Source organism: Agrobacterium sp. 10MFCol1.1 (assembly GCF_000381165.1).
Classification (GTDB): Bacteria; Pseudomonadota; Alphaproteobacteria; order Rhizobiales; family Rhizobiaceae; genus Agrobacterium; species Agrobacterium tumefaciens.
In genome coordinates, this window is record NZ_KB906072.1 from 832,347 (window position 1) to 889,560 (window position 57,214).

Genomic DNA, 57,214 nt, shown 5'->3' on the forward strand with positions numbered 1-57,214 from the left:
AAACGTGCCGGTCAGTGACGACGGCAATACCGCCCTCCCCGGCCGCGAAAGCCACAACCTCACCGCAGAGGCCATCTATCGCCTGACGCAAGGTCGCTTCGTTGGCACTCGCAGCATCAAAGATCGGCGTATAAAGCATCTCGAAACGACGAACTGGCGTCTCCGACTGCTCGCGAATGCGCAGCATGTCGAGATGGGTCAGGATCGGGGAGTGCACGACAATCTGGCGGGCCGCTTTCGCACCGCTATTCGGCTTTGCGCCGAGCGCCACGCGCAGCGTCATGCCATCGGCCTCACGAATGCTGTCGAGCGGGGGGTTGGTGACCTGCGCAAAGCGTTGCGAGAAATATTTGGCGACCCCGCCTTCCTGATCGGAGAGCGCGTTGATGGCATTGCCATAACCCATGGCCGAGATTTTTTCAGCACCCGACGCCAGCATCGGATCCATCAGGAACTTGAAGCTTTCCTGATTGTGCGAATAGGCGACATAACGCTGATGCCGTTCCAGATCGCCGTTGTATCGAAGCGGCGATCCCTGCTTTTCGGCGGGCACCTCCGGCAAATCCGCAAGCATGACGCGCGCTTCAGACAATAGCGACGGGTAGTCCCTCCGCGCCGCCAGAAGCTCCAACGCCTCGACGGTGGAAAAGGCGCGCCGTTCGGCGTGGTCGTAATAAAGCATGCCGCCGGCCTCGATGCGACCGCGACGAATGACGCTTTCGGCCGGAAAGGCGATCTGCCCCGCCTCCGACATGACGCAGAGATAATCGTCTGTCTCGACGGTCCGCAGCGGGCGCAGGCCGAGGCGATCGAGCCGTGCGCCGATGATGGTACCGTCGCCAAAAATCAGCGCAGCCGGGCCGTCATTCTTCTCCTCGTAGAGCGAGAAATATTCCAGCATCGCCTTGACGCCGGGCGAGAGCGTGTCGTCGTTTTCCCAGGCAGGCGGCATCATCGAAACGACGGCGGTGACGAGGTCGAGACCGTCTTCCATCACCCGCGCCTGCAATGTCTGGTCCAGACGGCAGCTGTCAGACTGGCCCTTCGGCCGGATGATGCTGGCATTTTTCGCCAACGCCACGGCCGCTTCCGATAGCCGGTTCTTCTTGTCAGTGTTGAGTTCGCCATTATGCGCCATCAGCCGAAAGGGCTGCGCCATGGAGGGGTGCGGATCCGTATTTGTGGAAAACCGCGTGTGGAAATACATCGTATGCACTTCATGGCGCGGATCGGTCAGGTCGCAGAAATAGGGCATGACCTCATGCGAGTTCAAACGCCCTTTCAGAACCTGCGTGCGTGCGCTGAGCGACAGCGGATAAAAACCGGCAAGTTCCGGCGCAGTATAGGCAAGCGCCTCGATAGCGAGCAGCGCCTTGTGAATACGCCAGTCGAACTCGGCAAGGGTTGCGCATTCCGCTGGCGCCGAAAAGACCCATTGCCGGATCGGCAATTGATAGGAAATGGCGGCCGCGCGGATGGCCGCGTCATTCACCGGTACATTGCGGACGAGCAGGATCGAGAAGCCCTGTTCCTCCAGAGCACTGCAGATGATGCCGATCGCCTGGTCATGAAAAGCAGGGTTCTGCGGCAGAAAAAAATTGCCGACGCCGAACCGGCCGGCTTGCAAGGAATCGTTGCCCGTCAGCTTCCGGAAAAATGAGAGTGAAAGATCGAGCGACACGCCAGCACCATCACCCACGCCCTCCGCCGACATGCCGCCGCGATGCGGCACGGCACAGAGCGCCTCGTGACCGCGCTTCAGCACATCATGCGTCTGCACGCCGTCCTTGCGGGTGATGAAACCGACGCCACAGCTGCTTTTCTCAAAAGCCGCATCGTAAAGGCCGAATTTTTGCTCCGTCACGCTCAAGGTTCTCTCCTCTCGTTGCGCATTCCGCGCGGCATCGCCCTTTTCCCGAAACCCGGCGCGTCAGCCGGCACTCTGCGGGCGGAGCCGCAGGCGACCTGGCTGCTCCTCTTCTTTTCTGCTTATCGGCGTTTAATGGCGCGAACGGTCGTTTTGCGGCCGCCAAACGGCGTGGCGGCATTGGCCGCTTTCTCGCAAATAATGATCGTCATCGTTCGCATTGCGTTCCCTGATGGCCGGCATTTCCGGCAGTGAGACACATTGAATTACGTCAGTATTGCTTACATAATATTTCATGATGGGCCGAGTCAAGATTAAAATCGGTCCCACGCAATAAAAAAACAAAAACGCCGCGAAATCCGACAGGATTCCGCGGCGCGATGGCTGCAGAGGTGTTTATATTGCCCTGTTCACTCCGAGGGCATGTCCAGTGTTCGGCTGAACCACAGTGCGACCAGTGTACAGACTGCACCCGACATCAGGTAAATGCCGACCGCAAACAGTCCGAATTTGGACGAAAATCCGAGCGCCACGAGCGGTGCAAAACCAGCGCCGATCAGCCAGGAAATATCCGAGGTGAGCGAAGCGCCGGTATAACGGTATTCGCGGCTGAAGCGGGAGGCGAGCGCACCGCCCGCCTGGCCGAAGGACAGGCCAAGCAATGCAAAGCCGACCAAGACGAAAAGATAACGCCCTATATCGCCCGAACTCAGCAGGAGCGGTGCCACGAGGCTAAAAAGACCGATCAGCACTGCGGCAAAAGCCAGCAGCTTCCGCCGGCCGATTTTGTCGGCGAGAATACCAGACACGACGATCATGCCGCCGGCGATGATGGCGCTGACGAATTGCACGAACAGAAAGTCCGAAACCCGCTGGGTGGTATTGAGGGAAACCCAGCTCAGCGGGAAGACCGTGACAAGATGGAAGAGCGCGAAGCTTGCCAGCGGCACGAAAGCGCCCGTCAGCACGACCGGAAACTGCGAGCGCAGCATCTTGAACACGGGGCGCGGCTCCAGCTCATGCTGTGCCAGCATGGACTGGAATTCCGGCGTGACAATCATGCGCAGGCGGGCAAAGAGCGCGAGAACATTGAGCGCCAGTGCAACGAAGAACGGGAAACGCCAGCCCCAGGCCAAGAATTCCGCGCTGGAGAGCTGCGTCACGAACACGATGAAGAATGCGCTGGCAAGACCAAAGCCCATCGCCGCACCAATTTGCGGCATCATGGCGTACCAGCCGCGCTGCTTCGGCGGTGCGTTCATGGCGAGGAGCGAGACAAGACCATCCCAGGCACCGCCGAGACCAAGTCCCTGACCGATACGGAATACCGCCAGAAGACAGGGGGCAAGCATGCCGGCTTCCGCATAGGACGGAAGAAAGCTGATCGCCATCGTGGAACCGCAAAGCGTGAACAGGGCCGCCATCAGCTTGACGGCACGGCCGAACTTTCGGTCGATCTGGAGGAAGATCAATGAACCGATCGGCCTAGCGATGAAGGCCAGCGAGAAGACGGCAAAGGAATAAAGCGTCGCCGTCAGCGGATCGACGAAGGAAAAGAAGACATGCGGAAAAACGAGCGCGGAGGCGATGGCGTAGATGAAAAAGTCGAAAAACTCCGTCATTCTCGCAAGAATGACAGCAATTGTAATGCGATCCGGATCGACCTTGACCGGATCGGTCCCATGTCCCTTCGCTTCCGGCGCCTGCCCAAAAGATGGAGCAGCATCAGTATAACTCATAATATCCCTCCTGCGTCATGGACGAACCATTTCCTGTAACGCGCCGGCTCCTCTTCCTTAGCGTTACGATGCGACGGATTGTCACACGCACCCTACGTAACGTCAATTGAAGTTTGATAAGAAAGGCTTGCCCCGCAAGCTCCCTATGCGATAATGCAGCCGCTCCGCCATCAAACGTGGCTCCGCTAAGCCTATGGTGCATCGCGAAGGTTTCGCTGCACCGCGACAATATACCTCATTTCAAAAATGATGTTCGGCAATTAATCGCGGCATAATCCAAACTGTACGAGTTCAAAGAACGTGCGCATGATCAAGAAAATCACATCTGCCCTTCTGGTAATCCCCGCACTGCTGCTGCTTAGCGGCTGTAACCTCGTGGTGATGAACCCTTCGGGCGACGTCGCCATCCAGCAGCGCGACCTCATCATCACGTCCACGGTTCTGATGCTGCTCATCATCGTCCCGGTTATCGCCCTGACGCTGTTCTTCGCATGGAAGTATCGCGAATCGGCGAAGGCCGAGGATTACGATCCCGAGTGGCATCACTCGACGCGCCTTGAAATGGTGATCTGGTCCGCCCCGGTCGCCATCATCCTGATGCTAGGCACTGTGACCTGGATTTCCACCCACCGTCTCGACCCCTACCGCCCGCTGGAGCGTATCGACGAAAACCGTCAGGTTACCGCCGAAACCAAGCCGCTTACGGTGGAAGTGGTGGCCATGGACTGGAAGTGGCTGTTCTTCTACCCCGAGCTCGGCATTGGCAGCGTCAATGAATTCGCAGCTCCGGTCGATGTTCCGATCAACTTCAAGATCACCGGCACGACCGCGATGAATTCGTTCTTCGTTCCCGCACTCGCCGGCCAGATCTACGCCATGGGTGGCATGCAGACCAAGCTACACGCGGTCATCAACAAGGAAGGCGTTTATGACGGCTTCTCGGCCAACTTCTCCGGCCCCGGCTTCTCGCATATGCGCTTCAAGTTCCATGGTCTCAGCCAGCAGGGCTTCGATCAGTGGGTTGCGAAGATCAAGGATGGCGGCAAAGGCTTCGGTCGCCAGGAATATCTCGACTTTGCCAAGCCTTCGGAACGTGAGCCGGTGCAATATTTCGCCTCCGTCGATCCGCAGCTTTACGATGCCATCCTCAACCGCTGTGTCGAGCCCAACAAGCTCTGCATGCGTGACATGATGCATATCGACGCCAAGGGCGGCGGCGGCAAGGAAGGCATCGATATCGCCAAGGCGCTGAACTCCGTCGTCTGTACACCGCTTTCACCTTACGGTGTCGCCAGCGGACCCCAATCCACTCCGGCTGCGATCGAAGGACAGACTTTCGAACCCGCGGCGCTGCCGGAAACGAAACAAGTCGCTGGCTGACGGATAAGTCCCGGCATTATGCGGCGCGGCCAATGGCTGCGCCGATCTTATGTCTTAGAATCGCAAGAGGCTAAAAATGATCGTCAATTCCGATCAAACGTCATTCCTGTTCGGGAAGCTGACATGGGAGTCCATCCCGCTTCACGAGCCCATTCTCGTCGCGACCTTCGCGGCAGTGGCTCTTGGCGGCATCGCCGTCGTCGGCGCCCTCACCTATTTCCGGCTGTGGGGTTATCTCTGGAATGAATGGTTCACGAGCATCGATCACAAGAAGATCGGTATCATGTACATCATTCTGGCACTCGTCATGCTGCTGCGCGGTTTCGCAGATGCCATCATGATGCGCGTCCAGCAGGCGATCGCCTCCGGCGGATCGGAAGGCTATCTTCCGCCGCACCATTACGACCAGATTTTCACGGCCCATGGCGTCATCATGATCTTCTTCATGGCCATGCCGATGATCACCGGTCTCATGAACTTCGTCGTGCCGCTGCAAATCGGCGCCCGCGACGTTTCGTTCCCCTTCCTCAACAACTTCTCGTTCTGGATGACCACGGCCGGCGCCGTCATCACCATGATCTCGCTATTCATCGGTGAATATGCGCAGACTGGCTGGCTTGCCTATCCGCCGCTTTCCGGCATCGACGGAAGTCCGGGCGTGGGTGTGGATTATTACATCTGGGGTCTGCAGATCGCCGGTGTGGGCACGACGCTCTCTGGTATCAACCTGATCGTCACGATCATCAAGATGCGCGCACCTGGCATGACCATGATGCGCCTGCCGATCTTCGTCTGGACGTCGCTGTGTTCGAACATCCTGATCGTGGCATCCTTCCCGATCCTCACCGGCACGCTCGCCCTTCTGACCCTTGACCGTTACGTTGGCACGAATTTCTTCACCAACGATCTCGGCGGCAACCCGATGATGTATGTCAACCTCATCTGGATCTGGGGCCATCCCGAAGTTTACATCCTGGTGCTGCCGGCCTTCGGCGTCTTCTCGGAAATCGTCTCGACCTTCTCCAACAAGCGTCTTTTCGGTTATGCCTCGATGGTCTATGCGACGGGTGTCATCACCATCCTCGCCTACATCGTTTGGCTGCACCACTTCTTCACCATGGGTTCCGGCGCAAGCGTCAACGCTTTCTTCGGCATCACCACGATGATCATATCGATCCCGACCGGTGCGAAGATCTTCAACTGGCTCTTCACCATGTACAAGGGCCGCATCAAGTTCGACGTTCCGATGCTGTGGACGATCGGTTTCATGATCACCTTCGTCATCGGCGGCATGACCGGCGTTCTTCTCGCTGTTCCGCCGGCGGACTTCGTGCTCCACAACTCGCTGTTCCTCATCGCCCACTTCCACAACACCATCATCGGTGGCGTGGTGTTCGGTGTGCTTGCGGGTATCGTTTACTGGTTCCCGAAGGCCTTCGGCTACCGCCTGGATCCGTTCTGGGGCAAGCTGTCCTTCTGGTTCTGGTTCATCGGCTTCTACTTCGCCTTCATGCCGCTCTACATTCTCGGCCTGATGGGTGTGACCCGCCGTATCAGCCAGTTCGAGGACAATTCGCTCCAGATCTGGTTCCTGATCGCAGCCTTCGGCGCCTTCCTGATCGCGCTTGGCATCGCTTCCTTCGTCATCCAGCTCATCGTCAGCTTCTTGAAGCGCGATCAGCTCCGTGACGTGACCGGCGATCCCTATCATGGGCGTACGCTGGAGTGGTCGACCTCGTCCCCTCCGCCTGCCTACAACTTCGCTTTCACGCCGGTTGTGCATGACGTCGACGCCTGGGCGGATATGAAGAAGCGCGGTTACGACCGTCCCAAGGAAGGCTTCATACCGATCCATATGCCGAAGAACACCGGTGCGGGCGTAATCATCAGTGCCATCAGCGTCGTTCTTGGCTTTGCCTTGGTGTGGCACATCTGGTGGCTGGCGGCTCTGTCCATGCTCGCCATCATCGCGGTCTCGATCGCCCATACCTTCAACTACAACCGCGAATACTACATTCCTGCCTCCGATGTTTCGACAGTCGAGGCGGAACGTACGAAGCTGCTTGCGGAACAGGCGTAACGAATATGGCTCATACACCTGCACAAAGCGCCGCGGGCGCGGAAACACCGGTCTTCTACCTGAAAGAAGACCACCATCCGGAGAACGGCACCTCGCTGGGCTTCTGGCTCTATCTGATGAGCGACTGCCTCATCTTCGCAACGCTGTTTGCCACCTATGCCGTTGTCGGCCGCAACTACGCGGCCGGCCCTTCGGGCGCAGATCTGTTCGATCTGAAGCTTGTGGCGATCAACACCGCTTTCCTGCTTTTCTCTTCCATCACCTATGGCTTCGCCATGCTGGAAATGGAAAAGCAGAAGGTGAAGACGACGCTGATCTGGCTCGGCATCACCGGTCTCTTCGGTCTCGCCTTCCTCGCCGTGGAACTTTACGAGTTCCATCACCTGATCGAAGAAGGTGCAGGTCCACAGCGTTCGGCGTTCCTTTCCGCCTTCTTCGCGCTGGTTGGTACGCACGGTCTGCACGTCACCTTCGGCGTGATCTGGCTCGTCACACTGATGTTCCAAGTCGCAAAACATGGTCTGATCGCCGCAAACAAGCGTCGCCTGATGTGCCTGTCGATGTTCTGGCACTTCCTTGACGTCATCTGGATCGGCGTCTTTTCCTTCGTTTATCTCATGGGAGTTCTTTGATGAGTTCCGAAGCACACGCACACCACGACGCGCATGGCGACGACCATCATCACCATGATGGCGCCAGCCACGGCACGTTCAAAAGCTACATGATCGGCTTCGTCCTGTCGGTCATCCTGACGGCGATCCCGTTCTGGCTGGTCATGGGCGACGTTCTTGAAAACAAGACGCTGCTGGTCATCGCGATCATGGGTCTCGGCGTCATCCAGATCTTCGTGCACATGATCTACTTCCTGCACATGGACACCAAATCCGAAGGCGGCTGGACCTTCATGGCGCTGATCTTCACCGTCGTGGTGCTGCTGATCACGCTCTCCGGCTCACTCTGGGTCATGTACAACATGAACAAGAACATGATGCCGCTGCACATCGAGGATGTGAAAAACCTGCCCTGAGCAACCATAGATCAACGGCCTGCCGGATTTCCGGCAGGCCGCTTTCTGCGCCAGCACACGATCCCGCAGCGCATAACCCCATGAATCGTCGGCGCGATTTATGGGGTTATTTGCTGGAAGACCCGGATGCCGACAGCCGACAGTGTTGCCGTAGCAAACCGCATGGCCTTGCAAGGACTGTGAAACCATGACCGATCCGTCGACAACCGCCCCGCACACGCGACGCGTCCGCCCCGCAGCAATCGTCGTCCTGCTTCTGACTATTGTACTGACAGGCTTCCTGCTGGCGCTTGGAACATGGCAGGTTCAACGCCTCTTCTGGAAGCTCGATCTCATCGAACGCGTCGAAGCTCGCGCCCATGCCGCACCTGTGGATGCACCGGCAGCCCGCGAATGGCCGGCCCTTGCAGACCCCGCGCACTATGAATATCGCCGCGTGAAACTGTCCGGCACCCTCCTCAACGACAAGGAGGTCCAGGTCTATACGGTCAGCGATCTCGGGCCCGGCTACTGGGTGATGACGCCGCTGAGACGCGATGACGGATCGAATATCATCGTCAATCGCGGCTTCGTGCCTTCCGACAAACGCGATCCATCCTCGCGCCGGGAAGGGGAGCCAAGCGGGCAGGTCGAGATCGTCGGGCTGATGCGCGCGTCAGAAACCGGCGGGCTTTTCCTTCGAACCAACGATCCGGCAAATCGGCGCTGGTACTCCCGCAATATCCCGCAGATATCGCAGGCATCCGGCCTTTCCGGCGTGGCGCCCTTTTATGTCGATGCCGATGCGACGCCCAATCCGGGTGGCCTACCGGTCGGTGGCAAGACCATGCTCACCTTCCCCAACAACCACCTGTCCTACGCCATCACATGGTACATTCTGGCGGCCATGGTAATTGCCGCTGGCTGGTACGTGCTGCGCAATCTCAACGCCCCGAAATCGAAACGGGAAGAGGATTGAACAGCCGGTTTTACCGGATGGTTCATAAAATCACTTCCTTCTTCACGTTTTGCTGATCTATAACGACAGTTCGGCCTGACATTGCCCGTCGGCGCATTTTCGTTTCGGTGAGTTATGGCAAGAGCATTTCTTCTCGTTCTGGATTCCTTCGGTGTCGGCGGTGCGCCTGACGCGGAGCATTATGGCGACCTTGGCGCCAATACGCTCGGTCATATCGCCGAATTCTGCGCGGCAGGTGCTGCCGACAGGCCGGGCCTTCGGGCGGGTCCGCTGAAGCTGCCCAACATGTCTTCGCTTGGTCTTCTGGAGATTGCACGACAATCAAGCGGCGACATTCCCGCCGGCATGGAACCGCCAGAGCGTATTTTCGGCCTGCATGGCTCTGCCAGCGAAATATCGAAGGGTAAGGATACGCCCTCAGGGCATTGGGAGATCGCGGGCACGCCCGTCACCTTCGACTGGGGTTACTTCCCGACAGAAGGCGACGCCTTTTCTCCCGAACTGGTGGAAGCCATCTGCACGCAAGCGGATATTCCAGGCATTCTCGGCAATTGCCACGCTTCCGGCACCGAGATCATCGCGAAGTTTGGCGAAGAGCATATCAAGAGCGGCAAGCCGATCTGCTACACCTCATCCGATTCCGTGTTCCAGATCGCCGCGCACGAGACCCATTTCGGATTGCAGCGGCTCGTCACGCTCTGCGAGACGGTGCGCAAGCTGCTCGATCCGCTGAATATCGGCCGTGTCATTGCCCGTCCCTTCATCGGCGAGACGGTCGCAACCTTCGAACGCACCGGCAACCGCCGCGACTTCTCCGTTCCGCCGCCCGAACCGACGTTGCTCGACCGCCTTGTGGAGGCTGGCAGGAAAGTGCACGCGATCGGCAAGATCGGCGATATCTATGCCCACAAGGGTGTCTCGCGCATCATCAAGGCAAATGGCAACAGCGCCCTGATGGATGCAACGCTGCACGCTATTGACGAAGCCGAAAACGGCGATCTTGTCTTCACCAATTTCGTCGATTTCGACATGCTCTACGGCCATCGACGCGATGTTGCCGGTTATGCGGCGGCGCTTGAAGCCTTCGATGCGCGCATTCCGGAAATCCATCGCAAAATGGCGCCGGGCGACATCGCTATTCTTACCGCTGACCATGGTTGCGATCCCACATGGCGGGGCACGGACCATACACGGGAAAGAGTGCCGATCATGGCATTCGGGCCTGGCATCCGCTCACGCGATGTCGGCATTCGTTCAAGCTACGCCGACATCGGCGAAAGCATCGCCCACCATCTAGGTATCGAGGCCGGTTCGCACGGCAGGAGCTTCATTTGACATCGCATTTGCTGAAAGCGGAAATTCACTGCCACCTGGAAGGTGCGGCACCCCCTGCCCTCGTCGCAAAACAGGCCGAGAAATACGGCATAGACACCAGTAGCTTTCTGCGCGACGGCCAGTACGTCTGGTCGGATTTTGCGCAATTCATCCAGTGCTACGATGCAGTGGCGCAGGTGTTCAAGACCGATGAGGACTATGCGGTTCTGACGCAAACCTATCTGACCGAACTTGCCGAGGCCAATACGATCTATAGCGAGCTCATCATCTCGCCCGATCATGGCGACCGCATCGGGCTCGGCGCTGACGCCTATCTCTCCGGTATCGCCGAGGGCATCCGGATCGCGAAAGAAAAGACCGGTATCGAAACCCGCATCATCGTGACCGGCGAGCGGCATTTCGGTCCTGAACGGGTCATCGCGGCGGCTGAATATGCAGCACGGACGAAACACCCGCTGGTGACCGGTTTCAACATGGCGGGCGAGGAGCGCATGGGCCGCGTCGCCGATTACGCACGCGCCTTCGACATTGCCCGCGATGCCGGCCTTGGGCTGACCATCCATGCGGGTGAGGTCTGCGGACCGGAAAGCGTCGTCGATGCGCTCGATCTCGTAAAGCCGTCGCGCATCGGCCATGGCGTGCGCGCCATCGAAGACGCCGCTCTCGTCGATCGGCTGGTTGAGGCGGGAACAGTGCTTGAGGTCTGCCCCGGATCAAATATCGCGCTCAACGTTTATCCCGATTTCGGCAGCCATCCGCTGAGGGCGTTGCGCGATGCCGGGGTGCGCGTCTGCATCAGTTCCGACGATCCGCCATTCTTCTTTACCTCGCTTGCCCGGGAATATGCGCTGGCTGCGGATGCTTTCGGTTTCAGCGATGCCGAGATCAACCGCATGACCCGAACCGCACTGGAAAGCGCCTTTGTGGATGAAGTCACACGCGCCCGGCTGCTTGCGAAACTCGATGGCCACTAGGCATCGGTTGGCGGGGTAAAACCGCGAAGAAGGCTTGCGAAAAGCCTGCTTTCGGTGAATTACAGGGGCACAGGATAAAAAAGGAAGGCCAGTTTCATGGACGGCGTCACAGTCATCGAACATCCGCTGGTGCGGCACAAACTTACCATCATGCGCAAGAAGGAAACCTCGACAGCCGGCTTCCGCCGCCTGCTCAGGGAAATCTCGACGCTGCTCTGCTATGAAGTGACGCGCGACCTTGAAATGACGATGGAAACCATCGATACGCCGCTCGAAACCATCGAGGCTCCGGTGCTGGAGGGCAAGAAGCTGGTTTTCGCCTCCATCCTGCGTGCCGGCAACGGCCTTCTGGAAGGCATGCTCGAGCTCGTGCCTTCGGCGCGTGTTGCGCATATCGGTGTGTATCGCGATCACGATACGCTGGAGGCGGTCGAATATTACTTCAAGGCTCCTGAAAGCCTCGATGCCCGCCTTATCATCGTCGTCGATCCAATGCTGGCGACCGGCAATTCCTCCATCGCTGCGGTTGAAAAGCTGAAAGAGCGGGGCGCGAAGAACATCCGCTTCCTGTGTCTGCTGGCTGCACCCGAAGGCATCAAGAATTTCCGTGAAGCGCATCCCGACGTGCCGATCTATACTGCCGCAATCGACAAGCAGCTGAATGAAAAGGGTTATATCGTTCCCGGCCTCGGCGATGCCGGCGACCGCATGTACGGCACGAAATAACACCGTTCATCATCGCTTAACCGTTTGAGCCATTCGCCGACCAACAAGCGGCGAATGGCTTTTTCTTTTAAGATTTCAGCATGTTTTGCGTCTATTCTGCATAGGGATAACCCTGCTTTCTCAGGAGCGACGACTTGCTGGCGCGTACGATTTTTCTGCTTATCGGTCTTTCGGTCAGCGCCACGCAGATTCCGGCGCTGGTTGAAAAATTTCAGCCGCGCCCGGAAGCCAAGGTGGAAAAAGCCGAAGTCAAATCGGAAGCCGTCAAACCGGAGCCCGTTTCGCTTGGTGGCGTCAATCTGAAAGCGGACGCACGCGGCCACTTCAACGCCGCCTTCCGTATCAACGGCAAATCTTTCGACGGGCTTGTCGATACCGGCGCCTCCATGGTTGCCATCAATGAGACGATCGCCCGGCGGCTCGGTTTCGGCGTCAACAGCCTCGATTTCAAATATCCGATCTCAACCGCCAACGGCCAGACCATGGCGGCCTATCTGAAGCTCGACCGGGTGGAAATCGGCACGATCCGCGTTCAGAATGTCGACGCCATGGTGCTGAAAGATAATGCGTTGAGCAACATGCTTGTTGGCATGAGCTTCCTGAAACAACTATCGTCATTCAAGGTATCGGGTGGCGAAATGAGGCTGGTCAGGTAATTCGCTCGAGGACCACAGTGCTGGTTTCCATCGCAGTGTCAGCAACCCCATAGCAGGCCGTAATCCTTTTGACGGCAAGTTCCGCTTCTTGCTTAGAGGCCGCATGGACGCAGGCGATTGGTTCGCCTTTTTCCACTTTTGTGCCAAGCGGCAGGATATCGGAGATCCCGACCGAGGGGTCGATCTTGTCTGACGGCATTCTTCTGCCGCCGCCAAGCTCGACAACGACCATGCCGAGATCGCGCGTCGCACAGGATGCCAGCCAGCCGCTGCGCTCAGCCGAAACCGGGAGAATAACCGGCGCCGATGGCAGGTAACGCGATGGATGATCGACAAAGTCCGCAGGCCCGCCAAGTGCTGCGACCATTTTCGCAAAGACTTCCATGGCACGCCCGGAGGAAAGGGCGGCCTCAGCCAGCACCTCGCCTTCATCCAGAGTGGCCGCGCTGCCCGCTTGCACCAGCATTTCCGCAGCAAAGGCAAGAACCACCTTTTCGAGACGTGTTCCCGCCTTGCGGCCAGCCAGAAAGTCCAGGCAATTGACGATTTCGACCGCATTGCCTGCGGCATCGCCAAGCGGCTGGTTCATGTCGGTTATAAGAGCCGTCGTCGGCAAGCCTGCGCCATTTGCCACATCGACCAGCGCGACGGCGAGATTACGGGCATCCTCCACACTCTGCATGAAAGCGCCGTTGCCGACCTTCACATCCAGAACCAGCGTCTGAAGTCCGGCCGCAAGCTTCTTAGACAGAATGGAGGCGGTGATCAACGGGATGGAATCCACCGTCGCAGTCACGTCCCTGATAGCATAGAGGCGCTTGTCTGCGGGGGCGAGATCGCCCGTCTGGCCGATGATGGCACAGCCGACCGTCTTGACCGTCCGGCGGAACAGGGCTTCGTCCGGCATCACATCGTAACCGGGGATCGCTTCCAGCTTGTCGAGCGTGCCGCCGGTATGGCCAAGACCCCTGCCGGAAATCATCGGCACCGCAAGACCGCAGGCGGCAACGATCGGGGCAAGCATCAGGGAGACATTGTCGCCGACGCCGCCGGTCGAGTGCTTGTCCGCTACCGGCCTGCCAATATCGTTCCAGGACAGGACATCACCGCTGTCGCGCATGGCGAGTGTCAGCGCCACCATCTCGTCGCGGTTCATACCCCGGAAAAACACCGCCATGGCAAAAGCAGCGGCCTGGCCTTCCGATATGCCGTCCTTGGACAGCGCCTCGATAAAAGCGGCAATCTCCTGCGGCGCAAGAGACAGGCCATCACGTTTGCGGCGGATGATTTCCTGCGGGATCAAGCTCAATACCCGCTGGCGGCCTTGGCCGGTTCGCCACCGGCCAGCACGTTCAGGACATCATCGAGAACGCCGGAAGCGCCGAAGCGGAACGTGGACGGCATGGCCCAGTCGGGCGCCATGATTGTTTCCGCCAGCCGCAGATAAAGCGTGGCGTCTTCCACCGTGCCGACACCGCCGGCAGGCTTGAAGCCCACCTTCTGCCTGCTGTCGCGGATCGCCTGCAACATGATATCGGCGGCTTCCAGCGTGGCGTTGATGGCGACCTTGCCTGTTGAGGTCTTGATGAAATCGGCCCCTTCGGCAATGGCGAGTTCGGAAGCACGACGAATGAGAGCCTTGTCCTTCAGCTCGCCGGTTTCGAGAATGACCTTGAGAAGAACGGGTGCGACGCAGACCTTGCGTACGGCAGCCACCATCTCGGAAACAGCCGTTTCATCGCCTGCTATGAACTTACGATAGGGGATGACCAGATCGATTTCGTCGGCACCGTCGCGGATAGCCGCCTCGGTCTCCGCCACCACGGTCGCAACATCCAGATCGCCCGACGGAAAATTGACGACCGTGGCGATACGGATCGCATGGTCTTTTCCGAAAGCGGCACGCGCCTGGGCGACGAAACGCGGCCAGATGCAGATCGCGGCGGTATTGCCGTATTCGGTATGAGCCCTCTGGCACAAAGCAGCAATCTGCTCGGGCGTGCAGTCTTCCTTGAGGTTGGTCAGGTCCAGCAAGGATAGTGTCAGGGCAGCCGCTTCGCGCGGACGCTGGAGTTCCATGGTCACGCTCCTCCTGCGATCATTTCTTTCAAGATGGCGGCAAGCCTCTTGCCGCCCACCGGGGCCATGTCCTTGGTTTCCTCATGGCTCAGTTCAGCGCCAGTCATGCCGGCACCGTAATTGGTAATAACCGATGCGGCGGCAACGCGCATCCCGAAAAAGCGGGCGAGGATGACTTCCGGCACGGTGGACATGCCGACGGCATCCGCACCCAGCAGCCGCGCCATGCGGATTTCCGCCGGCGTTTCGAAGCTCGGGCCGGAAAACCACATATAGACGCCGCCGAACAAGGGCACCGTCGCGCGGATCGCGGCATTACGCATGGCGAGCATCAGGTCCGGATCATAAGCCGTGGTCATGCCGACGAAGCGGTTGTCGCTCTCTTCGCCAATCAGCGGGTTCATGCCGGAATAATTGATATGATCGGTGATCTGCATGACCGAGCCGGGCGGTATGTCCTGCCTGACCGAGCCTGCAGAATTGGTGAGGATGAGCGACTGCACGCCAAGACCGGCGAGCGCCTCAATGACCGCGCGCATGGCGGCCGGATCGCCTTTTTCGTAATAGTGCACCCGGCCGGACAGCATCATCACCGGCTCGCCACCAAGATATCCGGCCACCAACTCGCCCGCATGGCCGGAAACGCCGCTTGCAGGGAAACCGGGAAGTTCGGCATAGGGCACGCGGATCGCATCGCTGACCTCGTCCACCAGCGACCCCAGGCCTGAGCCCAGCACGATGGCGATGCGCGGCATCAGGCCATTCAGACGCTCCACCAGAATATCGATCAGCGTATCCGGCATCAGGGCAGCTCGGTCTTGAAGCTGAAGGGCAAAAGTTCATCCATGGTCATGACCTTCTGAACACCGGTTTCGTCACAGAGATAGACCTTGGTGTCTGGCGAGGCGAATTCGGCGATCTTCTGCCGGCAGCCGCCGCAGGGCGGGCAAAGAGCAAGCTTTTCCGCGATGACGGCGATCTCGCTTATCTTCTTTGCTCCACCCATGATCATGGCGCTGATGGCCGAAGGCTCGGCGCACCAGCCTTGAGGGAAGGAGAGGTTCTCGATATTGGCGCCCTTGTAGATCTTACCGTCTTCAGCGCGGATTGCCGCACCGACAGGGAATTTCGAATAGGGCGCATGGGCAAAGGCCATGGCCTCCACCGCTGCCTCGAACAACTGATGGGACATTGGTTCACGGGACATGGATTTAACGCTCCTTCGCATAGGCAACGCCACCGGCCTTGGGGGGCTTGGCGACGCCGATGAAACCGGCAAGCAGGATGCAGGTCAGAATATAGGGCATGGCCTGGAAAATCTGCACCGGCACTTCACCGATACCCGGCACGGATTTGCCCTGCATGAAGTTGGCGAAAGCATCCAGGAAACCGAAGAGCAGGCATGCGAACATGACCGGCACCGGCTTCCATTTCGCGAAGATCAGCGCGGCGAGTGCGATATAGCCCTTGCCGGCCGACATGTTGGCGATGAAGGCCGCCGATTGCGCAACGGCGAGATAGGCGCCCGAGAAACCGCAGAGGAAGCCGGCAACGATGACGGCGCGGTAACGCATCCATGTCACCGAAATGCCCGCCGTATCGACCGCGCCCGGATTTTCACCCACCGCGCGCAGGCGAAGGCCGAAACGGGTGCGGTAAAGCACCCACCAGGACAGCGGCACTGCCAGAAAGGCGAGATAGGTCAGGATATTGTTGCCGGAAATGACATTGGCGTAGAGCGGGCCGATGAAAGGCACTTCGCGCATCGCATCCGCACCAGGCAGGATGATCGGTGCGAAACGGCCTTCGCCCGGCAATTGCGGCGTGCGCCCGCCCTGCCCGAACCACGCCTGCCCCAGAACCACCGTCAGACCGGCGGCAATGAAGTTAAGCGCCACGCCCGAAACGATCTGGTTGCCGCGATTTGTGATGACGGCAAAGCCGTGGATCAGCGAAAACAGGATGGAGACGGCGATGCCCGCAAGCAGGCCTGCCCAGGGATTTGCGGTGAGATAGGCGACACAAGCCGAAGCAAAGGCTGCCGCCAGCATCTTGCCTTCAAGGCCGATATCGAACACGCCCGCGCGTTCGGAAAACAGCCCGGCAAGCGCCGTAAACAGAAGCGGGATGGTGAGACGGACGGTCGAGCCGAGAATGCTGACCAGCATATCGAAGAAATCCATATCAGCTCACCCCTTTGCCAAGCGCTGGTAGATGCGGACGATCGCCGGCCGGTACATGTATTCGAGCGCGCCGGCAAACAGGATAACCAGACCCTGGATGACGACGATCATCTCACGGGTAATATTCGGCATCTCGAAAGAGAGGTCTGCACCGCCCTGATAGAGAATGCCGAACAGCAGCGCCGAAAACAGAATGCCGAGCGGGTGGCTTCGCCCCATCAGCGAGACGGCGATGCCGACGAAACCCGCACCGCCGACAAATTCCACCTGCAAGCGGGCGGACGCGCCCATGACCGGGTTCAGCGCCATCATACCTGCCAGACCGCCGGAAATGAGCATGGCGATGATGACGGTGCGCGCATAGGGAATGCCGGCATAGACGGCGGCCGAGGGGCTGACGCCGAGCGTGCGCATCTCATAACCGAGCTTGGTGCGCCAGATCAGCACCCAGACGAGAAAACACATGACCAGTGCGATGATGAAGGAGACGTTGAACGGCGCCGGCCCGAGCTTCAGGCCGAACAGCGCCATCAGCCAGTCGAGCTTCGGCAATTGCCCACCTGGCAGAAAGGTGCGCGTTTCCGGCGCCATCTTGCCCGGCACGATCAGCACGTTCACCAGCAGATAGACCATCAACGCCGCAGCGATGAAGTTGAACATGATGGTGGTTATGACGACGTGGCTACCGCGTTTTGCCTGCAGCCATGCCGGAATAAACGCCCAGGCCGCGCCGAAAACCGCAGCGCCGATGATGGCGAAGGGCATCGTCACATACCAGGGCACATAACGGTCGAGCGCCAGCGCCACCAGCGCCGCGCCCAGTCCGCCAATATAGGCCTGGCCTTCAGAACCGATGTTGAACAGACCGGCATGGAAGGCGACCGCCACAGATAGGCCGGTGAAGATGAAACTCGTCGTATAAAACAGCGTGAAGCCGATGGCATCGCCACGACCTAGCGCACCTTCGATGAGCAGGCGAAGCGCCGCGAGCGGATTTTCACCGATCGACCAGACGACGAGGCCGGAAATCAGAAATGCGGTAACTACATTTAAAAACGGCAGGAGGCCGTAGGTGATCCAGTTTGGCAGGGGTACGGAAGCGGTGCTCATTCATGCCTCATGCGGCGATGCCGGCCATCATCAGGCCCAGCGTCTGTTCTTCGGCTTCCGCCGTTTTTTCTCCAACGACACGCCCGGCGAACATGACCATGATCCGGTCCGAAAGGGAACGGATTTCATCGAGTTCAACCGAAACCAGCAAGATCGCCTTGCCGGCATCGCGCATTTCGATGATGCGGCGATGGATGAATTCGATGGCGCCGATATCCACACCGCGGGTCGGCTGGCCGATGATCAGCATCTTGGGGTCACGCTCGATTTCGCGGGCAACGACGATCTTCTGCTGGTTGCCGCCGGAAAAATTGGCGGTCTTCAGCTGCGGGTTCGGCGGGCGGATATCGTATTTCTCGATCTTTTCGACTGCATCCTTGCGGATGGCCTCGGGGTTGAGGAAAGGGCCTTTGCCGTATCGCTCGTCATGGTGATAGCCGAGTATGGAATTTTCATATTCCTCGAATTTCAGCACCAGCCCCATATGGTGCCGGTCTTCCGGAATATGTGCGAGACCGAGTTCGCGCAGAATGGACGGATCGGGTCGGTCAACCTTCTGCCCGGCCACCCATATCTCTCCCGAGTAAGGCTTGCGGATGCCAGCGATCGCTTCGAGAAGTTCGGACTGGCCATTGCCGGCCACACCGGCGATGCCGACGATTTCACCGGCGCGGACATCCAGCGAGACATCGTCCACCATGGTGACGCCCCGGCTGTCCTTGACGGTCAGATTACGGATGGAAAGGAGAACCTCGCCCGGCGTCGTCTCGCCTTTTTCCACCCGCAGCAGCACGCGACGGCCGACCATCAGTTCGGCCAGTTCCTCAACGCTGGTTTCGGAGGTTTTGCGGGTCGCCACCATTTCGCCGCGGCGCATGACGGAGACGGAATCCGTGATCGCCATGATCTCGCGCAGCTTGTGGGTGATGAGGATGACGGTTTTGCCCTGCTCACGCAGGACACCGAGGATCTTGAAAAGATGATCGGCTTCCGCAGGCGTGAGAACGCCGGTCGGCTCGTCGAGGATCAGGATTTCGGCGCCACGATACATGGCTTTCAGGATTTCGACGCGCTGTTGCAGGCCGACCGGCAGTTCTTCGATCACCGCATCCGGATCGACTTCCAGCCCGTAGTCGTCTTCAAGGCGCTTCAGCTCCTTGCGCGCAGCCGCCCTGCCCTTGGCAAGCGATGCTCCGCCTTCCGCGCCCAGCATGACGTTTTCCAGCACGGTGAAATTTTCCACCAGCATGAAATGCTGATGCACCATGCCGATGCCCGCACTGATCGCAGCCTGGCTGTCGCGGATCGATACCGGCGCGCCGTTTACCCGGATTTCACCGGCATCTGCCTGGTAAAAACCGTAGAGGATCGACATCAGGGTCGATTTTCCGGCACCGTTTTCCCCGATGATGCCGTGGATCGTACCCTTGGCAACGGTCAGGTTGATATTCTTATTAGCGTGAACGGCACCGAATTTTTTATCGATGCCCACGAGTTCGATTGCTGGGTCCATACTCAAACCGAAACCTCTCCGAAGGCTGGATATGAAAAGGGCGCAAGGTGAAAAATCACCATGCGCCCCAGACACATATCATATCATTTCGGGCAGGAATTGTCCGCCATATAGTCATGAACCTTGATGGTGCCGGCAATGATGTCGGCCTTCGCCTTGTCCACGGCGGCGGTCATTTCCGGCGTGATCAGGGCCTTGTTGTTGTCGTCGAGAGCATAGGCAACGCCGTCTTCCTTGACGCCGAGAGCAACGATGCCAGGGGTGAACTTGTCGTCCTTGGCATCCTTGTAGGCGTTGTAGACAGCCAGATCGACGCGCTTGACCATCGAGGTCAGCACCGAGCCGGGGTGCAGGTGGTTCTGGTTGGAATCGACGCCGATCGAGAATTTCTTGTTGTCGGCAGCGGTCTGCAAGACGCCGATACCGGTCGCACCAGCTGCCGCGTAGATCACGTCAGCGCCCTGGTCGATCTGGTTCTTGGTCAGTTCGCCACCGCGCACCGGATCATTCCAAGCCGCACCCGTGGTGCCGGTCATGTTCTGGAAGACTTCGATCTTGTCGTTGGCAGCCTTGGCGCCCTGCGCATAACCACAGGCGAATTTACGGATCAGCGGAATATCCATGCCGCCGATGAAGCCGACCTTACCGGTCTTGGAGGCCATGCCTGCCAGAAGACCGACGAGATAAGAGCCTTCGTGCTCCTTGTAGACGACCGAGCGGACATTCGGCAGCTCGACGACGGAATCGACGATGACGAACTTGGTGTCAGGGAATTCGGCTGCAACCTTTTCCATGGCCGACGTCCAGGCGAAGGACACGGCAACAACCGGGTTAAAGCCCTTGCTGGCGAAGTTGCGGATAGCCTGCTCGCCCTGCGTATCGCTGGTCGGTTCAAAATCGCGGAACTCGATGCCCGTTTCTGCCTTGAACTTCTCAGCGCCAGCCGCGGCGGCTTCGTTGAACGACTTGTCGAACTTGCCGCCCGTACCATAAACCAATGCCGGCTTGATATCGGCAGCAAGCGCGGAAGCCGACATGGCGGCGAGCGCAAAAAGCGTCAGAAGGGATTTTTTCATTGTGCAGCCCTGTTGTTGCAATTGATATTTTAAGGGTCCTCCCGCAAACCCGTTGACCGGGAATGTCTGCGGAACCGCCAGCCGTTATCCCGGCTGTGCTTGGCTCATATCCTTGCATGGCTCAATGAAAAATTCATCCGGTTTTTTTGACCCGGTGGAAAAACTTTATTCTGGCGTTTTTTTGGTCTTTCCACCTGGGCAACGTGCAAAAAATCTAGTCGATATTGCAGCTTACGCCGGTTCCCCTGAGCCCGCAGTAGCCGCCCGGATTCTTGGCAAGATATTGCTGGTGATAGTCTTCCGCGTAATAGAATGTTTCAAGCGGTCCAATTTCGGTGGTGATGGCGCGGCCATGCCCCGCCTCGTCCAAAGCCTGCTGAAAAGCGTCGTGCGCCTTCTGCGCCTGCTGCAACTGGCCTTCGGTATTGGCATAGATGGCGGAACGATATGTCGTGCCGACATCGTTTCCCTGCCGCATCCCTTGAGTCGGATCATGCTCCTCGAAGAATATCTTGAGCAGCCCTGACAGCGAGATGACGGCCGGATCGTAGACGACCTTGACCACTTCGGCGTGGCCCGTCTGGCCCGTCGTCGTCTCCTGATAGGTGGGATTGCGGGTAAAACCGCCGGCGTAACCCACCGCCGTCACCCACACACCCGGCGTCTGCCAGAACAGGCGCTCCGCACCCCAGAAGCAACCCATACCCAGATAGATGATTTCCAAACCATCGGGATAAGGCCCCTTCAAGGGCCGGCCATTGACGAAATGGGTCTCGGGCACGGCAAGCGCCTCTTCACGGCCGGGCAAAGCCGTCTCTTCGGTCGGCATCGTCGTCTTTTTTGAAAGCGTATCGAACAGGAACATTCGGTCCTCCGTGCGGCCGATTATGCCGCTTCTCAGGGTTCACATCTGCGGGGCGCGCGCGCTGTCAGTTGATAAATTCAGACTGACGAACGCCTCATCACTTTGCGCTTCCTGTAACCGGCCATCCAGCAAAGCAGGGATAGCGCGAGGAAAAAAGCAAATGCCGGCAGTCCCGACAGGGCATTTTCAATGAAGCGCCACGCTTCAGGGTGAATATAGTGAGCCAAGGCCGTTTCCACCATGGTGCGCGAGGCAGGAAGAAGATAGTTCCAGACGGACAGGATGCCGGTGATATTGACCGAGGAGGTGGAAACCGAGCGGATCGAATCGAGTACGCCAAGAAAAACAGCTGCAATGAGAAGAAGAAAGCTCAAAAACCGCAAAAAAGCTTTCATCAGGATACCTCGGTTGCGGCCCGTCGTTTCGACAGCCATGTTTTGAAAGATATATTGCATCGATAAAGGCGGGAAAACCGGTTTGCAATCGCATCGGAAGGCAGGAAATTGCCGACAATTCAAAAAACTGTCAGATTCGTGTTGATCCCAGCGAATTCATCGGTATATATCGCGCCGTTCCAGTGATTTGCATTCCTCAAAACATGCAGATTTGAAAAAAGGACAGGTGGCCGAGTGGTTTAAGGCGCACGCCTGGAACGCGTGTGTGCGTGAAAGCGTACCGTGGGTTCGAATCCCACCCTGTCCGCCATTTCACCTCACCTCAATGACTTTATAAACGCGCCTCCGCATCGCCATGACCGTGGCAGTCAAAGTCGCGTTTTTGCCCTTCTGCAAGCCTTGATGGCTATGCTTCTGCACAGACAGGGGTTTCATCCGCTTTTTTGCAGCGCTTCACCCTCTCTTGCGCCTTGCAGCAGGAAAAATCGCTCCTTATATACGCCGCATAACAGCAGCGAATACTGCAAATCCAAGTCAAGGAGTTGTCCATAGAATGCCTCACGGGGTTCCGACAGCTCGCTTCAAGGAGAGAAGAGCATGGCAAAAGTAATCGGTATCGACCTTGGCACAACCAATTCCTGCGTTGCAGTGATGGACGGCAAGGACACGAAAGTTATTGAAAACGCGGAAGGCGCGCGCACTACGCCATCCATGGTGGCATTTTCCGACGATGGCGAACGCCTTGTCGGCCAGCCGGCCAAGCGCCAGGCGGTCACCAACCCGACCAACACCCTGTTTGCGGTCAAGCGCCTCATCGGTCGCCGTTATGAAGACCCGACCGTCGAAAAGGACAAGGCTCTCGTTCCCTTTGAAATCGTCAAGGGCGACAATGGCGACGCATGGGTGAAGGCTCAGGACAAGAACTATTCCCCTTCGCAGATTTCCGCGATGATCCTTCAGAAGATGAAGGAAACGGCTGAATCCTATCTCGGCGAAAAGGTCGAGAAGGCCGTCATCACCGTTCCGGCATACTTCAACGACGCCCAGCGCCAGGCAACCAAGGATGCCGGCCGCATCGCCGGTCTGGACGTGCTGCGCATCATCAACGAGCCGACCGCGGCAGCCCTCGCTTACGGCCTCGACAAGAAGGACGGCAAGACCATCGCCGTTTACGACCTTGGCGGCGGCACCTTCGATATTTCCGTTCTGGAAATCGGCGACGGCGTTTTCGAAGTGAAGTCCACCAACGGCGATACCTTCCTCGGCGGTGAAGACTTCGACATGCGTCTGGTCGAATATCTGGCCGGCGAGTTCAAGAAGGATCAGGGCATCGACCTGAAGAACGACAAGCTTGCTCTGCAGCGCCTCAAGGAAGCTGCCGAAAAGGCCAAGATCGAACTTTCGTCCTCGCAGCAGACCGAAATCAACCTGCCGTTCATCACGGCTGATGCTTCCGGTCCGAAGCACCTGACGCTGAAGCTGACCCGCGCCAAGTTCGAAAGCCTGGTGGACGATCTGGTGCAGCGCACCGTCGCCCCTTGCAAGGCTGCCCTCAAGGATGCCGGCGTTACCGCTGCCGAGATCGATGAAGTCGTTCTCGTTGGTGGCATGAGCCGCATGCCGAAGGTGCAGGAAGTCGTCAAGCAGCTGTTCGGCAAGGAGCCGCACAAGGGCGTGAACCCTGATGAAGTGGTTGCCATGGGCGCCGCCATTCAGGCCGGCGTTCTGCAGGGCGACGTCAAGGACGTTCTGCTTCTCGACGTGACCCCGCTGTCGCTCGGCATCGAAACGCTGGGTGGCGTCTTCACCCGTCTGATCGATCGCAACACGACGATCCCGACGAAGAAGAGCCAGACCTTCTCGACCGCCGAAGACAGCCAGTCGGCCGTGACGATCCGTGTCTCGCAGGGCGAGCGCGAAATGGCACAGGATAACAAGCTGCTCGGCCAGTTCGACCTCGTCGGCCTGCCGCCGGCACCCCGCGGCGTTCCGCAGATCGAAGTGACCTTCGATATCGACGCCAACGGCATCGTGCAGGTTTCGGCGAAAGACAAGGGCACCGGCAAGGAACAGCAGATCCGTATCCAGGCTTCCGGTGGTCTTTCCGACGCCGACATCGAGAAGATGGTCAAGGACGCTGAAGCCAATGCCGAAGCCGACAAGAAGCGTCGTGCGGGTGTCGAAGCCAAGAACCAGGCCGAAAGCCTCGTTCACTCCACCGAGAAATCGGTGAAGGAATATGGCGACAAGGTTTCCGAAACCGACCGCAAGGCTATCGAAGACGCCATTGCCAGCCTGAAGACGGCCGTTGAGGCTTCCGAACCGGATGCCGACGACATTCAGGCAAAGACCCAGACCCTCATGGAAGTTTCCATGAAGCTCGGTCAGGCCATCTACGAAGCGCAGCAGGCTGAAGCCGGCGCTAACGGAGAAGGCGGCAAGGACGACGTCGTCGACGCCGACTATGAGGAAATCAAGGACGACAAGAAGTCCGCATAATCGCGTGACTTCCCGTCTCCTGTCGATACATGCAAGACATCCGGCTGCCGAAGTGCAGCCGGAAATCCATTTGCGAGGCTTGTTATCTTAATGGCGAAAGCAGACTTTTACGAAACACTCGGCGTCAGCAAGACCGCGGACGAAAAAGAGCTGAAAAGCGCCTTCCGCAAACTCGCGATGAAATACCATCCGGACAAGAACCCGGATGATGCTGATTCCGAACGGAAGTTCAAGGAAATCAACGAAGCCTATGAAACGCTGAAGGACCCGCAAAAACGCGCGGCCTATGACCGCTTTGGCCACGCCGCCTTTGAAAATGGCGGCATGGGCGGCGGTGGTATGGGCGGCGGCGGTTTCGCCAATGGCGGCTTCTCGGATATCTTCGAAGACATCTTCGGCGAGATGATGGGCGGCGGACGCGCACGCCGCTCTTCCGGCGGTCGCGAGCGCGGCGCCGACCTTCGCTACAACATGGAAATCACGCTGGAAGAAGCCTTTGCCGGCAAGACGGCGCAGATCAGGGTTCCAACCTCGATAACCTGCGATGTCTGTTCCGGTTCCGGCGCAAAACCCGGCACGCAACCCAAAACCTGCGGCACTTGTCAGGGTTCCGGCCGCGTGCGCGCAGCCCAGGGCTTCTTCTCGGTAGAACGCACCTGCCCCACCTGCCACGGGCGCGGACAGACGATTTCCGATCCGTGCAGCAAGTGCCACGGCCAGGGCCGCGTGACGGAAGAGCGTTCGCTTTCGGTCAACATTCCCTCGGGTATCGAGGATGGCACCCGCATTCGCCTGCAGGGCGAAGGCGAAGCCGGCATGCGTGGCGGCCCGGCGGGCGATCTCTACATCTTCCTGTCCGTGCGTCCGCATGAGTTCTTCCAGCGCGACGGCGCCGATCTCTATTGCACCGTGCCGATCTCCATGACGACGGCCGCTCTTGGCGGCACCTTCGATGTGACGACGCTCGACGGCACGAAGTCTCGCGTCACGGTTCCGGAAGGCACCCAGCCAGGCAAGCAGTTCCGCCTGAAGGGTAAGGGCATGCCGGTGCTGCGTTCGGCGCAGACTGGCGATCTCTACATCCAGATCCAGATCGAGACACCGCAGAAGCTCAGCAAGCGCCAGCGCGAGCTGTTGCAGGAGTTCGAGCAACTCTCGTCCCAGGAGAATAATCCGGAATCGACCGGCTTCTTTGCCCGGATGAAGGAATTCTTCGACGGCTGATCTGCGGCCGTTACCCACCAAAAAAAAGCGCCGCCGTCTTTCGGGACTGGCGGCGTTTTTCGTTCGTATCAGCCAGTAAAACCGCCCGCATCAAGATATTGCCGTTCCTCCGGCGTCGTTTCCCGCAGCAATATGTCGTTGCGATGCGGAAAGCGGCCAAAACGCGCGACGATATCGCGATGCTCTTCGGCATGGTGGAGATAAAGCCCGCCAAGCGGCCGGTTGAGCGTGCAGGCACGCTCCTGATCCTCGATGCTTTCCGAATGGGAAAAGGGCAGATAGAAAAAGACCCGCAAATCCTCGGTCACCGCCTGATCGTGGCCGCGATGGATGGCCTCGCTGGCGAACATGCGTGCCAGCGGATCGGTCGCATACATATGCGCTGTCTCGCGAAAGCAGTTACGCGGGAACTGATCCAGCAGAAGCATCAGCGCGAGGCTGCTTTCCGCACCGTCCAGCCAGCCATCCAATTCGCGCCTTGCAGCGGCAAAATGGGCATCGCGGAAACGGTCATGAAAGTGATCGTCGAAGGCGGCGTCCTTGTCGAACCACTTGTCCGGTCCTGCCTGCTTCCAGAAATCCACAATTTCGGCGGCAAGTGCGGCTGTATCGCTCTTCATGGGGTCTCCCTCATCAATAATGCGGCGGCCGGGTGATTGCGGGTGCGTCCAGCGACTGCTCCTCAAGGCTCAGGAACCTTTCCGTCAACCGGTCGAGCTTGGCGCGGGTCTGTTCCACCACCTTCCACTGTTCCGTCAGCTGGTCGGACAGTTCCTCTATAGTCTTGGCCTGATGCGCGATCGTTTCCTCAAGCGCAATGATCCGTTTTTCGGTTTCCGACGTCATATCGACCTCTCTTTCCCGCCCTTCCTTGGCCCTAAAAAGCTTCAAGTCAACCATATGCCGCTTCGGTGAACCGGATTCCTCACAGCGATCCCATCAACGCAGAAACGCCGGCGACATTTCCATCACCGGCGTTCCGAATATTTCGAGACCTGCTCAATCTTCTTCTACGAAAACCTCTTCGCGCTTTTTCTTCACGCTGGGCAGGAAGACAATGATCAGCACGGCCAGAGCAATAAACAGCAGGGTAGCGCTGATCGGTCGGGTGACGAAGGTCGTCGGATCGCCACGTGACAGGATCATGGCGCGTCGCAGGTTTTCCTCCAGCAGCGGCCCAAGCACGAAGCCCAGCAGCAGCGGCGCCGGCTCGCAGCGCAGCTTCACGAGCACATAACCAATGAAGCCGAAGAAGGCGACGGCGTAGAGATCGAAGACGTTGGAATTAACGCTGTAAACTCCGATGGCGCAGAAGGCCATGATGATGGGGAAAAGCACGTAATAAGGCACCGTCAGCAGCTTCACCCAAAGCCCGATCAGGGGCAGGTTGAGGATGACGAGCATCAGATTGCCAATCCACATCGAGGCGATGATGCCCCAGAACAGCGCCGGCTGCTCGGTCGCAACGTTCGGGCCGGGCACGATGCCCTGAATGATCATCGCACCGATCATCAGCGCCATCACCGGGTTTGCGGGAATACCGAGCGTCAGAAGCGGGATGAACGATGTCTGGGCACCGGCATTATTGGCGGATTCCGGACCGGCAACACCGGCGACCGCACCGTGTCCAAACTCCTCAGGATGCTTGGAGACGCGTTTCTCGACGGTGTAGGATGCGAAGGCAGCGAGAATTGCACCGCCGCCGGGCAGGATGCCCAGTGCCGAACCGATGACCGTACCGCGCAGCACCGGGCCAACCATGGCCTTGAAGTCTTCCTTCGACGGCATCAGGCTGCTGACCTTGGCGATCAGCACCGAGCGCGTGCGCTCGTTTTCGAGATTGCGCAGGATTTCGGCGATACCGAATACACCCACCGCCACCGCAACGAAATTCAGCCCATCGGCATATTCACGGATGCCGAGAGTGAAGCGTGGCGCTCCGCTGTAGATATCCGTGCCGACCAGACCGAGCAGCAGGCCAAGCACGACCATGGCCAGCGCCTTGACGATGGAACCATGGGCAAGCGCGATGGATGAGACGAGGCCGACGACCATCAGCGAGAAATATTCCGCCGCGCCGAATTCCAGCGCAATCGCCGTCAAAGGTGGTGCAAAGACTGCCACGAGAAAGGTGGAAACCGTGCCGGCGAAAAACGAGCCGATGGCGGCAATCGCAAGTGCGGCACCCGCCTTGCCCTTGCGCGCCATCTGGTAGCCGTCAATGGCGGTAACGGCGGATGAGGATTCCCCCGGCATGTTGATGAGGATCGCCGTGGTGGAGCCGCCATATTGCGCGCCGTAATAGATGCCTGCGAGCATGATGAGCGATGAGACGGGCTCAAGCTGAAAGGTGATCGGCAACAGCATGGCGATGGTTGCGGTTGCGCCGATGCCCGGCAGCACGCCAATCAGCGTGCCGAGCAGCACGCCAATCAGGCAGAAAAACAGGTTTGCCAGCGACGTGGCCGTGACGAAACCGAGAGCAAGATTATCAAGCAATTCCATTACGGCACCTCAAAATTTAAGCCAGGGGCCGAAGCGCTGGAATGGCAGGCCGAGACCATAATTGAACACAGCAACGGAAAAGACCGTGATGGCGGCGGAAATAATGACGGCCATGAGCGGGCTCATCTTGTGCGAGGCGAAGGCTGCGATAAGGGCGCTGAAAAAAAGCGCCGGTACGAAACCAAGCCCCCGGACCGTGAAACCGAAAAAGATCGGCGCGGGCAGGATGAAAAAAATCCCCCGCCAGGCGATTGCACCGAGGGCATCGCCCTGCACACGGGTGGCGCGAATGAATATTACCCCGCCAAGCAGGATCAGCACGATTGCCAGAACAAGCGGAAAATAACCCGGCCCCATGCGGAAGGCGGTTCCGATATCCAGCCCGAAAGACTGCAACGCGAAAAAAGCGCCAAAACCGATGAAAATTGCCCCACAGGCTGCCTCGGCAGGGTCAATGAAAAACGACTTCATGAAAGATGCCCCTCCACTGCGGCCGGCCCCACACCGTTCCGCGCGTTAAATTGACGGCAAGAAGCCGGCGGCAGGGTGCCGCCGGCAATTGCTTCAACCATCAGTCGGCATATTGGCCGGCGCCCTCGATCACAGGCTTCCAGCGGGCGATTTCGCTTTCAAGCTTGGTCTTGAGCGCTGCGGGCGTCGCATCGGCTTCTGGGGAAGGTGTGGTGCCAAGTTCGGCAAAACGGGCCGCCACGTTCTTGTCCTTCAGCGCGACTTGCAGCGACTTGGAGAGCTTTTCGTTGATCTCAGCCGGTGTACCCTTCGGCGTGTAGATACCGTGCCAGATACCCACCTCAAGCTTCGGCAGGCCCGATTCGGCAACTGTCGGTACGTCCGGCAGCACGTCGAGCCGTTTGGCCGAGGTTACGGCATAGGCTTTAACGGTCCCGCCCTGGATTTGCTTGGTGGTGTTGGTGGTCTGGTCGCACATGATATCGACCTGTCCGCCGAGCAGGTCGGTCATGGCCGGGCCTGTGCCCTTGTAGGGAACAGTGACCAACGGTGTCTCGATCGCGCTCATGAACAACATGCCGCACAGATGCGAAGCAGCACCGATGCCGGCATTGGCAACGGTGACCTTGTCCTTGTTAGCCTTGGCGTAGTCGATCAGACCCTTGAGATCCTTGGTTTCGAGCGTCTTGCGCGACAGAATGGTCATCGGCACTTCCGTGACCAGTCCGACATATTCGAAAGCGTTCAGGGTATCATAGGCGAGCTTGCGATAAAGCGTGGCGCTCGTCGCCATGCCGATGTGATGTAGCAGAACGGTGTAACCGTCCGGATCCGACGCCGCCACGCGGCCAGCGCCCAGCGTGCCACCAGCGCCGCCGACATTTTCGACAATGATCTGCTGGCCGAGATCCTTCGACATGGATTCAGCGACAAGACGCGCGACCGTATCTGTCGGGCCGCCGGCGGCAAAGGGCACGACCATGGTGATGTTGCGCTCGGGGTAGTTCTGAGCGGATGCAGAAAGCGCAAAAAGGGAAACGGCAGCGGCGGCAGCGAGGCCGGTAACTGTCTTCAGTATTTTCATCGATTCCTCCCGGATGAAAATGTTCGCCACTTCAGCCGCGCATGCTCCTCCATGGCGACCGGGGTGAGCCATTTGCGATCCGGGATTGCCGTTCAGCAACGGCGGTCTTGCGGCAAGGCGCGCTTTTATCGCCATCATGGGCAGCAATGGGTGGATTTCTACCCATACGGGCTCATCCATGGGTGGAAATCCACCCATCACACCTCTGTCATGTGCCGGTGGAGCTCGTATTTCTGCATTTTTTCGTAAAGCGTTTTGCGTGAAATGCCGAGGCTCTCATAGACGGATTTCAGATTTCCGCCGTGGGCGGCGATCGCGCGCGCAATAAGGCTTTTTTCATAAGCGGCGACCCTTGCGGCAAGCGCCGCCTTGCCATCGCCCTCAAATGGCAGCGAGGTTTCGGAGACATCGCTTTCCAGACCGAGAACGAAACGGTCCGCCGCATTGCGCAATTCCCGGACATTGCCCGGCCACTCACGCAGGGAAATGACTGAGAGTAGATGCTGCGGAACGTCCGTATCTTCCCGACCGTAACGGGCAGCAGCCTCCCGCACCAGATGCAGGAAAAGCAGCGGTATGTCGGCACTGCGCTGCGAGAGGGACGGCACGAGAATCGTCGCCACGTTCAGGCGGTAAAGAAGATCGGCACGGAACCGCCCTGCCGCGACTTCCTGCTCCAGATCGACCTTGCTGGTGGCGATGAAGCGGACGTCGAGCTCGACTGTTTCATTGGAGCCAAGACGGGTGATCACCCGTTCCTGCAACACGCGCAGGAACCGGCCCTGCAATTCAAAGGGCATGGAGCCGATCTCGTCCAGCAATATGGTGCCGCCGCGGGCATGCTCGAACTTGCCGTAGCGCGGGCGCAGCGCGCCGGGAAAAGCGCCAGCCTCGTGGCCGAACAGCTCGCTTTCGATCAGCGTTTGCGGAAGGGCGGCACAATTGATGGCGACAAAGGGCCGGTTGGCTCTGGCGCTGATATCGTGAAGTGCGCGCGCCACCACTTCCTTGCCCGCACCGGTATCGCCGACAATGAGCGTATCGGCATCCGTCGCACCGATGGCGCGAATGCGGTAACGCAGATCGACCATGACCTGGGTTCTGCCGGGCAGACGCGTTTCGAGATCGTCATGCTTGCCCGCCACCGCCTTCAGGCGGCGGTTTTCCAGCACCAGTGCCCGCCGGTCGTTGGCTCTTTTTATGATGCCGGCGAGATATTGCGGGGTGAAGGGCTTTTCGATGAAGTCATAAGCACCGTTGCGCATGGCATTGACGGCAAGCTGGACATCGCCATGGCCCGTCATCAGGATGACAGGTATTTCCGGGTCAAGTTCCCGCACCTTCTGCAGCAGCGTCATGCCATCCATGCCGGGCATCCTGATATCGCTGACCACGACGCCATCGAAGCTGTAGCCGATGAGTTCGAGCGCATGTTCGGCGCTTGCCAGCATGGTGACCGCAAAACCGGAAAGTTCCAGCGCCTGCGCGGTGGAAAAGCGCAGTTCCTCCTCGTCATCAATCAACAGAACCCGCGACATTGTCATTCCGCCGCCACCTCCACACGATAGGCTGCTGCCGGTAATTCGATCTCGAATTCCGCGCCGCCGTCTTCATGGTTTCTGACACGCAGTTGGCCGCCAAAATCCTTGATGATGTTGTAGGTGATTGAAAGGCCGAGACCGAGGCCACGCCCCACGCCCTTGGTGGTGAAGAAGGGATCGAAGATGCGCTCCGAAATCGCCGGAGGAACGCCCGGACCTCGGTCACGAATGAAAATCGACACCGTCTGACCGTGCAGCACGGCTTTCAAAGCGATGCGACGATCCTCGCGCCCTTCCACCGCATCGGCGGCATTGGAGATGATGTTGACCAGCACCTGCTGCAGCCGCACCGGCCCGGCCTTCACCGCAAGCGGCACCGGACCAAGATCAACATCCAGCACCGCATCGGCGGCCTTCAGCCGTGCTCCAACAATTTCCAGCGTATCGCGAAGGACAGCATCGAGCGCGACCGCAGCCATTTTCTCATTGGGTTTGCGGGCAAAATTTCTCAGATGCCTGCTGATAGAAGCCATGCGATCGATAAGGCCCGAAATACGCCTGAGGTTTTCCGTCACCTCTTCCAGACGTCCACGTTCCACGAGAAGAGAGGCGTTTTCCGCATAATTCTTGGCGGCTGCGAGCGGCTGGTTGAACTCGTGCGAAAGTGCTGCCGACATTTGCCCGAGCGCTGCAAGCTTGCCCGCCTGAACCAGGTCATTCTGCATCTTGCGCAATTGTTTCTCCGTCTGGCGGCGCTCGGCGATTTCGTGTTCGATCTCACGGTTCACCCGCGCCAGATCGGCTGTGCGCTCCTCCACACGCCGCTCCAGCTCCGCCTGAGCTTCGGCCTGGTGGGTTAGGCGTTCACGCACGCGCCGCCGTCTTTGCAGCATGGCGGCGACCACGGCAGCGGCAAGACACAGGCAGAGGATGATCGCGATCATCGCCGTCTTGACCTGCGTCCTGAGTGAGCCGGTATCCATCAGCACGCTGACCGTCCAGCCCGCGTCGGGCATCGGCTGCGACAGGACGAGGTATTCCCGGTCACCGTCGTTCTGGCTGATCGTCATCAACTGATGAGAGCCGAAATTGCCGTTTTTCAGCGGCAGTTCCTTCAGGTCGGCATTAGCGTAACGGCGGGATGCCGCCGTGCGCGCAAGCCTTTCCGGTGTCAGCGGCATCAGGCCGGAATAAAGCCACTGCGGCGTTCCGGTCATGAAGATGATGCCTTCCGGGTCCGATACGAGAATGCGGTTTTCACCGTCGCCGAACGACGCCTCTATGCCTTCAATATCGACCTTGAAGACGATGACGCCCTTGATCTCCTCGTTGAAGAGAATAGGCGCGGAAAAATAATAACCGCGCTTGTGGGAGGTGGTGCCTAGCGCAAAGAAACGCGACGGGAAGCCCTTGGCGGCATCCTGAAAATAGGGACGGTAGCTGAAATTCTCACCGACGAAGCTTGTGGGTCCATCATAGTTACTGGCGGCGATGGTCACTCCGTCCAGCGTGATGATGTAGATGTCGGAGGATTCCAGCAATGTATTGATGGATTTGAGATAGATATTGGCGCGCTGGCGCATCGCCTCATCCTGCGGATGCGCGACAAGCTCCTCAATGTCGTCGTGATCGGCGATCAGGGCGGGCAGCGGCTCGAAACGGCTCAAAAGCCCGCCAAGAGCCGAGACGGCCAGCCTGAGGGTGGTGCGGCCCTGATCGGAGACTTCGCCGAAATAGCTTTCCGCAATGATGCCGCTGCCCTTGGTCACGGCGCCGTAACCGAGGCCGAGGCTGAGCAGCGTCAATAAAATCCAGCGATATTTCACCGAAGCGCCTCTCCCCGTTGCAGGCACCAGACCTGCTCTCCCGAACAGAGTGTAGGAGGAGTGATCGGATTTTCCAAGTAACCGAAAAAAGCAGCTAAACGGCCCAAAAACAAAAAACCGGCCACGAGGGCCGGTTTTCCGTAAAGATTATTTCAGAAAGCTTATGCGCTTTCCTTCGGCGTCAGAACCTGACGACCGCGATACATACCGGTCTTCAGATCGATATGGTGCGGACGGCGCAGTTCGCCGGAGTTCTTGTCTTCAACGTAGGTCGAAGCCTTGAGACCGTCAGCCGAGCGGCGCATGCCGCGCTTGGACGGGCTTGTTTTTCTTTTTGGTACAGCCATTTTTGTTACTCCACTTTAGCGGCGAAACAACGTAACCGGCCATAACCAAAGGCCGAATGTCGGGTGTCTCGATATCGGAAATTTGGCGCGCTTATACATGCCCAAACGGGCTTTGACCAGCCCTGACGCGCATTTTTTCCGATTAAGCCGGTTTGCTGCGACGGGCGGGCGGCAGGCCTTTGCAAATCATGCTTCACTTCCTATCAAAAACCATAAGTTCCCTAAAGTGGTTCATGTCCCTGAATTCACAGAAAGCTGGAGCGCGTATCTCGATTATCGGCGCTGCCGCACGCAGTTTTTCCAGCTCTTCATCCAGCATCGCCTGCCATCGCGGCAGGCACTCCGGATCGAACCAGCGCGTGACATAAGCCAGCGTAATATGGAATTGATAGGTGTCGTGATCGGGATGCCGATAACCGAAAGCTCCGGCAAATGTATCCCGCCACAGCGCAATGATCCGGTCGTCTTCGGCGGTGGCCCCCTTCAGCACCAGCCCCGTCGGCTTGAGACCAGTCACCTGCATATTGAAACCAGGCAGGCCCGGAAAATCCGCCAGACGATCGCAATAATACTCCGTCATCGTGTCGATCGGAGTATCGAGTCGCATGTCTTCCGGCCAGTAGGGAAATGCACGGCGATATTCGATAATGCCCTGAAATACCGTCATATGCAGGCTGGAAACCGGTGTGAAGGCCAGCTGCGATGCCTCGGGCATATCCAGAAGACGCTGGCGTGTCCCGATGATCGCGCTTTCGGTTTTCGACCCTTCAACGAGATGGCAGACCACGGTATTGCCCGGCTCGAGCAGGAATTCACCATCCGTATTATAGCGGCGACCCAGATGGCGCGGCGGCTGATCGTGGCTGGCAGCGGAAAAAGATTCCAGATCTTTTGAAACGAGCGGGGCGTGCATGGGGAACTCCTTTTGAGACGTTTCCCCTAATCTGCGCACGCAACAAACCAATGACACCAATCGGTCAATGGCCGGTCAATTCCCGTCAATGCGCCTCGTCCCAGTTGTCGGCCGCGCGGGCATCCACCTTGAGCGGAACCCTCATGGAAATAGCCGGCATGGCTGCATTTTCCATCACCGAGACGACGATGGGCAGTGTCTTTTCGATTTCCCCTTCCTCGACTTCGAAGATGAGTTCGTCATGTACCTGCAGCAGCATGCGGGCGGAAAGCTTTTCCGCCTCCAGCACCGGCTCGATACGGACCATCGCACGACGAATGATATCGGCTGCAGACCCCTGGATTGGTGCGTTGATGGCCGCACGCTCGTTGAAGGCCTTCATGGAAGGGTTGGACGAGCGGATTTCCGGATAATGCGCGCGGCGGCCGAAAATCGTCTCGACATAGCCGTTCTCGCGGGCGAAAGCCTTGGTCGCTTCCATGTAATCGCGAATGCCAGGAAAACGCTCGAAATATTTCTTGATATATTCGCCCGCTTCGGAGCGCGCGATGCTGAGCTGGTTGGCGAGGCCGAAAGCGGAAATACCGTAGATGATGCCGAAGTTGATGGCCTTGGCACGTCGGCGCACTTCAGACGGCATGCCTTCCACCGGCACCCCGAACATTTCCGATGCGGTCATCGCATGAATGTCGATGCCGTTTTCGAATGCGCTGCGAAGCTGCGGAATGTCGGCGACATGGGCAAGCACACGTAGCTCGATCTGGCTGTAATCGGCGGAAAGAAGCTTGTGTCCGGGTGTGGAGATGAAGGCCGTGCGGATCTTGCGACCTTCCGCCGTGCGCACCGGAATGTTCTGAAGGTTCGGCTCCGAGGACGACAGGCGCCCCGTGGTGGTGGAGGCCAGCGCGTAGGACGTGTGCACCCGTTTCGTCTGCGGATGGACATATCCGGGAAGCGCATCCGTATAGGTCGATTTCAGCTTGGTCAGCTGCCGCCAGTCGACGATCTTTCGCGGTAATTCGGCACCTTCCGCCGCCAGATCTTCGAGAACCTGCGCCGATGTGGACCATTGGCCCGTCTTGGTCTTGGAGCCGCCAGGCAGGCCCATCCTGCCGAACAGGATATCGCCGAGCTGCTTTGGCGATCCGATGTTGAAACGCTCGCCTGCCAGTTGGTAGACTTCCTCTTCGAAAGCAGCCGCCTTCTGGGCGAGTTCACCGGAGAGACGCGACAGGATCTGTCGGTCCACGGTGATGCCACGCTCCTCCATATGCGCCAGTACAGGCACCAGAGGGCGCTCCAGCCGCTCATACACACTGGTCAGCCGCTCTGCGGCAAGCCGGGGCTTCAGCACCATCCACAGCCGCAGGGTGACATCCGCGTCTTCGGCGGCGTAAGCGGTCGCCTTGTCAATATCGACGAAATCGAAGGTGATGCTCGACTTGCCCGATCCCGCCACGTCCTTGTAGGCGATCGGCGTGTGGCCGAGCCAGCGTTCGGAAAGCGTATCCATGCCATGCGTGGTTTTTCCCGCCTCAAGAACGTAGGAAATCAGCATGGTATCGTCGAAACTCTGCATGACGACGCCGTGGCGCTTCATCAGCAGGTAGTCATATTTGAGGTTCTGCGCGATTTTCAGAACGGCTTCATCCTCAAGAAGATCCTTCAAACGTGCCAGCGCCTCGGCAAACGGCACCTGTCCTTCAGCAAGCCTGATGCCATCGCTGAAAAGATCGCCACCGGAGCCGGTCTTGTGCGTCAATGGCACATAGGCAGCGCGGATATCGGTGCCTGAGGCATCCTTGCCGTTATCGGCAATCGCCAGCGAAAAACCGACGAGTTCCGCTTGCATGGGGTCGAGCGAGGTCGTTTCCGTGTCGAAGGCGACGACACCTGTTTCGCGGGCAGCGGCAACCCAAAGATCCAGCTCCGCCAGATCCCTGATCGTCGTATAGGCGGTCGTGTCGATCTTGGCGGCGGAGAAAACCGTCTGCCGTGCCGTGGCGAGATCGGTGGGCGCACTGCCCTCCCCTGTCACCTTCCGTGCCGGAGCGGTGGTTGACGCTGGCACAGCGGTCTTGTCATCAGCTGCGGCAACTGCAGGCGCGGCGTCGAGGTCTGGTCCATGGGCATCAGCGCCCCATTGCACCGGCACATTGGCGGCTTCTATGGCAGAGGCGTCGCTATCGGTGGCTTCAGCTACCCGGCGCGTCAGCGTCGTGAACTCCATCGCCTTGAGGAAAGCGATGAGTTTCGGGCCGTTCTGCGGTTCGAGCACCAGTTCTTCCAGAGACTGCTCCAGCGGCACATCGGTTCTGAGCGCCACGAGCTGTCTGGAAAGGCGGGCAAGCTCCGCGTTGGCGATGATGTTTTCGCGGCGTTTCTGCTGCTTGATTTCTCCTGCCCGCGCCAGCAGCGTGTCGAGATCGCCGTATTCTTCCAGCAATTGCGCGGCCGTCTTCGGCCCGATACCAGGAATACCCGGAACATTATCGGTGGAATCGCCGGTCATCGCCTGGAGGTCGATCATCTTTTCCGGGGCTACACCCCATTTTTCGACGACATCGGGAACGCCTATCTGCTTGTCCTTCATGGCGTCGTACATGTGCACATTGGCCGTGACGAGCTGCATCAGATCCTTGTCGGAAGAAATGATGGTGACATCGGCGCCAATCGCCTCCGCCTGACGGGCGTAAGTGGCGATGATGTCATCCGCCTCGAAGCCTTCCGTCTCGATGCAGGGAAGGTTGAAGGCCCGTGTCGCCTCGCGGATCAGGCCAAACTGCGGCACCAGATCTTCCGGCGGTGCGGTGCGGTTGGCCTTGTATAGATCGTACAGCTCGTTGCGGAAGGTTTTCGACGAATAGTCGAAAATCACGGCAAAATGCGTGGGCGTGACGCCGACATCAGTATTGCGCGCATCCTTCAGGAGCTTCCACAACATGTTGCAGAAGCCGGAAACGGCGTTGACCGGCAGCCCATCCGACTTGCGGTTCAGCGGGGGAATGGCATGGAACGCCCGGAAAATGAAACCGGAGCCGTCAACGAGGAAGAGATGATCGCCTTTTTTCATGGCGATATGGATAGCGCGGGGCCGTTTTGACGTCCACAGAAAGTTCAAACAACGCACCGCAAAGCGCATGGGGCTAAGCCGCTGGAGGCACCGGCAAAATTCGCGTGAACCTTACGAATTTGTAATAGATTTTCCCTTGAAAAGCCGCATTTGCACACACATTTCTTAGGGGACGGCGCCTGATCACGCCGTAGTCTGATTGTAGGCTCGTCCCCCGCCGCATCAGACCGGACAAAGGCCTTTCCCCCCTCTCCGGGCCTTTGTCCTCTTATATGACCGCCATGGCCGTCCCCTCCCGGCCATGGCGGTTTTTATTTGTGCCGGATTTCTGACTGGCATAAACATATCATGCGATATATATCCCACTATCGAAATCGCGCGATTGCGCCGACCAGATGCCAGACGGATTGATGAATGGGTTTTTCCCGGGACGAATCGGCGATCTATCTCGCCGCAAAAATGGCGAGGGAATTCACCATGGCGCTCCAGAAGAGAGCTGCCGCGCTGGGGTTTTCTCCTGGACAATTCCCCATCCTCATCGAACTGTGGCATGAGGAGGGACTGACGCAACGGCAATTGCTGGATAGAATCGACGTGGAGCAGGCGACGCTTGCCAATACGCTGTCCCGCATGGAGCGCGACGGGCTGATCGTGCGCAAATCCCACCCAAGCGACCGCCGCGCGCAGATCATCGAACTGACCCAGCGCGGCAGGGATCTCGAGGCGAACGCCATTGCCGCTTCCGAAGCCACGGAAGAAACGCTGCTGGCGGATTTCCGCCGTTTCGAAAAGCAGCTTCTGCTGGAATATATGCGCCGGGCGATCGACCGCGCCAAAAAAGCGAAATAGCATTTACAACTCGAAACGCTTTCTTTGCTCCTGGCCTTCTATCGCCTGCAGCTTCCAAGGTTTTGTTTCCGCGCAGTTTAGGCGGAAAACCACTTCGCACTTTTCCTGAACTGCTCTATCGTTCCGGCGGCTGCGCGCTTGCCGATTCAACGACACGTCAGCCCCTTGTTCCCACGCGATGCGCGATACCAGGATGTTTCGTCCATCGCCAGGTTACGACAGACATGACAGGATCAGCGATGACAGACGTTTCCACCATTCTTTCCACGGCCGACGATAACCTCACCTCCAGCCTCGAGCGATTGTTCGAACTGGTGCGCATCCCGTCCATTTCCACGGACCCCGCCTACAAGGCGGAGTGCCGCAAGGCGGCGGAATGGCTGGTCAGAACGCTTGAATCACTGGGCTTTGCGGCTTCCGTTCGCGATACGGCCGGTCATCCAATGGTGGTGGCGCATCACGACGCCGCGACAAAAGATGCGCCGCATGTGCTTTTCTACGGCCATTACGACGTGCAGCCGGTCGATCCGCTCAATCTTTGGGAAAACGATCCGTTCGAACCGGCCGTGAAAGATATCGGCGGCGGTCGGCAGGTGATCACCGGGCGTGGAACGGCTGATGACAAGGGTCAGCTGATGACCTTCGTGGAAGCCTGCCGGGCCTACAAGGCGGTCAATGGCAGTCTGCCCGTGCGCGTCACCATTCTTTTCGAGGGCGAGGAAGAATCCGGTTCGCCCTCGCTGAAGCCGTTCCTCGACGCCAATGCCGATGAGCTGAAAGCCGATTATGCACTGGTATGCGATACCAGCATGTGGGACCGCGATACGCCCGCCATCGCCGCCGCCCTTCGCGGCCTGGTCGGCGAGGAAATCACAATCACGGCGGCCGACCGCGACCTGCATTCGGGCCTTTTCGGTGGTGCGGCCGCAAATCCCATTCACATCCTGACCGATATTCTCGCCGGCCTGCATGACGAGACCGGCCGCGTGACACTTGCCGGCTTCTATGACGGCGTGGAAGAAACCCCCGCCAACATCAAGGCTTCCTGGGAAACGTTGGGCCGCACCGCCGAAGCCTTCCTCGGCGAAGTCGGCCTCTCGATTCCATCGGGCGAAAAGGGCCGCTCCGTGCTGGAGCAGACCTGGGCGCGGCCAACGGCGGAAGTCAACGGCATCATCGGCGGCTATACCGGCGACGGCTTCAAGACGGTTATCGCCGCAAAAGCCTCTGCTAAAGTGTCCTTCCGTCTCGTCGGAGAGCAAGACCCGAAAGCGGTCCGCGAGAGCTTCCGGAACTATGTCCGCTCCAAAATTCCAGCCGATTGCTCGGTGGAATTTCACGAGCATGGTGCATCGCCGGCTATCCAGCTTTCCTATGATTCGCCAGTGCTGACGAAGGCGAAAAACGCGCTTTCGGAAGAGTGGCCCAAACCTGCCGTCGTGATCGGCATGGGGGGCTCGATCCCCATCGTCGGCGATTTCCAGAAGATGCTGGGCATGGATTCGCTGCTCGTCGGTTTCGGCCTTACCGATGACCGCATTCATTCGCCGAACGAAAAATATGACCTGCAGTCGTTCCACAAGGGCATCCGCTCCTGGATCCGCATTCTCGACGCCCTTTCCGCGAAGTAGTCAAAAAGAAAGGAGGCGCCGGTTACCCGATGCCTCCCCGTTCTCTTATATTTTGGTGGTTCAAAACAAAAAGGCCGGGCAAGCCCGACCTTTCCATCCGTTTTTCGTCAGTGCCAGTACATCCGTGGTCAAAGCGTTCAAACGGTCCGATGCTCCAGAGCGCGCCAACAAAGTCGACGCTGCTTTTCACGATCAGGATCGGCTGCTTTGGTTAATCTTTGGTTAACGCAACAACAGCGGCACTTTAAAAGCACCAGCCTGACAATTCCGTGCGGAGCACTGTTGAACCCTATATTGGTATGCACTCCAGCTTTTTCAAGAGCGGCCGGACCCGGTACACCTTCCAAAAGAAAAAGGCCGGAAAAATCCGGCCTTTCATATTCATGCGAATGACCCGTTCAGGCCAAGCCGCTTATCAGGAAGCGACGAGCTCGCCTGCAGACATCTTGCCCGAGCGACGGTCCTGCGTCAGCTCGTAGGAGAGCTTCTGACCGTCGTTGAGGGAGGTCATACCAGCGCGCTCAACGGCGGAGATGTGAACGAATACGTCCTGCGAACCGTCGTCAGGCTGAATGAAGCCGTAGCCCTTGGTTGCGTTGAACCACTTTACTGTACCAGTCGCCATAACGATTTCCTTCCGTTGGCAAATTGTATTTGCACTGCGCGCAGTGCGGTCTTGGGTCGAATTTGAAGGAAAGATCGTCGTGTGCACCTAAAAAAGGCGCCGAAGCTCTGGTCGTCAAACAAATATCGATGCGCGAACACCTAGGTTGGAAGGGCCTGAAAGTCAAGTTTCTTTGAAAAAGCCCGGCGATTTTTGTGAAGCGTCGGCAAATGAAAGTCGCGGGAAACAAGGCCTTAAACAGCAAAAACCCGGCGCGGGAGGAGGTGCGCCGGGTTCTTGAAACTGACTGACAATTGGGAGGAGGAGTATTGTCAGTCCAATCGGGCGACGCTGGGAGGAGGAGTGCGTCGCTTCGATGATTTGAAGATACAGGATCTCCGCTCAAAAAACAGACGTTTCATCGCAGCGCAGCATTGCATAAAACGCATAGCTATTTCGCGACACCTTGAAGCCTCTTGGCATACCGCCTAATAAATACGCATGACCATCGAATCCGTCAGAGCGTTTTTCACCGAGAATTCCCCCGAAGTGACCGTTATCGAAACGGAAACGAGTTCGGCGACAGTCGCTTTGGCTGCCGAAGCGCACGGCGTCGATCCCGACCAGATCGCCAAAACGATCTGCCTGAAGGCGGGCGACACAATTCTTCTCGTCGTTGCCGCCGGCACGAAGCGGCTCGACAATCGTAAATTCCGCGATCATTTCGGCGCCAAGCCGCGCATGCTGGGGGCGGAAGAAGTCGTTGCGGTTACCAGCCATCCCGTCGGCGGCGTGTGTCCTTTCGGATTGCCTTCGCCCCTTCCGGTGTTTTGCGACATATCCCTGAAAAACTATCCCGAGGTGGTTCCGGCAGCGGGTGCCACCAATGCGGCGGTGAGGATTTCGCCTGACATGATGGCGCGACTGACGGGAGCGGAATGGGTCGACGTCTGCCAATGACGCCGATTTGATCCGGCGAGGACTTAACCCCGCCTTAAATTGCCGCATTTAAACTCTTCATCCTGGATTAAGGATCGCGCAGGCATAGAAGCCTGAAGTGCGAATGGTTTCGCGAATATAAGGAGCGACTTCGGCTGGATGGCAGGCAAGGGTAAATCACGCGATCGGGTAGAGCCTTCCTTCGGGGATTTCCACGAATCCGGTGACGATCTGCGTCTTGATGCCAGCGAGCGCATTGGCGGAACCGCAAAGCAGCCCGCCAGAAAACCGAAGTCCACATCCGGCCGCGCCAAACCGCAAAAAAAGGAAAAGCGCACACGCAGTTCCGGCGGTGGCGCAACAGGCTTTATCCGGTCCCTCGTTTACTGGTGCATCGTGCTCGGCATCTGGGGCGGTATCGGCGTTGCCGGTCTTGTCCTTTATTACGGCGCGCGCATGCCGAGTGCCAGCAGCTGGACCATTCCCGAACGCCCTCCGAATGTGAAGATCGTTTCGGTGAACGGCGGCGTGCTTGCCAATCGCGGCACCACGGGTGGCGAGGCTCTCGCGCTTGAAGACATGTCGCCCTACCTTCCACAAGCGGTCATGGCGATCGAAGACCGGCGGTTCTATTCCCATTTCGGTGTGGATCCGCTCGGCCTGGCCCGCGCCATCGTGACCAATGTGATGACGGGACGAACAGTGCAGGGCGGCTCGACGCTGACGCAGCAGCTGGCAAAAAACCTGTTCCTCTCACAGGACCGGACGCTGGAGCGCAAGGTACAGGAAGTGCTGCTGGCCTTCTGGCTGGAGCATAAATACACCAAGGACCAGATCCTCGCGATGTATCTCAACCGCGTTTATTTCGGTTCCAACGCCTTTGGCGTCGAAGCCGCTTCCAGACGCTACTTCAACAAATCCGCGCGCGACGTCAATCTTGGCGAGGCGGCAACGCTTGCCGGACTTCTCAAGGCCCCCTCGCGCCTTTCACCGGCGCGCGACCCGCAGGCAGCGGAGGAGCGGGCGCAGGTCGTTCTGAGATCCATGCGCGATGTCGGGTTCATCACCGATGACGAGATCAAGACCGCGATGTCGCAGCCGCCGACCAAGGCCAAACGTTTCTGGTCCGGTGCCGAACATTACGCTGCCGATATGGTGATGGAGGAAGTTCGTGGCCTGATTGGCGACTTCAAGCAGGACATCGTCGTCGATACGACCATCGACCCCAATCTTGAACGCGACGCCGAAAAAGCACTGACCCATGTTCTGCAGGGTGATGGTAAAAAGCAGGGCGCTTCGCAAGCGGCTCTCGTTTCCATCGATGGCACAGGCGCAATCCGGGCCGTGGTCGGCGGGGCGGATTATGCCGAAAGCCAGTTCAACCGGGCCGCCAAGGCGAAACGGCAACCCGGATCGGCGTTCAAACCCTTCGTATACGTCGCCGCGCTCGAATCGGGTCTGACCCCCAGTACCATTCGCAATGACGGGCCGGTCCGCATCGGAAACTGGACACCGGAAAATTACGAGAAGAAATATCGTGGCGAAGTGACGCTTGCCACTGCGCTTGCCAATTCTCTGAACACGATCGCCGCGCAGCTGGTGATGGAAGTCGGTCCTGAGCGGGTGACGCAGGTGGCGCATCGCATGGGTATCGAATCGGAGCTTCAGAACAACGCCTCCATCGCACTCGGCACCTCGGAAGTGTCACTGATGGAGCTGACCGCCTCCTACGCTCCCTTCATGAATGGCGGCTACAAGGCGACGCCGCATATCGTCAAACGCATCTCCGATGCCGACGGCAAGGTGCTTTATGAAAACAGATACGACAACCCGCCGCGCGTGCTGAGCGAGGAAATCGCCGCGACGATGAACGGCATGTTGTCGCGCGTCATCACCGAAGGAACAGGGAAAGCCGCCCGCCTCCAGGGTTGGCAGGCAGCGGGAAAATCCGGCACGACACAGTCTTTCCGCGACGCGCTTTTTGTCGGCTACACAAGCAATCTGACAACGGGCGTCTGGTTCGGCAATGACGACGGCACATCGATGAAAAAGGTCACCGGCGGTGGCTTGCCTGCGAAGGCCTGGAAAGATTTCATGACCGCCGCCCATTCCGGGCTCTCGCCCTCGCCGCTCTTCGGTCTCGGCGCAGGCGGCGTGCCGCCGCTTGGGGAAATACAGCAACCGGCGCCCGAGAGCGCGCCTTCCTCCATCGGCGACATCATTTCCAATGCTCTCGGCGGCGGCGGAACGACAAACACTCGAGCCTATCCCGAAGCGCCCGTTTCGCCAAACGCTGGTCAGCCGGGCGTTCCCATGCCGCCTGGAAACATCCCTTCCCGCGATATCGAACCCGGCTATTCAGCCGACAATGGACCTGTGCCGCCAGCCGATATCGACGGCCGGGCGCCGGCAACTTCCGGGCCGAAGCAGACGACCCTTCTTGATATTCTGATGGGAAATTAATTGCCTTTTGGGTAATCGGCTCGCCGGTTACCGGGCAAGCGATGGGCAGGCAACGATCCTGTCGCCTTTCCCGCAAATACTCAATTTTCCAAAGACTTGATTACACCGAATGGGCAACCAACGCAGCCAAAAGCGGAGACCGCGCTTGTGTTTGCAACATATGCGTGCATCCACGTTAACCGTAGATTGCTATTTGCGCAAAAACGATTACATTTCGGATGACTTTTTACGGTAAATGAATTATTAATCGTTCATATAAATAAATTTTCTTGTTTCAAAATAACTTTTCAGGGCTTCATATTATGCTGGGTACTAAAAGCTCATCGCATGCCGTGTTTTACGGCGCCCCTTATCCTGCGTCTGTCACTTTCGACGCGGCGGAAACGCAACCTTCCATTTCAGAAACCAACACATCGGTGTTCCTGCGCAGCCAGTTTGTGCTCAAGAGAACGATCGACATTGCAGGGGCGTCCATCGCCCTTGTCGCACTCGCGCCCGTATTGCTGACCGTCGCGGCGCTGGTCAAACTCGACAGCAAAGGGCCGGTCCTGTTCTCACAAGTCCGTTGGGGCATGAACGGGCGAAAGATCAGGGTCTATAAATTTCGCTCGATGCGGACTGAACTGGGCGATGCCACCGGCGTGGCGCAAACGGTAAAGAACGATCCGAGGATAACCCGGATCGGCGCCGTGCTTCGCCGCACAAATGTCGACGAGCTGCCACAGCTCATCAACGTCTTGAAAGGCGACATGTCGCTGGTGGGTCCGCGCTGCCATGCGATCGGCATGCTGGCCGCCGGCCGTCTTTATGAGGAACTTGTTCCCCACTACCACCTGCGGCACCGGATGCGGCCAGGCATTACCGGTCTTGCCCAGATGCGGGGTTTGCGCGGCCCGACGGATCGCAGTGACAAGGCGCGTGCCCGCATCGTGTCCGATCTTTATTACGTCGACAATTTTTCCGTCTGGCTGGATATCAAGATCATGATCGGAACGGTCATTTCCGAATTGCGCGGCGGCAAGGGTTTCTGATCTTTCAGAAATCAGACAGATAGAATCAAAAAAGCCCGGCAGCGATGCCGGGCTTTTCTTATGAAATCACCATTTCCGTCAGTTTATCGGCACGGGAGCCGCAGCCGGATCCGGCAGCGGCGCCGGGTTTGCCGACAGCGTGCGCAGATAAGCGATGAGATCGGCGCGTTCCGTCTCCTTCTTCACACCCGCAAAGCCCATGGCCGTGCCGGGAACGTGTTTCTTGGGAGCTTCGATGAAGTAGCTGAGATGATCGTAATCCCAGTGCACGGAACCGCCCTTGGAGAAATCCTTCATTGCTGCGGAGTAGCTGAAACCCGCATGGCTGGCGATCGGCCGGTTGACGATATCGAAGAGATTGGGGCCGACCTTGTTTGCACCACCACTCTCTCCGGTATGACAGCTCGTACACTTCTTGAAGACCGCCTCACCCTTGGCAGCATCCGCGCTGGCGAGCAATTTCGCAATCGGAGTTGCCGCTGCAGCGGGTTCGCCTGCAGCCTCGCCGCCGCTCGCTTCCGCGACGATGGCGTAACCTTCCTTTTCCGGGGTGGGCGCATGAAAAATGCCCTCAGACGCAATTGACACCGACATCAGAACGAAAACCGTGCCCAGCAACGCCCCAACGCCCATATTTACATAAGAATTCATCTATATGCGCTCCCTCGCATCCGCTCCATATAACCGGGCATCTTGAAATTATTCAAAAGCTATGGCTTTTGCACAGCCTGCGCAACTTGAATAATATTCCCCACTCCGTGACGTTTTGACACTTTTCGGTTGGGATTTGAAGGGTGTCGGATGAAGAATCGGGAATTCGAGAAAGCTGTCGTCCTTATACCGGCGCGGATGGCATCGACACGGCTTCCGGGCAAGCCTCTCGCGGATATTGGCGGCAAACCGATGATTGTGCAGGTTGCACTCAGGGCGCGTGAAGCTGGCGCGACGCGCATCGTCGTTGCAGTCGATGACGAGCAGGTATTTTCAGCCGTTAAAAATGCCGGTTTCGACGTAATGATGACGCGCGATGATCACCAATCCGGTTCGGACCGCATTTTCGAGGCGCTGCAGAAGGCCGACCCCTATGGCAACGCCGAATATGTCATCAATGTTCAGGGCGACCTTCCGACCATCGAAGCGGAAACGATCCGCGCCTCGTTGCGCCCGTTGGAAAATGCCGCCGTCGACATTGCCACGCTGACGGTGGAGATCACCGACGAGGAAGAAAAGACCAATCCGAACGTGGTGAAAGTGGTTGGCAGCCCGCTTTCCGAGACGCGATTGCGCGCGCTTTATTTTACCCGCGCGACTGCGCCCTATGGCGACGGACCGCTTTATCATCACATCGGCCTTTATACCTATCGCCGCGCCGCCCTTGAAACGTTCGTGAGGCTTCAGCCTTCGCCACTCGAGAAGCGCGAAAGGCTGGAACAATTGCGCGCGCTGGAAGCGGGCATGCGTATTGATGCCGAAATCGTTCACTCCGTGCCGCTTGGCGTTGATACGCCGCACGATCTCGAAAAAGCCCGCACTATTCTCGCAAACCGAACCCTCTGATGGATAATTCCATGACCTTGAGCACAAACCGCATTGCCTTTCAGGGCGAATTTGGCGCGAATTCCGACATGGCATGCCGCGACATGTTCCCGGATATGGAGCCGTTGCCGTGCCCGACATTCGAGGATGCTTTCAATGCCGTCGAAAACGGCGAAGCCGATCTCGGCATGATCCCGATCGAGAACACGCTGGCCGGTCGCGTTGCAGATATCCATCATCTGCTGCCGGAATCACGCCTTCACATCATCGGTGAATATTTCATGCCGATCCGCTTCCAGCTGATGGTTATACCGGGCGTGAAGAAAGACGAGATCCGCACCGTTCACAGCCACATCCACGCGCTTGGCCAGTGCCGCAAGATCATCCGTTCCAACGGCTGGAAGCCAGTCGTTGCCGGCGATACGGCTGGAGCGGCGAGACTGGTTTCTGAAAAGGGTGATCGCAGCATGGCAGCGCTTGCACCGCGTCTTGCCGCCGGTCTCTACGGCCTTGATATCATGGCTGAAAATGTCGAGGATTCAGAAAACAACATCACCCGTTTCGTAATTCTTTCGCGCGATGAGAACTGGGCCAAACGCCAGTCCCAAGGCGAAGCACCAGATGAAACCATCGTCACGACCTTCGTGTTCAATGTCCGCAACATTCCGGCGGCGCTTTATAAGGCAATGGGCGGTTTCGCGACGAATGGCATCAACATGACGAAGCTGGAAAGCTACCAGCTCGGCGGAAGGTTCGTGGCAACGCAGTTCTATGCCGATATCGAAGGCCATCCGGATGACGAGCCGGTGCGGCACGCGCTGGACGAGCTGCGCTTCTTTTCCGAGAAGGTCCGAATTCTCGGCGTCTACAAGGGTCATGCGATGCGCGGCAAGCTCAACCAGAGCTGAGCCTGCCGCAAATCTTCATTTCGTCCATTCCACCCAGTCGCGCATCAGCCGGTGCGCGATGGCACCGCCCGGAGGCGCGGAAAAGCCCTCGCCCGCAGCAGCCTCCAGCATCGTGGCAACCTCCGCCCGCGTGAACCAGCGGCAATCCTCCAGCTCGATCTCATCGCGGGAAATATCGAACGAGAGAGCCTCGGCATAACAGCCGATCATCAGCGTGTGCGGCATCGGCCAGGGCTGGGAAGCGTGATAGCGCACGCGGCCGATTTCGACGCCGGATTCTTCATGCGTCTCGCGGCGCACGGCCTGCTCGATCGTTTCGCCCGGCTCCACGAAACCGGCGAGGCAGGAATACATGCCCGGCGCAAAATGCGCGCCGCGTCCGAGCAGGCAAAGATCGCGCTCGATATCGATCGTCATCATGATGACAACGGGATCGGTTCGGGGAAAAATAGTGTGATTGCAGGCGGCGCATATGCGCTTGTAGCCGCCGATACGCAATTCCATCGTGCCGCCGCACCGTCCGCAGAAGCGGTTGTCGGCATTCCAGTGCGTAAGGCTGACGGCCTGGGCAACCTCGCTCAGCAATTCCTCATCGAGAAGATGATCGCGATAAAGGGTGCGGGCATCGGCCAGCTTGTAGTGGCTCGCCAGCGTGTCTTCCGTGACGGCCACCGGCACCGCAATTCTCGGTTCGCCGGTTTCGCGGTATCCAAGCAGAACGGCATTGTCGAAATCCGGCTGCAATTCCGCCAGCTCATAGGCGGAAAACAGGGGATCTATGACCTGTTCGTCATGTTTCAGGACAAGCCGGTTGCCGGAGAAGGCAAAAATATGGGTGCCATCGACTTTCAGCGCATCGGCAACGCAGTCTTCTGTCCGCTTTTCGGCGAATCGGTTGAGGGCGTTCTTGGAAAAGGCTGTCAGCAGGCTTGCTTCGGGGTGGGGAGCAGTGGTTTCGAAAATAGTCATTGATATCATCAGAGCGCGCCGGATATTTTTTTCATCAAGGATTCCTTTTCGCCCGGGCCATAGGGCACTGGCGTCCCGTGACCCCAGATTGGGCCGGGCCAGCAGGTGTCGCCTTCGTTGCGGGCGATAATATGGACGTGAAGTTGCCGGACGATATTGCCCAGCGCGCCGACATTGATCTTGGTGGCCCCGGTAACGTCCTTCAGCGCGGACGCGACGAGATTGGTCTCGAACGTCAGCACGGCCTGATCGAGCGGAGTAAGATCGAACAGCTCGCTGGCGCCGCCTCTCTGTGGCACCAGCACCAGCCAGGGCCAGCGGCTGTCGTTCTGCAAACGCAACTCGCATAGTCCCAAACGCATTACAAGCGCACTGTCGCGCGCCAGCCTGTCGTCCAGCCGGAATGTCTCCAAGGCGTCCTCCATGTTTGTTTTCATTGTGATAGCAGTTTTTTGAAGGCTTGGCTTGCATTTGCTTTCGATATTGCCGATATGTGGCCCCGGGAGGTTGGTGGTGGACGAGCCACTCGCCAACCGGGTCAGGTCCGGAAGGAAGCAGCCCTAACGAGCCAGGCACGGGTCGCCGTGCCAGCCTCCCACCCTTTTTAAATTCCGCTCAGCTTTCGCCGGGCCGGTTCAGCCTGAAAGCGGCCCCTGCGTATCGGCATGATGTGCAGACTTTAGAGGAATAGAGCGTGCCTGATGCGTCCAATGGGACGCACGGCGCTCTAGGACAAACTGGCAAAATAAACTGGCGAGGCGATGAGCGACACCTTACCCACCACATCAAGCGAATCCCCGGGCGGGACCGGCTACCGGGTACTGGCACGCAAATATCGTCCGAAGGATTTTTCCGATCTGATGGTCGGCCAGGAGCCGATGGTCCGCACGCTGACGAATGCGTTCGAGACCGGCCGCATCGCGCAGGCCTATATGCTGACCGGCGTTCGCGGTGTGGGCAAGACGACCACCGCGCGTATTCTTGCCCGTGCGCTGAACTACAAGACCGACACCATCGACAAACCGACCATCGACCTGCGTATCCCCGGCGAACATTGTCAGGCGATCATGGAAGGCCGTCATGTCGACGTGATCGAGATGGACGCTGCCTCCCATACCGGTATTGACGACATTCGCGAGATCATCGAGCAGGTGCGTTACCGCCCGGTTTCGGCGCGCTATAAAGTCTATATCATCGACGAAGTGCACATGCTCTCGACGCAGGCCTTCAACGGTCTTCTTAAGACGTTGGAAGAGCCGCCGGAGCATGTGAAATTCATCTTCGCAACCACTGAAATCCGCAAGGTTCCGATCACCGTGCTGTCGCGGTGCCAGCGCTTCGACCTGCGCCGCATCAGCGCCGCCGATCTCGTCGGCCTGTTCACTGCCATTGCCGGCAAGGAAGGTTTCGAGGCCGAACCGCAGGCGCTCTCAATGATTGCCCGCGCGGCTGAGGGTTCCGCCCGTGACGGTCTTTCCCTGCTCGATCAAGCGATCGCCCATGGCGGCGGACGCGTGGAAGCCGAGGCGGTGCGCGGCATGCTGGGTCTTGCCGACCGGGCGCGCATCGTCGATCTTTTCCAGCACATCATCAAAGGCGATGTCGCGGCGGCACTTTCGGAATTCAACGGTCAATACGAGGCAGGCGCCAACCCCGTCGTCGTGCTGAACGACCTTGCCGATTTCACTCACCTCGTCACCCGCATGAAATATGTGCCGGATGCGGCGGAAGATCCCTCGCTTTCCGAGATCGAACGCGTGCGTGGCGCGGAATTTGCCGAGACAATCGCCGTGACTGCGCTGTCGCGTATCTGGCAGATGCTGCTCAAGGGTATTCCGGAAACTGAAAATGCCTCACGTCCTGCGGGTGCGGCCGAAATGGTGTTGATCCGCCTTTCGCACGCCGCCAATCTTCCGGCACCGGAAGACGCGGCGCGACGCCTGCTCGAACTTTCCAACAGCGAGGGCGGCTATTCCAATGGCGCGCCTTCGGGTGGCGGCAATGGCGGAGGTGCGCGGGCCTATTCCTCAGGACAGACAGTGGCCGCAGGAAGACCTGTGGAGCTTTCCGCCCAGAGGCCGGCAAGCTCGCAGCCTTCGACCATGCTGCGCGCCGTGCCTGACAGCCGCCCGCAGGAAATGCAGGTCGCGGCACCGAAAACCGAAGAACGGCCGGAGCCGAAGGTTCCCGTCAACTCTCTTCAGGACATTGCCGACCTGTGCCAGAAAAATCGCGATCCCGTCATGCGGGCGAAGGTTCGCAACTTCGTGCGGCTGGTGCGGCTGGAGCCGGGCCGGCTCGACATGCGCCTCGGCGATGGCGCACCCGGATCGCTCCCCGGCGAGCTTGGTGTGAAGCTGAAAGAGTGGACCGGTATCCACTGGATCGTCAGCCTTAGCAAGGAACAGGGTCAGCCGACGCTGGTTGAAGCAGAGGGGAGTGCGCGCGACGCCCGCCTCGTGGATGCGAGGCAGGACCCTGACGTGGCAGCCATTCTTCAACAGTTTCCAGGTGCAAAAATCACCGACGTGCGCATTCGCGTCACCCAGCAGGACGAGCCGGACGAGATCGCCCCGCCGCCTTCGGTTGCCGAATCGAGCGAGGGCGACATCCTTCCCGGCGACGACATCGAATTTTAATACATAACAAAAACAGGAGTTTGGCACATGCGCGACATCATGGGCATGATGGGCAAGGTCAAGGAAATGCAGGCCAAGATGGAAAAGATGCAGGCGGATATCGCCGCGCTTGAAGTCGAAGGCAAGTCCGGCGGCGGTCTCGTCACCGTGAAGCTGAATGGCAAGGGCAGCCTGCTGGGCCTGAAGATCGATCCGTCTCTCTTCAAGGAAGACGACGTCGAAATTCTCGAAGACCTGATCGTCGCCGCCCACAATGACGCCAAGGAGCGCGCCGAGGCCATCACCGCTGAAAAGACCAAGGAAATCACGGCTGGCCTGCCGATCCCGCCCGGCATGAAGCTGCCGTTCTGATATTCTTACGAATTCAGACTTCCAGCATGGCGCGGAACCGGCTCGCAAGCGGGGTGCCGAGATATGCGGCACGTTCGTCCCTGGTAAGCTGCATGGGGCGGAAGCGCTCGAGAATGACCGGTATGGGCAGCTTCGTTCCCTGATAGGGTTCGAAAGCAATGCCTTCACCGGCGCTGAGCATTCCACCTTTCAGAACCCGGCAATAAAAGCCCGGCTGACCCGCCTGCCGAAAACGCGGCGCGAAGCCGGGATCGCCGAGCCGGGCTGACAGGGTGGCGCAGGGAATGCGGGCGGCGGTCACTTCCAGCACCACTTCCTCGGCTGAAAACCTGTCGCCGACATGCAGTTTTGCACTATCGACACCTTCCAGAACCAGATTTTCCCCAAAAAATCCGGGCTCAACCACAAAACCCAGCGTACGCGACCAGAAATCGAGATCGGCAGAGCCCATGGCGTAAATCGCCTGATCCGGCCCGCCGTGATGTTTACGATTGCAGACAGCGTCGCTGACAATGCCTTGCGCATCGACCATCACCGCGCCCTGCACAGCATGTTTGAAAATACCCGTCTTCGCCGTCTTTCCCGGCAAGGCCTTCGCCTCGCCCCGGCACACTGCCCGTATTTTCATGGACTGCCCTTCGCGCTTCATGATTCCCGTTTCTAGATTTATGCAGTAGAAAGCGCTCATGGCAAAACGAGTCACCGGTCCCGAAATCGAAAAACTGATCCAGCTGCTTGCAAAAGTGCCGGGGCTTGGGCCTCGCTCGGCGCGGCGGGCGGCGCTGCATCTCATCAAGAAGAAGGAACAGCTTCTTGGACCGCTGGGCCACGCGATGGGTGAAGCCTATGACAAGGTGAAGATCTGCTCGTGCTGCGGCAATGTCGATACCATCGATCCCTGCACGGTCTGCGCCGATGATAGACGTGACCAGTCGGTCATCATCGTGGTGGAAGACGTGTCGGATCTGTGGGCGCTGGAGCGAGCAGGCGCCATGAATACCGCCTATCATGTGCTTGGTGGCACGCTGTCGCCGCTCGATGGCGTCGGGCCGGAAGATTTGAACATCAAGGGACTGATCGATCGCGTCAGCGCCGGCGGTATTCGCGAGCTCATCATCGCCGTCAATGCGACGGTGGAGGGACAGGCAACAGCCCATTACATCACCGACCGCCTGGCCGATCTCGGCATCAAGATCACCCGCCTTGCACATGGCGTGCCTGTTGGCGGCGAGCTGGACTATCTCGACGAGGGCACATTGACGGCGGCGCTGCGCGCTCGCACAACGATCTGACGCCTTCTTTCCCTGTCCGTCACTCGAAGAGGAGACCGAATGCGAAACCGATTTGATTCTTTGTTTTGGCGCATTTCCAGACGGAAAACCGGCCTCCACTTTTCCTGGAAAAGCCTCAAGGCATTGGCCGCCATTCTTTCCGTTTTTTCAGCAACGGCCGCTCTGGCGCAATCCGCGCCGACAGGTGCCGCTGCTGCCCGGTACGATGCCGATTTCAATGCGTGGCTGAAAAAGGAAATCTGGCCGGAAGCGCGCAAGGCGGGAATTTCGCGAAAGACGCTGGAGGCTGCGCTGAGCGGCCTTTCCATCAACTGGAGTCTGCCTGATCTCGTCATCCCCGGCCAGAAGCCGCCGAAGGAACAGAGCCAGAGCCAGGCCGAATTTTCATCGCCCGGCGCTTATTTCTCCGAAAAACGATTGCAGGGGCTTGCCGCCACCGGCCGCTCTCTGGCCGCGACGCATGCCGCCACCCTTCGCCGGATCGAAGCCAAATATGGCGTGCCCGGCGATGTCGTCGTGGCGATCTGGGGCCGCGAATCCGGTTTCGGCCGTGCGAAACTGCCGCATTCGGTTGTCGATGTGCTGGCGACGAAAGCCTATATGTCGACCCGCAAGGAGATGTTCCGCACCGAGCTGATCGATGCGCTGAAGATTGTCGAAAGCGGCGATATTGCGCCCTCGCGCATGATGGGGTCCTGGGCAGGCGCGCTCGGTCAGCCGCAATTCATGCCGTCGAGCTATCTCAAATATGCCGTTGATTTCGATGGCGACGGCCACCGCGATATCTGGAACTCCGTGCCGGACGCATTGGCATCCATAGCGAACTATCTTTCGCAGCGCGGCTGGCAGAGGGATCGCGACTGGGGCTTCGAAGTGTCTATACCCGGCAACGTCTCCTGCGCCCAGGAAGGCCCGGATCTTGCCCGGCCGGTGAGTGCGTGGGCGAAGATGGGGATCACCCGCATTTCCGGAAAGGCCTTTCCATCCAATGACCTCTCCGCCGACGGCATGATGCTTGTGCCGGCCGGGCGGCACGGGCCGGAATTCGTGGTGACGCCGAATTTCTACGTCATCAAGGAATACAATAATTCCGATCTCTACGCGCTGTTCATCGGCAATCTCGCCGACCGCATCTCCCATGGGGCTGGGCCGTTCAAGGGCGAATGGGGCAACGTCGGATCGATGTTGCGCTCCGACGTCCTTGCCATGCAGAAGGCACTGGTCGCCAAGGGCTATGATGTCGGCAAGGCGGACGGGCTGGCCGGCTTCAAGACACGCCGGTCACTGGGCGACTGGCAGGCGAAAAACGGTCTGTCACCGACCTGCTTTCCCGATGCTACGCTGAAAGCGAAGCTGAAATAGCAGCTTACTGGCGACGTGTGAAACCACTCCTCCGTCATGCGCGGGCTTGCCCCGAGCATGACATCGCCACTACTTAGCCCTATCGTCTCTCAATGCTGGTCCGTATGTGGCTTGTGGAAGATGTCATCTGTCGGCGGAATGGTCTGCCGCTCGATCATCCGGTGCACGCGGGGCCGTGTCTTGCCGCGATGAAGGGCCAGCAGCCGGTCCCAGGCTTCCGCATCCGCCTGGGTGCGGCGGTGGTTGTGGCGGACATATTCCACCCATGTCAGTACATGGTAGCTTTCCGTCCAGATATCTGGATTCTCCAGATCACGCATCAGGTTCCAGTTGCGCGCGCCATCGCGCAGACGGATGCGGCGACGCTCAGCCATCAACGGCAGGAATTCGCCGAGATCCTCGTCATGAATTTCATAGTCTATGAGAATGGCAATCGGCCCGCTGCGCGGCTTGATATCGAGCCTTAGCGGCGGTTCGACGAAACGGTTGAGCGGATCTAGATTGAGTGAAGCAAAAGCGGGCATGGCGAGTTTGAGGCCGACGACGACGCCCAGCAGCATCAGCACGCACGAACCGAGAAGCGAATAGGAAATACCGTAATCTTCCGCCAGCTCGCCCCACAGCCAACTGCCGACGGCGATGCCGCCGAAGGTCAGCGTCTGGTAAAGCGACAGCGCCCGGCCCACCACCCAGCGCGGGGCAGAAAGCTGGACGATGGTATTGAACAGGGAAAGCGCCAGAACCCAGCAGGCACCGGCAATAGTCAAAACAAGCGAGGTTACGATCGCGTTCGTGCTGACCGCCGTCACGCCGGAACTGAAGGCGAAGCCCAAAAAGGCGACACGTACGATCCATTCGCTGGACAGAACCTCGCGAAGTCTGGCGCTGACGAGCGCGCCGCCGATAGCGCCGACGCCGAACGCACCCAGCATGACGCCGTAGGTCAGCGGGCCACCCTCGACCAGATCGCGGGCAACGATCGGCATCAGCGCCAGGATGGCGCTGGCGGAAAGGCCGAAGAGAAAGCCACGCACCAGAACCTTGCCGATATTCGGCGACATCGCCACATAACGCATCCCGGCCGATATGGCGGCAAGAAGCTGCTCGCGCGGCAAGGTCGAAGCATATTTGGGCGGCTGCCAGCGAACCAGCGCGTAGATGAGGGCAAAATAGCTGAGCGCGTTCACGAAAAACGCGGCCGCGGCGCCGGCGGCAGCGACGATGATGCCGCCGATGGCAGGACCGACGCTGCGGGTGATGTTGAAGCCCACGCTGTTCAGTGTCACGGCAGCGGGCAAATCTTCTCGCGGCACCATTTCTCCGACGGACGCCTGCCAGGACGGATTGTTGAGCGCCGTGCCACAGCCGATCATGAAGGTGAAGAAGAGCAGCAACCACGGAGTGAGCCAGCCGGACCAAGCAAAAACCGTCAGCAGCACGGAAGCCGTCAGCATCAGGATCTGAGCGGAAATCATGATGCGGCGGCGGTCGAAACTATCGGCCAGTGCGCCTGAAATCAGCGAAAACATCATGATCGGCAGCGAGGTGGAGGCCTGTACCAGCGCGATCATGTTTTCGGAACTCGACAGCGAGGTCATCATCCACGCGGCGCCAACCGCCTGGATCAGACCGCCGAAATTCGAGGCAAGGCTCGCGATCCAGATTCGTCTGTAAGTCAAATGCCTTAAAGGCGCGAGTGGCGATTTACGGTCAGGCACGATCAGTCCACTTGATGCAACTGCGATTTGTCAAACGGCAACTATAGACAGTGCCGGAAATCATGCCACCCTTTCCGACACGGTGACGGTGAAAATGTGGCCGAAGCCGTGACTGAAGCGCCCTGCCCGCGAAAACCTTGCAATCCTGCCCTGATGGGTCTATATGACCTTTGAAATTCTTGATCGCTTGATGAAGAGTGGGGCCGCAAGGCTCCGCTCTTTTTCGTTAGGCGAACCGGAAACCACGGGCTGAGCGCCCGGTGAAAATCTAAAGACCGGAAGGCCAGATGGCAGACACCGTACATGAACCGCGACTGATAACCGAAACGGGAATCGACCAGCGCATCGCCGAAATCATCGAGCCTGTTTTGACGGGCATGGGATATCTTCTGGTGCGCGTGCGGCTCTCCAACCAGAACGGCATGACCCTGCAGGTGATGGCCGAGCGGGAAGACGGCACCATGACCGTCGAGGGCTGCGAAGCCGTGTCAATGGCGATTTCACCGGTTCTTGATGTGGAAGATCCGGTCGATAAGGCGTATCATCTCGAAGTTTCCTCGCCCGGCATCGACCGGCCGATGGTTCGCAAGTCGGATTTCACCCGTTGGCAGGGCCATCTGGTGAAGGCCGAAACCTCCATTCTGGTCGAAAACCGCAAGCGGTTTCGCGGCAAGATCGTCGAGGTGGATGCGGACGGCTTCAAGCTGGAACGCGACCAGATCGCCTATGGCGACGAACCGACAGTCACCATTCCGTTCAGCGCGCTTTCAGATGCGAAGCTCATTCTGACGGACGACCTTATTCGTGATGCGCTGCGGGCAGACAAGGCGGCAAAGGCCGCCGCCGCAAACCAGAACGACGAAAACGAAGCAGACGAAGACTAATTCCAACGTAAAAGCCCGGAAAACGGGTGATCCCCGCAATTATGCGACTTACGGAGACAAAAAAATGGCAGTGAGTGCTAACCGGCTTGAGCTTCTGCAGATCGCCGACGCTGTGGCGCGCGAAAAGGTCATCGACCGCGAAATCGTGCTTGCCGCAATGGCCGACGCTATCCAGAAAGCCGCCCGCTCGCGCTATGGTTCGGAAACCAACATTCGCGCCGACATCAACTCCAAGACCGGCGAAATCCGCCTGCAGCGTCTTCTGGAAGTGGTAGAGACGGCCGAAGACTATTCGACCCAGATTCCGCTCGAACTTGCCCGCGACCGCAACCCGGACGCCAAGCTCGGCGATTTCATCGCCGATCCGCTGCCGCCGATGGATTTCGGCCGTATCGCCGCACAGTCCGCCAAGCAGGTCATCGTTCAGAAGGTGCGCGAAGCAGAACGCGACCGTCAGTATGACGAGTTCAAGGATCGCATCGGCGAAATCGTCAACGGCACCGTCAAGCGCGTCGAGTACGGCAATGTCATCGTCGATCTGGGCCGTGGCGAAGGCATCATCCGTCGCGACGAGATGATTCCGCGGGAAAAC

At 58.7% G+C, this 57,214-nt stretch carries 52 protein-coding genes, 1 tRNA gene, 1 other RNA gene and 1 pseudogene (2 of these 55 only partly in view); 26 read left to right on the forward strand and 29 right to left on the reverse strand.

Annotated elements, in window-relative coordinates; genetic code table 11:
- Both F617_RS0104355 and F617_RS0104365 read right to left on the reverse strand, forming a co-directional pair.
- A protein-coding gene (locus tag F617_RS0104355) for a glutamate synthase-related protein (protein WP_019564539.1) crosses the window boundary here: on the reverse strand, positions 1–1,870 show its beginning. The gene continues 3,635 nt to the left of window position 1, outside the view; 1,870 of the gene's 5,505 nt are visible here — the first part of the coding sequence; its start codon is at positions 1,868–1,870; its stop codon lies off the left edge, out of view.
- A gap of 407 nt (positions 1,871–2,277) precedes the next feature.
- Positions 2,278–3,606, reverse strand: a complete 1,329-nt coding sequence (locus F617_RS0104365) for an MFS transporter (RefSeq protein WP_003514422.1) — start codon at positions 3,604–3,606, stop codon at positions 2,278–2,280.
- Between the two features lie 306 nt (positions 3,607–3,912).
- On the opposite strand from F617_RS0104365, the gene cyoA reads away from it, so the two are divergent.
- The 4 genes from cyoA (at position 3,913) to cyoD (ending at position 8,093) form a co-directional block, all read left to right on the forward strand.
- Entirely contained in the window at positions 3,913–4,986 is a 1,074-nt protein-coding gene (cyoA, locus tag F617_RS0104370; RefSeq protein WP_019564541.1) for a ubiquinol oxidase subunit II, read from the forward strand.
- A 76-nt stretch (positions 4,987–5,062) separates the two neighbouring features.
- Positions 5,063–7,066 carry a cytochrome o ubiquinol oxidase subunit I gene (gene cyoB / locus F617_RS0104375; protein WP_003514419.1) on the forward strand — a complete coding sequence of 668 codons (2,004 nt, stop codon included), beginning with the start codon at positions 5,063–5,065 and terminating at the stop codon, positions 7,064–7,066.
- Positions 7,067–7,071: 5 nt separating this feature from the next.
- Entirely contained in the window at positions 7,072–7,698 is a 627-nt protein-coding gene (gene cyoC / locus F617_RS0104380; protein WP_003514417.1) for a cytochrome o ubiquinol oxidase subunit III, read from the forward strand.
- Complete coding sequence (cyoD, locus tag F617_RS0104385; RefSeq protein ID WP_003514416.1) at positions 7,698–8,093, forward strand: cytochrome o ubiquinol oxidase subunit IV; 396 nt, start codon at positions 7,698–7,700, stop codon at positions 8,091–8,093. The genes cyoC and cyoD overlap by 1 nt, the downstream gene beginning before the upstream one ends.
- Here the strand turns inward: cyoD and F617_RS29135 are convergent.
- Positions 8,029–8,190, reverse strand: a pseudogene (locus F617_RS29135) (twin-arginine translocation signal domain-containing protein); the annotation flags it as partial. The gene cyoD and the pseudogene F617_RS29135 sit on opposite strands and share 65 nt — an antisense overlap.
- Before the next feature lie 90 nt (positions 8,191–8,280).
- Here F617_RS29135 and F617_RS0104390 point away from each other — a divergent pair.
- The 5 genes from F617_RS0104390 to F617_RS0104410 all read left to right on the forward strand — a co-directional run bounded on the left by F617_RS0104390 (position 8,281) and on the right by F617_RS0104410 (position 12,742).
- Positions 8,281–9,051, forward strand: a complete 771-nt coding sequence (locus tag F617_RS0104390) for an SURF1 family protein (RefSeq protein ID WP_019564542.1) — start codon at positions 8,281–8,283, stop codon at positions 9,049–9,051.
- 114 nt (positions 9,052–9,165) lie between these two features.
- Positions 9,166–10,386 carry a phosphopentomutase gene (locus F617_RS0104395; RefSeq protein WP_019564543.1) on the forward strand — a complete coding sequence of 407 codons (1,221 nt, stop codon included), beginning with the start codon at positions 9,166–9,168 and terminating at the stop codon, positions 10,384–10,386.
- Complete coding sequence (locus F617_RS0104400) at positions 10,383–11,360, forward strand: adenosine deaminase (protein WP_019564544.1); 978 nt, start codon at positions 10,383–10,385, stop codon at positions 11,358–11,360. Before F617_RS0104395 ends, F617_RS0104400 begins: the two co-directional genes overlap by 4 nt.
- A gap of 96 nt (positions 11,361–11,456) precedes the next feature.
- On the forward strand, positions 11,457–12,086 hold the full coding sequence (gene upp, locus F617_RS0104405; protein WP_003493096.1) for a uracil phosphoribosyltransferase: 630 nt from the start codon (positions 11,457–11,459) through the stop codon (positions 12,084–12,086).
- Between the two features lie 134 nt (positions 12,087–12,220).
- Positions 12,221–12,742, forward strand: coding sequence for a TIGR02281 family clan AA aspartic protease (locus F617_RS0104410; protein ID WP_013635250.1), 522 nt, complete (start codon positions 12,221–12,223; stop codon positions 12,740–12,742).
- Here F617_RS0104410 and deoA read toward each other — a convergent pair.
- The 10 genes from deoA to F617_RS0104460 form a co-directional block, all read right to left on the reverse strand.
- Complete coding sequence (gene deoA, locus F617_RS0104415; RefSeq protein WP_019564545.1) at positions 12,735–14,051, reverse strand: thymidine phosphorylase; 1,317 nt, start codon at positions 14,049–14,051, stop codon at positions 12,735–12,737. The two genes, F617_RS0104410 and deoA, sit on opposite strands and share 8 nt — an antisense overlap.
- Positions 14,048–14,821, reverse strand: a complete 774-nt coding sequence (gene deoC, locus F617_RS0104420) for a deoxyribose-phosphate aldolase (RefSeq protein ID WP_003514408.1) — start codon at positions 14,819–14,821, stop codon at positions 14,048–14,050. The genes deoA and deoC overlap by 4 nt, the downstream gene beginning before the upstream one ends.
- 2 nt (positions 14,822–14,823) lie before the next feature.
- Positions 14,824–15,624, reverse strand: coding sequence for a purine-nucleoside phosphorylase (locus F617_RS0104425; RefSeq protein WP_003514406.1), 801 nt, complete (start codon positions 15,622–15,624; stop codon positions 14,824–14,826).
- Complete coding sequence (locus F617_RS0104430; RefSeq protein ID WP_019564546.1) at positions 15,624–16,013, reverse strand: cytidine deaminase; 390 nt, start codon at positions 16,011–16,013, stop codon at positions 15,624–15,626. The genes F617_RS0104425 and F617_RS0104430 overlap by 1 nt, the downstream gene beginning before the upstream one ends.
- A 19-nt stretch (positions 16,014–16,032) precedes the next feature.
- Positions 16,033–17,004: an ABC transporter permease gene (locus tag F617_RS0104435; RefSeq protein WP_003514401.1), complete on the reverse strand. Its 972-nt coding sequence runs from the start codon at positions 17,002–17,004 to the stop codon at positions 16,033–16,035.
- A gap of 6 nt (positions 17,005–17,010) precedes the next feature.
- Positions 17,011–18,114, reverse strand: a complete 1,104-nt coding sequence (locus F617_RS0104440) for an ABC transporter permease (RefSeq protein WP_003514397.1) — start codon at positions 18,112–18,114, stop codon at positions 17,011–17,013.
- 7 nt (positions 18,115–18,121) lie between these two features.
- Positions 18,122–19,627 (reverse strand): ABC transporter ATP-binding protein, encoded by a 1,506-nt coding sequence (locus tag F617_RS0104445; protein ID WP_003514394.1) that lies wholly within the window; start codon positions 19,625–19,627, stop codon positions 18,122–18,124.
- Between the two features lie 83 nt (positions 19,628–19,710).
- Positions 19,711–20,703, reverse strand: coding sequence for a BMP family protein (locus tag F617_RS0104450; RefSeq protein WP_003514392.1), 993 nt, complete (start codon positions 20,701–20,703; stop codon positions 19,711–19,713).
- A gap of 214 nt (positions 20,704–20,917) precedes the next feature.
- Positions 20,918–21,568 carry a peptide-methionine (S)-S-oxide reductase MsrA gene (gene msrA / locus F617_RS0104455; RefSeq protein WP_019564547.1) on the reverse strand — a complete coding sequence of 217 codons (651 nt, stop codon included), beginning with the start codon at positions 21,566–21,568 and terminating at the stop codon, positions 20,918–20,920.
- Positions 21,569–21,645: 77 nt separating this feature from the next.
- Entirely contained in the window at positions 21,646–21,963 is a 318-nt protein-coding gene (locus F617_RS0104460; protein ID WP_013635245.1) for a hypothetical protein, read from the reverse strand.
- A 220-nt stretch (positions 21,964–22,183) separates the two neighbouring features.
- Between F617_RS0104460 and F617_RS0104465 the strand changes: the two genes are divergently transcribed.
- The 3 genes from F617_RS0104465 to dnaJ all read left to right on the forward strand — a co-directional run bounded on the left by F617_RS0104465 (position 22,184) and on the right by dnaJ (position 25,686).
- A tRNA-Ser gene (locus F617_RS0104465) sits at positions 22,184–22,273 on the forward strand.
- A gap of 287 nt (positions 22,274–22,560) precedes the next feature.
- Positions 22,561–24,462, forward strand: a complete 1,902-nt coding sequence (dnaK, locus tag F617_RS0104475) for a molecular chaperone DnaK (RefSeq protein ID WP_003514373.1) — start codon at positions 22,561–22,563, stop codon at positions 24,460–24,462.
- Positions 24,463–24,552: 90 nt separating this feature from the next.
- Entirely contained in the window at positions 24,553–25,686 is a 1,134-nt protein-coding gene (gene dnaJ / locus F617_RS0104480; RefSeq protein ID WP_003514371.1) for a molecular chaperone DnaJ, read from the forward strand.
- A 68-nt stretch (positions 25,687–25,754) separates the two neighbouring features.
- Here dnaJ and F617_RS0104485 read toward each other — a convergent pair whose 3' ends face one another.
- From F617_RS0104485 to polA, 10 genes are all read right to left on the reverse strand, one after another.
- The gene (locus tag F617_RS0104485; protein WP_019564549.1) at positions 25,755–26,306 is read right to left on the reverse strand and encodes a DUF924 family protein; all 552 of its coding nucleotides are present in this window, start codon (positions 26,304–26,306) and stop codon (positions 25,755–25,757) included.
- 13 nt (positions 26,307–26,319) lie between these two features.
- Positions 26,320–26,532 (reverse strand): SlyX family protein, encoded by a 213-nt coding sequence (locus F617_RS0104490; protein ID WP_013635242.1) that lies wholly within the window; start codon positions 26,530–26,532, stop codon positions 26,320–26,322.
- 153 nt (positions 26,533–26,685) lie between these two features.
- Positions 26,686–28,191 carry a tripartite tricarboxylate transporter permease gene (locus tag F617_RS0104495; protein WP_013635241.1) on the reverse strand — a complete coding sequence of 502 codons (1,506 nt, stop codon included), beginning with the start codon at positions 28,189–28,191 and terminating at the stop codon, positions 26,686–26,688.
- 9 nt (positions 28,192–28,200) lie between these two features.
- Positions 28,201–28,662 (reverse strand): tripartite tricarboxylate transporter TctB family protein, encoded by a 462-nt coding sequence (locus F617_RS0104500; RefSeq protein ID WP_003514354.1) that lies wholly within the window; start codon positions 28,660–28,662, stop codon positions 28,201–28,203.
- Between the two features lie 100 nt (positions 28,663–28,762).
- Positions 28,763–29,746: a tripartite tricarboxylate transporter substrate-binding protein gene (locus F617_RS0104505; RefSeq protein ID WP_026330668.1), complete on the reverse strand. Its 984-nt coding sequence runs from the start codon at positions 29,744–29,746 to the stop codon at positions 28,763–28,765.
- 197 nt (positions 29,747–29,943) lie between these two features.
- On the reverse strand, positions 29,944–31,290 hold the full coding sequence (locus F617_RS0104510; protein WP_019564551.1) for a sigma-54 dependent transcriptional regulator: 1,347 nt from the start codon (positions 31,288–31,290) through the stop codon (positions 29,944–29,946).
- The gene (locus F617_RS0104515; protein WP_019564552.1) at positions 31,287–33,113 is read right to left on the reverse strand and encodes a sensor histidine kinase; all 1,827 of its coding nucleotides are present in this window, start codon (positions 33,111–33,113) and stop codon (positions 31,287–31,289) included. The genes F617_RS0104510 and F617_RS0104515 overlap by 4 nt, the downstream gene beginning before the upstream one ends.
- A gap of 161 nt (positions 33,114–33,274) precedes the next feature.
- Entirely contained in the window at positions 33,275–33,460 is a 186-nt protein-coding gene (gene rpmF / locus F617_RS0104520; RefSeq protein WP_003514347.1) for a 50S ribosomal protein L32, read from the reverse strand.
- A gap of 193 nt (positions 33,461–33,653) precedes the next feature.
- Positions 33,654–34,373 carry a DUF1868 domain-containing protein gene (locus tag F617_RS0104525; RefSeq protein ID WP_019564553.1) on the reverse strand — a complete coding sequence of 240 codons (720 nt, stop codon included), beginning with the start codon at positions 34,371–34,373 and terminating at the stop codon, positions 33,654–33,656.
- A gap of 85 nt (positions 34,374–34,458) precedes the next feature.
- Positions 34,459–37,446: a DNA polymerase I gene (polA, locus tag F617_RS0104530; RefSeq protein WP_019564554.1), complete on the reverse strand. Its 2,988-nt coding sequence runs from the start codon at positions 37,444–37,446 to the stop codon at positions 34,459–34,461.
- A gap of 414 nt (positions 37,447–37,860) precedes the next feature.
- On the opposite strand from polA, the gene F617_RS0104535 reads away from it, so the two are divergent.
- On the forward strand, positions 37,861–38,295 hold the full coding sequence (locus F617_RS0104535; RefSeq protein WP_019564555.1) for a MarR family winged helix-turn-helix transcriptional regulator: 435 nt from the start codon (positions 37,861–37,863) through the stop codon (positions 38,293–38,295).
- Between the two features lie 239 nt (positions 38,296–38,534).
- Entirely contained in the window at positions 38,535–39,926 is a 1,392-nt protein-coding gene (locus F617_RS0104540; protein ID WP_019564556.1) for a dipeptidase, read from the forward strand.
- A 415-nt stretch (positions 39,927–40,341) separates the two neighbouring features.
- On the opposite strand, the gene F617_RS0104545 is transcribed toward F617_RS0104540, so the two are convergent.
- Positions 40,342–40,551 (reverse strand): cold-shock protein, encoded by a 210-nt coding sequence (locus F617_RS0104545; protein ID WP_003514335.1) that lies wholly within the window; start codon positions 40,549–40,551, stop codon positions 40,342–40,344.
- 480 nt (positions 40,552–41,031) lie between these two features.
- On the opposite strand from F617_RS0104545, the gene F617_RS0104550 reads away from it, so the two are divergent.
- The 3 genes from F617_RS0104550 (at position 41,032) to F617_RS0104560 (ending at position 44,963) form a co-directional block, all read left to right on the forward strand.
- The gene (locus F617_RS0104550) at positions 41,032–41,490 is read left to right on the forward strand and encodes a YbaK/EbsC family protein (protein ID WP_019564557.1); all 459 of its coding nucleotides are present in this window, start codon (positions 41,032–41,034) and stop codon (positions 41,488–41,490) included.
- A gap of 138 nt (positions 41,491–41,628) precedes the next feature.
- Positions 41,629–43,932, forward strand: coding sequence for a transglycosylase domain-containing protein (locus F617_RS0104555; protein ID WP_019564558.1), 2,304 nt, complete (start codon positions 41,629–41,631; stop codon positions 43,930–43,932).
- 302 nt (positions 43,933–44,234) lie between these two features.
- Positions 44,235–44,963 (forward strand): sugar transferase, encoded by a 729-nt coding sequence (locus tag F617_RS0104560; RefSeq protein ID WP_019564559.1) that lies wholly within the window; start codon positions 44,235–44,237, stop codon positions 44,961–44,963.
- A gap of 78 nt (positions 44,964–45,041) precedes the next feature.
- On the opposite strand, the gene F617_RS0104565 is transcribed toward F617_RS0104560, so the two are convergent.
- On the reverse strand, positions 45,042–45,614 hold the full coding sequence (locus F617_RS0104565; RefSeq protein ID WP_003514328.1) for a cytochrome c family protein: 573 nt from the start codon (positions 45,612–45,614) through the stop codon (positions 45,042–45,044).
- Between the two features lie 150 nt (positions 45,615–45,764).
- Here F617_RS0104565 and F617_RS0104570 point away from each other — a divergent pair, with 150 nt between their 5' ends.
- Positions 45,765–46,520, forward strand: coding sequence for a 3-deoxy-manno-octulosonate cytidylyltransferase (locus F617_RS0104570; protein ID WP_003514327.1), 756 nt, complete (start codon positions 45,765–45,767; stop codon positions 46,518–46,520).
- An 11-nt stretch (positions 46,521–46,531) separates the two neighbouring features.
- Positions 46,532–47,407, forward strand: coding sequence for a prephenate dehydratase (locus F617_RS0104575; protein WP_025592029.1), 876 nt, complete (start codon positions 46,532–46,534; stop codon positions 47,405–47,407).
- Between the two features lie 15 nt (positions 47,408–47,422).
- On the opposite strand, the gene nudC is transcribed toward F617_RS0104575, so the two are convergent.
- Both nudC and F617_RS0104585 read right to left on the reverse strand, forming a co-directional pair.
- Positions 47,423–48,385: an NAD(+) diphosphatase gene (gene nudC / locus F617_RS0104580; RefSeq protein WP_003514323.1), complete on the reverse strand. Its 963-nt coding sequence runs from the start codon at positions 48,383–48,385 to the stop codon at positions 47,423–47,425.
- Complete coding sequence (locus F617_RS0104585; RefSeq protein ID WP_161986907.1) at positions 48,385–48,813, reverse strand: HIT domain-containing protein; 429 nt, start codon at positions 48,811–48,813, stop codon at positions 48,385–48,387. Before F617_RS0104585 ends, nudC begins: the two co-directional genes overlap by 1 nt.
- A gap of 65 nt (positions 48,814–48,878) precedes the next feature.
- Here F617_RS0104585 and ffs point away from each other — a divergent pair.
- From ffs to F617_RS0104595, 3 genes are all read left to right on the forward strand, one after another.
- An RNA gene (gene ffs / locus F617_RS27670) (signal recognition particle sRNA small type) lies at positions 48,879–48,975 on the forward strand.
- A 162-nt stretch (positions 48,976–49,137) separates the two neighbouring features.
- Positions 49,138–51,015: a DNA polymerase III subunit gamma/tau gene (locus F617_RS0104590; RefSeq protein WP_019564561.1), complete on the forward strand. Its 1,878-nt coding sequence runs from the start codon at positions 49,138–49,140 to the stop codon at positions 51,013–51,015.
- Positions 51,016–51,042: 27 nt separating this feature from the next.
- Entirely contained in the window at positions 51,043–51,366 is a 324-nt protein-coding gene (locus F617_RS0104595) for a YbaB/EbfC family nucleoid-associated protein (protein WP_003514318.1), read from the forward strand.
- 13 nt (positions 51,367–51,379) lie between these two features.
- Here the strand turns inward: F617_RS0104595 and F617_RS0104600 are convergent, their stop codons facing one another.
- Complete coding sequence (locus F617_RS0104600; protein WP_026330669.1) at positions 51,380–52,015, reverse strand: MOSC domain-containing protein; 636 nt, start codon at positions 52,013–52,015, stop codon at positions 51,380–51,382.
- Positions 52,016–52,052: 37 nt separating this feature from the next.
- On the opposite strand from F617_RS0104600, the gene recR reads away from it, so the two are divergent.
- Positions 52,053–52,658, forward strand: coding sequence for a recombination mediator RecR (gene recR / locus F617_RS0104605; RefSeq protein WP_003514308.1), 606 nt, complete (start codon positions 52,053–52,055; stop codon positions 52,656–52,658).
- A gap of 123 nt (positions 52,659–52,781) precedes the next feature.
- Positions 52,782–54,020, forward strand: coding sequence for a lytic murein transglycosylase (locus F617_RS0104610; protein ID WP_371179232.1), 1,239 nt, complete (start codon positions 52,782–52,784; stop codon positions 54,018–54,020).
- Positions 54,021–54,109: 89 nt separating this feature from the next.
- On the opposite strand, the gene F617_RS0104615 is transcribed toward F617_RS0104610, so the two are convergent.
- A complete protein-coding gene (locus tag F617_RS0104615) occupies positions 54,110–55,738 on the reverse strand; it encodes an MFS transporter (RefSeq protein ID WP_076843882.1) in 1,629 nt (542 codons plus the stop codon).
- Positions 55,739–56,025: 287 nt separating this feature from the next.
- Here F617_RS0104615 and rimP point away from each other — a divergent pair, with 287 nt between their 5' ends.
- A complete protein-coding gene (rimP, locus tag F617_RS0104625; RefSeq protein WP_003514299.1) occupies positions 56,026–56,622 on the forward strand; it encodes a ribosome maturation factor RimP in 597 nt (198 codons plus the stop codon).
- Between the two features lie 64 nt (positions 56,623–56,686).
- Positions 56,687–57,214, forward strand: the 5' portion of a protein-coding gene (gene nusA / locus F617_RS0104630; protein ID WP_003514298.1) for a transcription termination factor NusA. Its footprint extends 1,089 nt past the window's final position; 528 of the gene's 1,617 nt are visible here — the first part of the coding sequence; the start codon lies at positions 56,687–56,689; its stop codon lies off the right edge, out of view.

What these genes read in the sequence shown, in the direction of transcription:
- F617_RS0104365 (WP_003514422.1), bottom strand. Translation starts at nt 3,606, where the DNA reads ATGAGTTATACTGATGCTGCTCCATCTTTTGGGCAGGCGCCGGAAGCG.
- cyoA (WP_019564541.1), top strand. Translation starts at nt 3,913, where the DNA reads ATGATCAAGAAAATCACATCTGCCCTTCTGGTAATCCCCGCACTGCTG.
- cyoB (WP_003514419.1), top strand. Translation starts at nt 5,063, where the DNA reads ATGATCGTCAATTCCGATCAAACGTCATTCCTGTTCGGGAAGCTGACA.
- cyoC (WP_003514417.1), top strand. Translation starts at nt 7,072, where the DNA reads ATGGCTCATACACCTGCACAAAGCGCCGCGGGCGCGGAAACACCGGTC.
- cyoD (WP_003514416.1), top strand. Translation starts at nt 7,698, where the DNA reads ATGAGTTCCGAAGCACACGCACACCACGACGCGCATGGCGACGACCAT.
- F617_RS0104390 (WP_019564542.1), top strand. Translation starts at nt 8,281, where the DNA reads ATGACCGATCCGTCGACAACCGCCCCGCACACGCGACGCGTCCGCCCC.
- F617_RS0104395 (WP_019564543.1), top strand. Translation starts at nt 9,166, where the DNA reads ATGGCAAGAGCATTTCTTCTCGTTCTGGATTCCTTCGGTGTCGGCGGT.
- upp (WP_003493096.1), top strand. Translation starts at nt 11,457, where the DNA reads ATGGACGGCGTCACAGTCATCGAACATCCGCTGGTGCGGCACAAACTT.
- deoC (WP_003514408.1), bottom strand. Translation starts at nt 14,821, where the DNA reads ATGGAACTCCAGCGTCCGCGCGAAGCGGCTGCCCTGACACTATCCTTG.
- F617_RS0104425 (WP_003514406.1), bottom strand. Translation starts at nt 15,624, where the DNA reads ATGCCGGATACGCTGATCGATATTCTGGTGGAGCGTCTGAATGGCCTG.
- F617_RS0104430 (WP_019564546.1), bottom strand. Translation starts at nt 16,013, where the DNA reads ATGTCCCATCAGTTGTTCGAGGCAGCGGTGGAGGCCATGGCCTTTGCC.
- F617_RS0104435 (WP_003514401.1), bottom strand. Translation starts at nt 17,004, where the DNA reads ATGGATTTCTTCGATATGCTGGTCAGCATTCTCGGCTCGACCGTCCGT.
- F617_RS0104440 (WP_003514397.1), bottom strand. Translation starts at nt 18,114, where the DNA reads ATGAGCACCGCTTCCGTACCCCTGCCAAACTGGATCACCTACGGCCTC.
- F617_RS0104445 (WP_003514394.1), bottom strand. Translation starts at nt 19,627, where the DNA reads ATGGACCCAGCAATCGAACTCGTGGGCATCGATAAAAAATTCGGTGCC.
- F617_RS0104450 (WP_003514392.1), bottom strand. Translation starts at nt 20,703, where the DNA reads ATGAAAAAATCCCTTCTGACGCTTTTTGCGCTCGCCGCCATGTCGGCT.
- msrA (WP_019564547.1), bottom strand. Translation starts at nt 21,568, where the DNA reads ATGTTCCTGTTCGATACGCTTTCAAAAAAGACGACGATGCCGACCGAA.
- F617_RS0104460 (WP_013635245.1), bottom strand. Translation starts at nt 21,963, where the DNA reads ATGAAAGCTTTTTTGCGGTTTTTGAGCTTTCTTCTTCTCATTGCAGCT.
- dnaK (WP_003514373.1), top strand. Translation starts at nt 22,561, where the DNA reads ATGGCAAAAGTAATCGGTATCGACCTTGGCACAACCAATTCCTGCGTT.
- dnaJ (WP_003514371.1), top strand. Translation starts at nt 24,553, where the DNA reads ATGGCGAAAGCAGACTTTTACGAAACACTCGGCGTCAGCAAGACCGCG.
- F617_RS0104485 (WP_019564549.1), bottom strand. Translation starts at nt 26,306, where the DNA reads ATGAAGAGCGATACAGCCGCACTTGCCGCCGAAATTGTGGATTTCTGG.
- F617_RS0104490 (WP_013635242.1), bottom strand. Translation starts at nt 26,532, where the DNA reads ATGACGTCGGAAACCGAAAAACGGATCATTGCGCTTGAGGAAACGATC.
- F617_RS0104495 (WP_013635241.1), bottom strand. Translation starts at nt 28,191, where the DNA reads ATGGAATTGCTTGATAATCTTGCTCTCGGTTTCGTCACGGCCACGTCG.
- F617_RS0104500 (WP_003514354.1), bottom strand. Translation starts at nt 28,662, where the DNA reads ATGAAGTCGTTTTTCATTGACCCTGCCGAGGCAGCCTGTGGGGCAATT.
- F617_RS0104505 (WP_026330668.1), bottom strand. Translation starts at nt 29,746, where the DNA reads ATGAAAATACTGAAGACAGTTACCGGCCTCGCTGCCGCCGCTGCCGTT.
- F617_RS0104510 (WP_019564551.1), bottom strand. Translation starts at nt 31,290, where the DNA reads ATGACAATGTCGCGGGTTCTGTTGATTGATGACGAGGAGGAACTGCGC.
- rpmF (WP_003514347.1), bottom strand. Translation starts at nt 33,460, where the DNA reads ATGGCTGTACCAAAAAGAAAAACAAGCCCGTCCAAGCGCGGCATGCGC.
- F617_RS0104525 (WP_019564553.1), bottom strand. Translation starts at nt 34,373, where the DNA reads ATGCACGCCCCGCTCGTTTCAAAAGATCTGGAATCTTTTTCCGCTGCC.
- polA (WP_019564554.1), bottom strand. Translation starts at nt 37,446, where the DNA reads ATGAAAAAAGGCGATCATCTCTTCCTCGTTGACGGCTCCGGTTTCATT.
- F617_RS0104535 (WP_019564555.1), top strand. Translation starts at nt 37,861, where the DNA reads ATGGGTTTTTCCCGGGACGAATCGGCGATCTATCTCGCCGCAAAAATG.
- F617_RS0104540 (WP_019564556.1), top strand. Translation starts at nt 38,535, where the DNA reads ATGACAGACGTTTCCACCATTCTTTCCACGGCCGACGATAACCTCACC.
- F617_RS0104545 (WP_003514335.1), bottom strand. Translation starts at nt 40,551, where the DNA reads ATGGCGACTGGTACAGTAAAGTGGTTCAACGCAACCAAGGGCTACGGC.
- F617_RS0104550 (WP_019564557.1), top strand. Translation starts at nt 41,032, where the DNA reads ATGACCATCGAATCCGTCAGAGCGTTTTTCACCGAGAATTCCCCCGAA.
- F617_RS0104555 (WP_019564558.1), top strand. Translation starts at nt 41,629, where the DNA reads ATGGCAGGCAAGGGTAAATCACGCGATCGGGTAGAGCCTTCCTTCGGG.
- F617_RS0104560 (WP_019564559.1), top strand. Translation starts at nt 44,235, where the DNA reads ATGCTGGGTACTAAAAGCTCATCGCATGCCGTGTTTTACGGCGCCCCT.
- F617_RS0104565 (WP_003514328.1), bottom strand. Translation starts at nt 45,614, where the DNA reads ATGAATTCTTATGTAAATATGGGCGTTGGGGCGTTGCTGGGCACGGTT.
- F617_RS0104570 (WP_003514327.1), top strand. Translation starts at nt 45,765, where the DNA reads ATGAAGAATCGGGAATTCGAGAAAGCTGTCGTCCTTATACCGGCGCGG.
- F617_RS0104575 (WP_025592029.1), top strand. Translation starts at nt 46,532, where the DNA reads ATGACCTTGAGCACAAACCGCATTGCCTTTCAGGGCGAATTTGGCGCG.
- nudC (WP_003514323.1), bottom strand. Translation starts at nt 48,385, where the DNA reads ATGATATCAATGACTATTTTCGAAACCACTGCTCCCCACCCCGAAGCA.
- F617_RS0104585 (WP_161986907.1), bottom strand. Translation starts at nt 48,813, where the DNA reads ATGAAAACAAACATGGAGGACGCCTTGGAGACATTCCGGCTGGACGAC.
- F617_RS0104590 (WP_019564561.1), top strand. Translation starts at nt 49,138, where the DNA reads ATGAGCGACACCTTACCCACCACATCAAGCGAATCCCCGGGCGGGACC.
- F617_RS0104595 (WP_003514318.1), top strand. Translation starts at nt 51,043, where the DNA reads ATGCGCGACATCATGGGCATGATGGGCAAGGTCAAGGAAATGCAGGCC.
- F617_RS0104600 (WP_026330669.1), bottom strand. Translation starts at nt 52,015, where the DNA reads ATGAAGCGCGAAGGGCAGTCCATGAAAATACGGGCAGTGTGCCGGGGC.
- recR (WP_003514308.1), top strand. Translation starts at nt 52,053, where the DNA reads ATGGCAAAACGAGTCACCGGTCCCGAAATCGAAAAACTGATCCAGCTG.
- rimP (WP_003514299.1), top strand. Translation starts at nt 56,026, where the DNA reads ATGGCAGACACCGTACATGAACCGCGACTGATAACCGAAACGGGAATC.